Origin of the sequence: Nonomuraea sp. NPDC048916 (genome assembly GCF_040649575.1) — a bacterium.
Taxonomy (GTDB): Bacteria; Actinomycetota; Actinomycetes; order Streptosporangiales; family Streptosporangiaceae; genus Nonomuraea.
The window spans coordinates 1-56,687 of the sequence record NZ_JBEZFS010000032.1 but is presented as its reverse complement, the minus strand read 5'-3'; the positions used below and the strand labels follow the sequence as shown (position 1 = coordinate 56,687).

Sequence of the window (56,687 nt, the reverse complement as noted above, 5' to 3'; positions counted from 1 at the left end):
GGTCGCGCCGAGGTCCCTGGCCGCCTCCTCCATCGACGGGTCGAGCGTGACGACCCGCGCCCGTACGGTGACCGTGACGAAAGAGAGCGAGAACAGCACGTGCGCGATCGTGATGGTGATGGCGTCACGCGGCAGGTTGGCCGAGACGAACAGCGACAGCAGCGAGGCCCCCATGACCAGTTCGGGCGTGGAGATGGCGGCGAAGACCAGGAAGTTGGTCGCCCCCTTGCCGCGGAAGCGGTATCTGCCGAGCGCCAGCCCCAGCATGGTGCCGATCACGACCGTGATGATCGTGCTGATCACCGCGATGTAGATCGAGTTGCGCAGCGCCGTGGTCAGGTCGGAGATCTCGAAGAGCTCGCGATACCACTTGAGGGTGAAGCCGTGCCAGCTGGTGTTGGACTTGCTCGGCGTGTCGTTGAAGCCGAACATGATCATGACGGCGATCGGCGACGACAGCCAGAGGATGACCAGCCAGGTGTAGGCGTGCAGCAACCGGTCGCCGACCCTGCCGCCCCTGCTCCTCATCGGGCAGCCGCCTCGAGGACGTTCTCGGTGCCGAGAGCCTTGGCGTAGATGAAGATCCCCACCAGCAGCAGCGCCATGAGAGTGAACGACAGCGCCGAGGCCGTCGGGTAGTCGAGGTTCGTCAGATACTCGATCTGGATGATGTTGCCGATCATGGTGTTGCCGGTGCCGCCGAGCACCTGAGCGTTGACCGGGTCGGCCGTGGCGGGCACGAACGTCATCAGCACTCCGGCGAACACCCCCGGCAACGACAGCGGGAGCACCACCCGGCGGAAGGCCGCCGTCCGCGAGGCGTACAGGTCCTGGGCCGCCTCCACGGTCCGCGGGTCGACCCGCTCCAGCGACACGTAGATCGGCAGGATCATGAACGGCAGCCAGTTGTAGGTCAGCCCGGCGACCACGGCGAACGTCGTGGCCAGCACGTGGAAGTCGGCGGGCAGCGCACCCCAGCTCTTCAGCGTGCCGAACAGGATCCCGTTGTCGGCCAGCAGGAAGCCCCACGAGATGGTGCGCAGCACGAACGACACGAAGAACGGCAGCAGCAGCAGGAACAGGTACACCGACTTGCGCCGGCCGCCCTTGAAGGCGATCCAGTAGGCCACCGGGTAGCCGATCAGCAGCATCGCCACCGTCGCGAGCCCGCCGTACACGATGGAACGGACCAGTTGCGTGCTGTACGTGCTCAGCGCGTCGGCGTAGTTGGAGAAGCTGAACGTCATGGCGAAGCCGTCGATGGCGTTGCCGGTCTGCAGCGACACCGAGGCCATCGCGGCCATCGGCACCACCAGGAAGATCGCCAGCCACATCCAGCTCGGAAGTGCCAGGAGGTAGGGAGTGAGGCGCCGCATCGCCTAGGCCTGCGTGATCGACTGGAAGATCGGGTTGAAGACCTGCTCCTGCGCCGTGGTGAGCTTGGTGTAGCTGCGCAGCTTGGCGTAGTCGGCCTCCGACGGGAACATCAGCGGGCTGGAGACCAGGGCCTCGAGGGCCTTCTTCTCCTCGCCCTTGGCCGTCGCGGCCTGCTCCTTGAACAGGTCCTGGACCGCCGGGACCGGCGTGACGAACTGGACGTACTCGTCGAGCTCGGCGGCGATGTCCGGCCGGTAGAGGAAGTCCATGAGCATGAGCGCGTCGACGGGGTTGGCGGCGCCCTTGGGGATGAGCAGGTTGTCGGTCCAGATCGTGCCGCCCTCCTGGGGCACCACGAACTCGACCGGCTCGCCGGCGAGCTGGCGCTGGAAGACGTCGCCCGACCAGGCCATGCTCAGCCAGATGTCGCCCTTGGATACGGCGTCAATGTACGACTGATCGTAATATTTCCGGACGATTCCGGCGTCGCGCTGGGCCTTGAGCTTCTCCCCGGCCTTCCGCCAGTCGGCCTCGGTCGAGTTCTCCGGGTCGATGCCGAGGGCGATCATGCCGAAGTTGGCGATCTCCTGGGCGTCGGCCATCATCCCGACCCGGCCCTTGTACTTCGGATCGAAGAGTGCCTCGATGCTGGTGATGTCGTCCTTGACGTGCTTGGTGTTGTACGCGATCCCGGTCATGCCTGACATGTAGGGAATCGTGTAGGTGTTGCCCGGGTCGTACGAGCGCTCCTTGTACTTGGCCCCGGCGTTGGCCGCGAAGTTCGGCAGCTGCGAGTGGTCGAGCGGGATCGCGTAGCCCAGCTCGAACATGTGCTGGAGCTGGACGCCGTTGGTCATCACGACGATGTCGTAGCCCAGCGGCTGCCCGGCCCGGAGCACCGGGTCGGCCTTGCCGAAGAACTCCGCGTTCTCGTTGATGACCTCCTTGTACTCGTAGGAGATCCCGGTCGCCTTGGTGAACGCCTCCAGCGGGCCCTTGTCCTCGGGCATGTACTCCGGCCAGTTGGCGAACACCACCTTGCCGTGCTTGGTCTGCTTGGACCAGAACTCCTTGACCGAGTCGGCCTTCGGCGGCGCCGCCTTCTGGCCCTGCACACCACAGGCGGCCAGGGCGAGGGCCGCGGCCGACAGGCCGGCGATCCGGAACGCCTCACGACGGGTACGGGGCTGGGTGACGCCCCTGAGCAGGGCGGGGTTGCGCAGATGGTCCATGAGGTGCTGTCAACTTCCAATCGCGTATGAGTGCCGCGCCTGCCACGACAGCCAGACGGAGTCGCCCCGCTCCGCGGTGGTCGTCGAGTCGTGCGCGTTCTGCTGGAACACCGTGACCTCGGCCCCGTCGGCGAGGCTTACGGCATAGCTGTTGTAGGTCCCCAGGTAGACCACCTCGGCCACGGTCCCCGGCACGGCGCTCACGTCGCCGCCGGGCTTGTCGGTGGAGATCGTGATCTTCTCCGGGCGGACGGTCACCGTGACCGGGCCGTCGTGGCCGGGCACCAGGACCCGGCCGCCGCCGATCTCCAGCATGCCGCCGGTCGCGGTGCCGGCCAGCAGATTAGAGGTGCCGATGAAGCCCGCGACGAACGCCGTGGCGGGGCGCTCGTAGATCTCGCGCGGGCCGGCGAGCTGCTCGACCAGGCCGTCGTTCATGACGGCGATCCGGTCGCTCATCGTGAGCGCCTCACCCTGGTCGTGCGTGACGTACACGAACGTGATGCCGACCTCGCGCTGGATCCGCTTCAGCTCGATCTGCATCGCCTGGCGGAGCTTGAGGTCGAGCGCGCCGAGCGGCTCGTCGAGCAGGAGCGCCCGCGGCCGGTTGACCAGGGCACGGGCCAGCGCGACCCGCTGCTGCTGGCCACCCGACATCTCGCGGGGCCGGCGCTTCTCCCTGCCGGTGAGGTCGACGATCTCCAGCATCTCGCCGACCCGCCGCTTGATCTCCGCCTGCGGCGTCTTCCTCTGCTTGAGGCCGAACGCCACGTTGTCCCACACGCTCATGTGCGGGAACAGCGCGTAGGACTGGAAGACCATGTTGACGTCCCGCTTGTTCGGCGGCACGTTCGTGACGTCCTGGCCGTGCAGCCTGACCACGCCCTGCGAGGGTTCCTCGAACCCGGCGATCATCCGCATGGTCGTGGTCTTGCCGCACCCGGACGGGCCGAGGAGGGAGAAGAACTCCCCCTCGGCGATGTCCAGCGTGACGCCCTTCACCGCCTGGACGACCTCACCGTGCGAGAGGTACTCCTTGACGACGCCCTCGAGCGCGATCGCATTCAGTTCGGTCATTTCCAGGAACAGTCCTTCGCGCGTTATTCGCCGATGTAGTGCATGACGTGCTTGACCCGGGTGTAGTCATGCAGACCGAACACCGAGAGGTCCTTGCCGTAGCCGGAGTGCTTGAAGCCACCGTGCGGCATCTCCGAGACGAACGGGATGTGGGTGTTGACCCACACCACGCCGAAGTCGAGCCTGTTGGACATCCGCATGGCGCGACCGTGGTCGGAGGTCCAGACCGAGCCGCTCAGGCCGTAGTTGACGTCGTTGGCCTTGGCCAGCGCGTCGGCCTCGTCGGTGAACGTCTGGACGGTGATGACGGGGCCGAAGACCTCGTTCTGCACCATCTCGTCGTCCTGCCTGAGGCCGTCGACGACGGTGGGGGCGAAGAAGTAGCCCTTGTCGCCGACGCGGTGACCGCCGGTGAGCACCTTGGCGTGCGCCGGGACCCGGTCGATGAAGCCCTGGACCTTGGCCAGCTGGTTCTCGTTGTTGAGCGGGCCGTACAGGGCGTCCTCGTTGGACAGGTCGCCGGTGACGGTGCCCGCGGCGACCTCGGTGAGGGCGGCCACGAACTCGTCGTGCACGCTCTCGTGCACGAGCACGCGGCAGGCGGCGGTGCAGTCCTGGCCGGCGTTGTAGAGGCCGGCCACGGCGATGTCCCCGGCGGCCTTGCGCAGGTCCTTGACGTCCTCGAAGACCACGACGGGCGCCTTGCCGCCGAGCTCCAGGTGGACCCGCTTGAGGTCGTCGGCGGCGCTCTTGGCGACCGACATGCCCGCGCCGACCGAGCCGGTGATCGCCACCATGGCGGCGGTCGGGTGGCTCACGACCAGGGCGCCGGTCTCGCGGTCGCCGGTGACGACGTTGAAGACGCCGGCGGGCAGCACGCTGCCGATGATCTCGGCGAGCTTGAGCGTGGAGGCCGGGGTGGTGTCGGACGGCTTGAGCACGATCGTGTTGCCCGCGGCCAGGGCCGGCGCGATCTTCCAGACCGCCATCATCATCGGGTAGTTCCACGGCGTGACCTGGCCGACCACGCCGATCGGCTCGTGCCTGATGACGCTGGTGTGCTCGGCGAGGAACTCACCGGCCGTCGGCCCCTCCAGCGTGCGGGCGGCGCCCGCGAAGAAGCGGAAGTGGTCGGAGGCGACCGGCGTCTCGTCCTCGGCCATCCGGGCGCGCGGCTTGCCGGTGTTGAGGCACTCGGCCTCGTTGATCTCGTCGGCCCGCGCGTCGATCGCGTCGGCGACCTTGAGCAGCAGGTTGGCCCGCTCCCCCGGGGTGGTCCGTCCCCATGACTCGAACGCGGCGGCAGCGGCCGCGTAGGCGGCGTCGATGTCCTCGGCGCCGGAGATCGGGGCCTGCAGATAGGCCTCTCCGGTGCAGGGGTCGACAATGTCAGAGAATTGGCCGCTCTTGGCGTCCACGAACTCACCGTTGATGAAGTTCTGCAGACGGGTGGTCAAGGTATGACCTCCTCGTGAGGTAGCTGAGATGTCGCGACTCTGACAGAGTAGTTGCATCTGGACAAGGGATTTCGTGGTGAAGATACCAAATTGCTACGAATTCGCTTGACAGACGGTTGAGAACTGACAGCATGTCGCACCAGGACGGCAATCCGGCGGGAAACTCCCGTAACGCCGACCCCTAGGAGGAGCCCCCACGATGACGACGCCGCCGCGCGTACGCCGAAGCAGCGATGCGACCACCGCGCCGGCGGTCGTGCTCGACGAGCTGTCCAAGCAGATCATCGAGCAACTCCAGGGCGACGGGCGCATGCCCTACGCGGCGATAGGGAAGGCCGTCGGCCTCTCCGAAGCGGCGGTGCGGCAGCGTGTCCAGCGGTTACAGGAGGCCGGCGTCATGCAGATCGTCGCGGTCACCGACCCGCTCACGCTGGGCTTCCCCAGGCAGGCGATGATCGGCGTCACCTGCGAGGGCAACCTGGAGACGGTGGCCGACGAGCTGGCCGCCATCGATGAGATCGACTACGTCGTGCTCACCGCCGGCTCCTTCGACCTGATCGTCGAGGTGGTCTGCGAGGGCGACCGGCACCTGCTGGAGATCCTCAGCAAGATCCGCGACATCCCCGCGGTACGGGCGACCGAGTCGTTCGTCTACCTGAAACTGCGCAAGCAGACCTACTCCTGGGGCACCCGCTGAGCCTGGCCCGACAACCGGGCCACCGCGCGCACGGGCGCCCCGTCTGCGCCGCCGAGCCGGATCGGCAGCATCGACACCTCCACCGACCGGCCTTCCGCCTGTGCCCTGAGCAGGCGGTCGAGCCCGGTCAGGTTCTCGGCGATGACGGCATGGGCGCCGCACAGCACGCGGTGCGCCGGGAAGTCCCGCGCCGGAGTGGGATCGACACTCAGCGCGTCGATCCCCACGGTCCGCACGCCCCTCCCGACCAGGAACACGGCCGCCTCCTCGGTCAGGTACGGGTGCGCCAGGTAGGAGCCGGTGCCCCAGTGCGCCGACCAGCCGGTGGCCACCAGCACGATCGAGGCGGCCCTCACCTCCCCGAACACCGACGGCCCGATGGCCGAACGCGGCTCCAGCCCACGGGCGTCCACGACCACGGCCGGGCCCACGAACCGCTCCAGCGGCAGCTCGTCGAGCGTGGGCAGCGCGTCGTCGATGTGGAACGGCGCGTCGACGTGCGTGCCCGACTGGGATCCCAGGTGCAGGCCCAGCACGTTGACGCCGTCCCGCGCCACGGTGAGCGCGGGCCCGATCGCGACCTCGGGATCCCCGGGGTAGACGGGCATCCCGGTCACGATCGGCACCGACAGATCGACCAGCTCCATGCCGGGCATCGTCACACGGCCGGCTCGGTGGCGACGGCGACGATCGGCGGCACCGGCGTGTCGGCCGCGCGCACCAGGCGCGGCCCGGCCGGGCCGTGCACCTCGCGCGGTTCGGGGAACACCGCGAGGAGCGTCAGGTAGAGCACCGCGGCCACGCCCAGCCCGACGGGCAGCGAGATGTCCACACCGCCGGCCAGATCGCCCAGCGGGCCGACGAACTGGCCCGGCAGGTTCACGAACATCAGCGCCATCCCGGCCGAGACGATCCAGGCCGTCAGGCCGCGCCCGTTCCAGCCGTGGGTGAACCAGTAGCGCCCGCCCCGCTGGCGGCGGTTGAACACCTGCAGCGCGTCGGGGTCGTACCAGCCCCTGCGGGTCACGTAGCCGAGCATCATGATCACCATCCAGGGGGCGGTACAGGTGATGATCAGCGTCGCGAACGTCGAGATGCTCTGCGTGAGGTTCGCGGCGAAACGGCCGATGAAGATGAACACGATCGACAGCGTGCCGACGAACACCGTGGCCCGCACCCGGGTGAAGCCCGGGAAGAGGCTGGAGAAGTCCAGGCCGGTGCCGTACAGCGAGGTGGTGCCGGTGGACATGCCGCCGATCAGCGCGATCAGGCAGACGGGCACGAAGTACCAGGTCGGGGCGATGGTCAGCAGGCCGCCGACGTAGTTGGGAGCGGCCGGGTCCATGTGCTCGGCCGCCTTGACGGCGATGATCGACGCGGTGGCCAGGCCGAAGAAGAACGGCAGGATGGTGGCGATCTGCGACATGAACGCCGCCGCCATCACCTTGGAACGCGGGGTCGACGCGGGGATGTAGCGCGACCAGTCTCCGAGGAAGGCGCCGAACGACACCGGGTTGGACAGCACGATCAGCGCCGCCCCGATGAACGACGGCCAGAACAACGGGTCACCGTCCGCCAGCATGCCCGGGTAGGCCGGGTCGAAGTCGCCGGCGAACGCGAACGCGCCCAGCACGAACATCAGCGACGCCGCGACCACCGCGATCTTGTTGACGAACAGCATGAACCGGAACCCGTACACGCACACGACGAGGACGAGCCCGGCGAACAACGCGTAGGCCACGCCGTAGGAGAAGTCGGTGGCGGGCAGGCCGACCGTCCGGTGCGCGCCGCCGACGAGCGCGTCGCCGGAGGACCACACGGAGATCGAGAAGAACGCGATCGCGGTCAGCATCGACAGGAACGAGCCGACGATCCTGCCGTGCACGCCCAGGTGCGCGGAGGAGGAGACGGCGTTGTTGGTGCCGTTGAGCGGCCCGAACAACGCCAGCGGAGCCAGGATGAGAGCGCCGACCACGAGTCCGAGCACGGTCGCGGCCAGGCCCTGCCAGAACGACAGCCCGAACAGGATGGGGAAGGCGCCGAGGACACAGGTGGCGAAGGTGTTCGCGCCACCGAAGGCCACCCTGAACAGGTCGAACGGCCGGGCGGCGCGGTCGGCGTCGGGGATGCGATCGATGCCGTAGGTCTCGATCTCGGTGATGTTGTTGCTCATCGTCTCTCCTGCAACGCCAGCAAGCTGACAAGGTCGTAGGCCACGTGGGAGGCGGCGACGGCGGTGATCTCGGCGTGGTCGTAGGCCGGGGCCACCTCGACCACGTCGGCGCCGACGAGGTCGCAGCCGGCCAGTCCGCGCAGGATCTCCAGCAGTTCGCGGCTGGTCAGACCGCCCGCCTCGGGAGTGCCGGTGCCCGGGGCGTGGGCCGGGTCGAGGACGTCGATGTCGACCGACACGTACAACGGGCGGTCGCCGATGCGCTGCCGCAGCACGTCGATCACCTCGCGCACGCCGCGGTGGAGCACGTCGGCGGCGGTCAGGATGCCGAACCCCAGCCTGCGGTCCTCCTCCAGGTCCTTCTTGCCGTAGAGCGGGCCGCGGATGCCCACGTGACTGAGCGCCTCGGTGTCGAGGATCCCCTCCTCGACCGCCCTTCGGAACGGGGTGCCATGGGTGTATTCGGCGCCGAAGTAGGTGTCCCAGGTGTCCAGGTGGGCGTCGAAGTGCAGCAACGCCACCGGGCCGTGCCGCCTGGCCACCGACCGCAGCATCGGCAGCGCGATCGTGTGGTCGCCGCCGATGGTGACCAGCCGCGCCTCCATCGAGTCGGCCGCGGCCTCGACCATCTCGATGGCCTCGCGGATGTCGAACGGGTTGGCCACGATGTCGCCCGCGTCGGCGACCTGCGCGCGCTCGAAGGGGGAGACGTCCAGGCCCGGGTGGTAGGGGCGGAGCAACCGGGAGGCCTCCCGCACCGCCGCGGGGCCGAACCGGGCCCCCGGCCGGTAGGAGACGCCGGCGTCGAACGGCACGCCCACCACGGCCACGTCCGCCCGCTCCACCTCGTCCAGCCGGGGCAGCCGGGCGAACGTGGCGGGCCCGGCGAAACGCGGGATCCGGGCTGAGTCGATGGGACCTTTTCTCATGCTGGCAGTTTCGTCAAGCCTCTGACCTGCGACAATTGGCCGGTAAACAAAGTACTACGGTGTGTGTTGTGGCTGACCACAAACTGACGGTCGAGGACCTGCTCCGCTCCCCCGCCCTCCAGCTACGCCTGCTCGCGGGCGAGGCCGGGCTCGGGCGGTCCGTGTCCTGGGCACACGTGAGCGAGCTCGACGATCCGACTCCCTGGCTGCTGGGCGCCGAAGTGATCATGACGACGGGCATCGGCGTGCCCCGCGGCGCCGCCGCGCAGCGGGCCTACCTCGAACGGCTGGACGACGCCGGGGTGTCGGCGCTGGCCCTGTCCGCCCAGCTCCACATGCCGCCGCTGCACCAGGCGCTGTTCGACACCGCCGAGGAGCGGGGGATGCCGCTGCTGGAGGTGCCGCTCGCCGTGCCGTTCATCGCGATCGCCCAGGAGGTCGCGGCGGCCGTGCAGGAGGACGCCCGGCACCGGCTGGGCGCGCAGCTCCAGGTGTTCGGCGCGCTGCGGTGGCTGGCGGCGGAGGACCTCGACACGGCGACGCTGTTCAGGCGGCTGGAGCGGCTGTCCGGCTACGACGTCTACCTGTGCACCCCGCAGGGCCGCCCGCTGCTGCCCGGTGTCCCGGTGCCGTCGGTCGACGCGCTGCCCTCCGAGCCCGACGCGCCGCCGACCATCCCCGGCGGATTCGTGCTGCCCGTGCCCGCCCCGGGAGGCGCGGCGGGCTTCCTGGTGGCGTTCGAACGGGAGGGCGCCCGCCCCGCCGGGCTGGCGGTGGTCCAGCACATCGCCACCGTGGCCGCCCTGCAGGTCGCCATGGCCCGCAACGAGCGCGAGACCCTGCGCCGCGAGGGCGCGGAGACGCTGGCCGAGCTGCTCCAGGACGTGCTCGCCCCGTCCACGGCCCGTCGCCGCCTGGCCCGGCTGGGCCTGCCCCTCGACACCGAAGCCGTGCTGGTCGTGGTGCGCGACGCCGAGGGCGCCACCCTGCGCAGGGCGCTGGACGACCATCCCCACCTGATGCTCCGGCGCGGCGACGACCACTACGTCCTCGGCCCGCCCACCCTCGGCGCCGCCATCGCCGCGCTGCCGGACGTCCACGCCGGGATGAGCCGGCCCTTCCCCTCGGGCGAGCCGACCCGGGTCGCCCAGCGCGAGGCGGTCTGGGCCGCCGCCCGGGCCGCCGAGTCGGGCCGGACCGTGGTCCACTACGGCGACGACACCACGGGCAGGTGGCTGCCCGACGACCCCGCGACGCTCACCGCCCTGGTCGAACACGTCCTCGGCGAGGTGCTGGCCTACGACGAGGCCCACGACTCCCAGCTGCTCACCTCGGCACGCACCTGGATGGAGCGCAACCGCCGCACCGACGAGGCCGCGGCCGCCCTCCACATCCACCCCAACACGCTGGCCTACCGCCTGCGCCGCTTCACCATCCTGACGGGCCGCGACCTGGCCTCCAGCGCCGCCTTCGCCGAGGTATGGCTGGCCATCCAGGCCGCCCGCCAACTCGGCCTCCACGACCAGTGACACGGATCAGACGACGCCACCCCCGCGCACGTGATCAGCGGCTCAGGCGAAAAGCTCCTCGACGGAGTCGACGAACGAGGCGCGCTGGATCCACCTCTTGAGCACGGTCGTATCCGTGGTGGCCATGATCCGTGCCCGATCAGGCTCGGACAGGACGATGCCGCGGAAGTCGAGCAACACCAGCACCGCCTCCGCCTCTCCTTCTGCCTTCCCCTCGGCCTTCCCTTCTGCCTTCCCCTCGGCCTTCCCTTCTGCCTTCCCCTCGATCTTTCCCGCGGCCTTCAGACTCTGGGCGTACTCGCCCTGGTAGAGGTATGTCTCGGTGGCCATGAGTCGCTCCATTTCTTTCTGGGCGTTGCCCGTCAGCGCCACGGTGACATATTCAGCGTAGCGTTGGGCCATCGTCGGATCGATGGTGTCCAGGGCGGCCGTCAGCGTGGCGAGGATGGCGTCCACCTGCGGATCCCCGCTGTGGGTGATCGCGGAGACGGCCGCGAGGCCGATGTTGCCGATGGCTTCGGCTACGTCGGTGATGACCGGCGTGTTGTCCGGCCCGATCACCAGAGGGGTCAGTGTCAGGCCGGGGTGACCGGTTTCGATGGGGAGCGCCGCCCAGCGGGCCGTGGCGCGGTCTGGACAGATGACGACCAGGCAGACAGGACAGTGGTCGCGGGCGCGCAGGTTGGCGATGTAGGCGAGCCACGACTCGCGTTTGCGCCTGTCCTCGCGCAACTGCACCTCGGCGATGACACCCAGCTTGTGCCGGGCGTCATCGCCGTACAGGAGTGCCGCGTCCGCCCGGTAGACGGCGGGCACGCATTCGGACAGGTCGCACGAGACGAGCTTGGCCTCGGACGTGAGAGGGATGGGGAGGCCGAACAGCTCCCGCAGCATGCGTGCGGTGTGTTCGGGGTCGAGAGTGGTGATCCCGACCAGGCCCTCGTGAAGGGGGGTGACCATGGCCGGGATATTACTCTAGGCGATCATAATATTACGCTCAGTTTGAGAGTTGGACGGTGGCGATCTCCCAGGGGCGCAGGGGCAGGCGGAGGACGCCGTCCACGACGGTCAGCGGGGCGCCGGGGCGGCCGCGGAGGTCGGCGTGACGGGCCTGGGCGAACGAGCCTTCGATGACCGCTTCGGTGCCGGCCGGGGTGAGGGCCACGACGCGGAGCTCCTGCCGGCCGTCGCGCATCCGGAGGGAGGTCATGACGACTCCGTCGCCCGTCACCGACAGGCCCGCCGCGGCCGGGGGCAGGTCGAGTGACGGCGCGCCCATGCCGGGGACCGGCAGCAGGTCGTGCCTGAAGGTCTCCGCCGCCGGCGGCACGACCTCCCACGTCCCGTCGTACGGCATGAGCGCCAGGCCGACCGAACGCAGGCCGCGGGACTGCGCGGCCGGGGTCGGCAGCTGGGGGCCGGCCGGTTCGGGGCGCAGGGCGTGGCGGTTGCGCGACAGGTAGCCGATCGAGCGCAGCAGGGTGAGGGCCAGCTCGCCGCCCTCGTCCACCAGCTCGTACTCGGTGACGTGCTCCAGCAGCGCCGCGACTCCCCCGGCGGCCACCCACGAGGAGGCCGGGAAGGTGGGCAGCGGCTCCTCGCCGCACCCGCCCTCGGCGGTCAGGCCGCGGGTGACGACGGCGAACTGGCCCTCGGCGTGGGAGGCGGTCGCCGGCGAGGGCAGCGGCACGTGCAGCCGGACCCGGTGGTCGGAGCAGCGGTTGTCGAACTCGACGCGCAGCCGCACGTACGGCTCGCCGGCCCGCAGCTCGACCCGGGTGTCGACGACGGTCCGCTCGGTCGCCTCCGTGCGTGACGGGGCGGGGATCTCCGGGGTGCCCTCGATCCCCGCGCCGGCGGCCGGCCAGTGGTAGACGCGCCGGACGTCCAGCGCGGCCAGCAGCGGGCCGGAGCAGACCGTGGTGACCTCGACCGACTCGGGTTCCGAGACGATCAGGTCGTCGGCCGGAGGCGCGTAGTTGTAGCTGTCGCCGACGTCGCCGCCGTCGACGATCCGGCCCGCGCCGGTGAGGGTCACGCCGCCGGCCCCGATCAGCGTGAGCGTGCCGTCGGGGGCTACCTCGACGCGGAGCAACCCGTTGTCCAGCACCCGGCCCTCGGCCCGCACGCCGGCGGGCATGGGGGCCGGAGCGCCCGTGACCCCGACGGGGGCACCGGCCATCTCGACGCCGTCGGACGCGGCCCCTCCGCGCACGGTCGCGTACGGTACGGGGCGGACGCTGGTGTGGCCGAGGGGTGGCACCTCGACGAGGGCCGCCACCGTGCGGCGTGGCTCGGCGAGGATGCGCACGCGGGTGACCCCGTCGAGCGCCCCTCTGAGCTGGGCCACGTTGAACGGGGCCGCCGGCTCGCGCGCGACCGTGAAGGTCAGCGCCCCGTCCTCGACCGACCAGCCCGTGATGTGCTGGCCGTACAGCTCGGTGCCGTGGACGAAGGTGAGCGCGGTCTCCGGGTCCAGTTCCTCGTCGAGCAGCAGCGTCGGCGCGTACTCGAGCGGCTGGACGGGCACGGGCGCGCCCGACGGGTCCACCAGCGGGTCGTCGCCCGCCACGTCCACGCGGACGACGCCGCGCCGGGTGGCGGGCGTGGGGTTGACGACCAGCACGCCGTCGGACGGCACGGCGGCGGCCAGCCTGGCGGTGACCATGTCGCGCACGGCCTGTCCGAGGTGCTCGGCCTCGGCGATGCGGGCGGCCACCTGCTGGGCGGTCTCGTCCACGCCGCAGCCGGTGACGGAGTCGTGGCCGCTGGCGTCGACCAGGCGCCACCAGGCCATGTCGAGGAAGCGTCCCGGCCAGTCGTCGCCCCAGAGCGTGGCCAGCGGCTCGGCGTAGCGTTCGACCATCCGTTCGGCGCGGCCCATGGCCTGCTTGACGTGGGCGCGCACGGAGATGACGCCGGGCAGGATGTTGGCCCGGGCGTGGGAGCGCAGCTCGCCGGACACGCGCGGCAGCCCATCCACTTCACCCGAATAAGCACCTATATATCCGGACAAGGTGTCCATCCGGGCCCCGATCCCGGCCACCATGCCGGGCAGCCCGCGCACGGGCGCCGAGTGGTCGGTGCCGTACATCGCCAGCAGGGACCCGTCCGGCCCGTGCCACTCGCGCATCTGGCGGGTGAACTCCGCGGCCCGCTCGGCCAGGAGCTCGGGATCCTCGAACAGGTGGGCGCCGTTGCCGTAGCCGCCGGCCGGTAGGTACTGGGTCCGCAGGGCCGTGCCGTCGGGCGCGACCCAGGCGAAGACGTCGGTCACCACGGAGGCCGGCACGCCGCGGTAGACACACGCGTGGAGCAGCCCGGCCCGTCGCAGGATCTGCGGCATCTGCGCGGTGTGGCCGAACATGTCCGGCAGGTAGCCCACCGGCATGGCCCCGCCGAGCTTGTCGGCCCGGTCCATGCCGAGCTCCAGGTTGCGGACGATGTTCTCGCCGGAGCAGAGGAACTCGTCGAGCAGGATCTGCCACGGGCCGACCGCGAGCCGCCCCGACTCGACCAGCGCGGCGACGCGGTCGCGGTTCTCCGGCCGCACCTCCAGGTAGTCGTCGACGCAGGCGAGCTGGCCGTCGAGGGTGAAGTGGTAGCCGGGCTCGTGTTCCATCGTGTCGAGCACCTCGTCCAGCAGCGCGACCAGCCGCAGCCTGAAGCGCTGGAACGGCTCGTACCACTCGCGGTCCCAGTGGGTGTGCGGGACGACGACGATCTCGGCGGCGGGATCCGTGGTCACGCTGCCTCCCCTCCGATCGGCAGGCCATGCTGTACGGCGTAACGGGCGGCGACGCGCTGGGCCGTGACGATGTCCTCGAGCCCGCCGGCCGCGTCGGTGAGCGGCGGCTTGCCGTCGTTGACGTAGGCGTGGAAGGCGGCCAGCTGCACCTCGAACGCCTCGGTCACGTCGCGCCACTCCGTGCGGCTCTCGCCCGGGGACACCACGGTCAGCGTGGTGGGCGCGTTCATCAGGTAGGGCGCGGGAAAGACGAGCTCCAGCGAGCCGCTGTCGTGGTGGATGGTCACGGTCTCGCGGTAGGCGGGGTAGTCCTCCAGGTAGTGCCACCGGATCGCGAACCGACCGGCGACGGGCAGGGGGCCGGAGATCTCGATGGAGCCGGGCGCGGGACCCCACGTCTCGACGTGGGAGATCTCGGCCGGCGACCCGGTGAAGCGCCTCAGCAGCGACAGGTCGTGGCAGATCGATCCGAGCGCCACCCCGTACAACGCCCGCACGGAGGCCGGAGCCGCCTCGCCGAGGGCCCGCGACACCAGGCCGTCCTCGGCCGCGCGCAGCGACGCCAGCAGGTCCGGGTCCACGTCGCGGGCCTGGGTCAGGTTGGCGAACGCCAGCTGCGACTCGCCGCTCGGGTGCAGCACGCTCACCTCGACCGACCTGACCACGGCCGCGCCGCCCAGCTCGGCCAGCACTTCCTCGGCCCGGCGCACGGCCGGGTCGTACTGCTTCATGTAGCCGACCATCAGCCGGCCCTCGGGCAGCGCCGCCACCTCCGCCCGGGTCAGCGCGAGCGGCTTCTCGCACAGCACGGAGTAGCCGGCCGCCAGCGCCTGACGCACCGCCTCACCATGGGAGCCGGACGCGAGCATGACCACGGCCTCGAACCCGCCGTCGGCCAGCATCCGGTCGAGCGCGGTGTAGCGGCCGGGAGCGCCCAGCCGATCGCCGACGGCGTCGGCGAGTGTCCGCGACAGGTCGCAGACGGCGGTCACCTCGAACAGGTCGCGTCGCCTCGACAGCAGCGGCACGTAGACCGCCTGCGTGACGGCGCCGCATCCGACCAGCGCGATCTTCACAGCCCACTCCTCCAGCGTGGTGTCAAAGTCCCAGTTCTCTCAGCTTCTCGCGGTTCGCGGCCTGGTCGGCGATGTTCTGTTCGACCGAGCGGCGGCCGGGCAGCGTGTCCTGCTCGACGACGACCCAGCCCTGGTAGCCGATCTCGTCCAGCGCGCGGACCACGCCCGGCAGGTCCAGCTCGCCCTCGCCGAGGGAGGCGAAGCCGCCGCGGCCCATCAGCTCGCGCAGGTCCACGCCGTCGGCGATCGACCGGGCGAGGATGTTCCGGTCGCCGTCCTTGATGTGCACGTGGCCGATCCGGCTCGCCCAGTCGCGCAGCGCGGTCACCGGGTCGCCGCCGGCGAGCAGCAGGTGACCGGTGTCGAGGCAGAGCCGCACGTCGGTCAGCTCCAGCAGCCGCTCGACCTCGTCGGGCGTCTCGACGTAGGTGCCGAGGTGGTGGTGGAAGGCGGGCTCGAAGCCGCGTTCGCGGCAGCGGTCGGCCGCCTCCTGGACGCGGGCGGCGTAGCCGGCCCACGCGGCGGGCTCCAGCCCCGGAGCGTTCCCGCCGGGACGGGCGAACCGCTCGGGCGAGCCCGAGCAGCCGAGCGTCGGCCGCGGCGCCAGATGCGCGGGCGCGGGGGGCGCCGCGGCGAACACGTCCAGCGTCGCGTCGAGTTCGGGCAGCCGCTTCCGGAACGCCTCGGGGTCGCCGTAGGGCAGGTCGGCCCAGCCTCCGGCGAGCAGCAGCCCGCCGAGCCGCTCGGCCAGCGCGTCACCGGTGCCCAGGTAGCCGATGGGACCAAGGTCGATGCCCGCGTAGCCGGCGTCGGCGATGGCGCGCACCATCTCGTCGGCGGTCAGCGGCGGCGGCGCGTCGCTCAGCTCGAACACGCCGAAACTCACCGGAGCGTTGGCGACACTCGTCATGCGCACAGCGCCATCACCTCGTTCTCGTAGGTTTCCAGACGGTGCCGGCCCTCGCCGGCCGGCACCAGCACCCGATCGCCGCGGATCACCTGCCGGGCGCCGCCGGGGCGCACCAGGACCAGGCCGTCGGCGTCCAGGGCGAGCAGTTCGTCGCCCAGCCGGAGCAGCAGCGGCTCGCCGGGGCCGGCCGAGATCGCGGTGCGTCCGGCGGCGACGGCGTCGAAGACCGTGCCGGTGTCCGCGGCCAGCACCCAGGTGGTGGGCGAGCCGGGCAGGCCGTCGGAGCCGTGCCGGTGGAAGTCGCTGGCGCCGATCGCGACCAGGTCGTCGTGCCAGGCGTCGGCCCAGGCCAGGGGCGCGCCCCAGCGCCGGTCCCACCAGCCGGAGTGCCAGACCTCGGCGACGCGGGGGCGTTCGGTCACCGGCTGCAGCCAGGCGCAGTCGCCGCCCAGCGGGTGGTTGATCGAGATCAGGCCGCCCTCGCCCGCGGCGTGCCGCACCCAGGAGTCGGCGGGCTGCCGGAAGTCGACCCAGCCGACGTCGCCGAACACGTTGGCGTGGCCGCGGTCGGTGGTGACCTCCTGGCCGGGCAGCAGGGTGATGCCGCGGTCGGTCTTGGCCAGCTCGGGGTGGTGGCTGACGGTGTTGTGGTCGGTGACGGCCAGGAAGTCCAGGCCGCGCCCCCTGGCCAGCTCGGCCAGCTCGGGGATGGTCAGCGAACCGTCGCTGTGCAGGGTGTGCGCGTGGAAGTCGCCGGCGTACCAGCGCAGACCGTCGACGTCGGGGATGTCGCGGCGCGGCGGGCGCTCCCCGGCGGGCGGCTCCTCGGTGACGGGCCGCGGGGGAGGCGCGGTCTCGGCGAGGATCTCCAGCGTGTAGTCGAGCCCCTCCGGCGGCACCCGGTGCAGCCGCAGCCAGACCTGCCAGGTGCCCGGCCGCACCGGACCCGGCAGGTAGCCGGGGGTCGCCCAGTCGGCGGTGATCGTGTATTCGTCGCGCGCGCCGCCCGACCAGCCGCGGAACCCGTCGGGATCGCCGCACCCGAGGTCGAGCACGCCTCGCGACCGGTCGTAGCCGAGGCGTACGGTCACGGCCTCGGCGCCGGCGGGCACCTCGAAGGGCACCTCCCGCAGGATCAGCTCCAGCCGGTCGTCGAGGCTCCAGTGCCCCCGGATCACGGTCATGCCGACACCAGCTCACCGTCGCGGTAGACCAGGGCCCGGTCTCTCCTCGGCACGGCGAAGCCCTCGTCTCCGAGCTCGGGCTCGCTGCCCTCGGGCACGACGGCCTGCACGGCCACGTCGTTGACCTCCAGCGTCACCAGATGGGACGCGCCGAGGTTCTCCACGATCGACACCTTTCCTCCCAGGCCGCCCTCGGCGGGCTCGGCCGAGTAGGTGTTGTACTCCGGCCGCACGCCGTACACGACCTGCTCACCGTCGGACAGCAGCCCTTCGGCCGACGCCGGGACCGCCACCTTGCACCCGGCCACCTCCAGAGTGTCACCGCGGACGACGCCGTCCAGCAGGTTCATGGGGGTGGATCCGATGAAACCGGCGACGAACGTGTTCGCGGGCCGCTGGAACACCTCGGCCGGCGTGCCGATCTGCCGGATGTGCCCGGCCTCCATGACGGCCATCCGGTCGGCCATGGCCAGCGCCTCGGCCTGGTCGTGGGTGACGAAGACGGTGGTGACGCCGAGCTCGCGCTGGAGCTTCTTCAGGAACGTACGGGCCTCCAGCCGGAGCCGCGCGTCCAGATTCGACAGCGGCTCGTCGAACAGGAACGCCTGCGCCTGCGTCGCCATGACGCGGGCGAGCGCGACCCGTTGCTGCTGTCCGCCGGAGAGCTGGCCGGGGCGCCGGTCCATCAGCTGGTCGAGACCGAGCCGGGCGCCGACCTCGGCGGCCTTCCGCTCCCTCGCGGCCTTGGCGACCTTCTTGATGCGCAGCGGGTAGGCGATGTTGTCGGTGACGTTCATGTGCGGGAACAGCGCGTAGTCCTGGAAGACCATCGCGACGTCCCTTCCGCCCGGCTGGACTCCGGTGACGTCGCGCTCGCCGATGACCACCGAGCCGCCGGTGGCGGTCTCCAGCCCGGCGAGCGTGCGCAGCAGGGTCGTCTTGCCGCACCCGGAGGGGCCGAGCAGGGCGAAGAACTCCCCGTCGGGGATGACCAGGTCGAGCGAGTCGAGCGCTTTCACGCCACCGGGGTAGACCTTGGTCAGGCCTCGCAGTTCGATTGCCGCCATTACCGCTTGATCCCTCCGTGGAACCGGAAGCCGTACTTCTTGCTGACGAACAGGTACATGAGCACCACGGGGACCGAGTAGAGCAGGCCGAACGTGGACAGCACCTTGAGGTTGGCCTGGCCGCCCTCGGTGTAGAGGGTGTACATGATCACCGCGGCGGGCTGCTTCTCGACGTCGCTGAGCAGCAGGAAGGGCATCAGGAAGTTGCCCCACACGTTGGCGATGGTCCAGACCGCGATCGTCGCCAGGCCGGGGCGCACCACGGGGACGACCACGTGGCGGACGATCTGCAGCGGCGAGGCGCCGAAGACCCGCGCCGACTCCTCGTACGACTTCGGCGTGGAATCCATGAAGTCCTTGATCATGAAGATGGCCGCCGGCAGCAGGCCGCCGCTCAGGATCAGGATCAGCCCGGTCTGCGAGTCGATCAGGTTGAGCTCGATGGCGAGCTGGAAGAGCGGCACCATCGCGGCCGTGCCCGTGATGATCGACGAGAGCAGCAGCAGCGCGTAGAGCAGGGCGTCGCGACCCGGCAGCCGCACGCGGCTGAGCGCGTACGCGGCCAGCGCCGACAGGACCACCACGAGCACGGCGGTGCCGATCGACAGCACCAGCGAGTTCACCAGCGACCAGAGCGCGTAGGGATGATCGATGATCATCTGGAGGTTCTCGAAGGTGAAGTCGGGCATCCGGACCTCGTACGTCGGGTCCGAGGTGAAGGGCGCCGTGGCCAGCCAGAGGAGCGGGATCGTGAAGAAGGCCAGCAGCACCGCGATCAGGGTGTAGAAGCCGATCCGGCCCGCGACGAACCGCGTCATTTCTTGCTCCTGAGCAGCCGCAGGTAGAACACCGCCACGACCAGGTTGATCAGCAGGATGACCGTGGAGATCGCGGCGCCGTAGCCCAGGTCGCCGCCCTGGAGCGCGACCTTGTAGACGTGCACGGCCAGCACCTCGGACCTGCCGTCGGGGCCGCCCGCGGTCAGCAGGAAGGGGCTGAAGTCGTTGAACGTCCACAAGCTGATCAGCAGCAGGTTGGTCAGGATGTGCCCTCTGATGTGCGGGAACACCACGTCGCGGAGCTGCTGCCAGCCGGAGGCCCCGGCCAGGCGGGCGCTCTCCAGGTGCGAGGGTGGCACGTTCCCGAGCGCGGCGCCGTACAACATCATCGAGAACGCGGTGCCGCGCCAGGTGTTGAAGATGATGATCGACAGCATCGGGTGGTCGAGCAGCCAGGGGAAGCCCGGGATGCCGAGCAGCGCGTTGAGCGTGCCGCTGTCGCGGTCGAGCAGGGCCACCCACAGGAACGACACGACGGCGCTGGGCAGGATCCAGGCCAGGATGACCAGGCCCTCGACGACGCTCTTCAGCGTGCCGCGCCGGTCGCGCAGCATCCAGGCGATCGAGAAGCCGAGCACGACCTGCCCGATGACCGCCGAGCCCAGCACGAACTGGAAGGTCAGCCAGGTGGAGTCCCAGAAGGCGGGGTCGGTGATCGCCTTGACGAAGTTGTCCGTCCCGGCGAACCTCGGGTCGGCCGCCTCGACGCCGGTGAGCCGGTAGTTCATCAGCCCCAGGTAGATGACCCACAGGGCGGGGAACACGAGGAACACCGTGATGAGCGCCAGCGCGGGCGCCACGAAGGCGCCCGCCCTCAGGTGGCCCAGGCCCGCCGCGTCCACGCTGTAGCGGCGGGCAGGGGCGTCTTCGCGAACCTCAGGAGGCGATGTTGCCTGCGCCACCGACGATTCCTTCGAGCTTCGCCTGGTAGCCGGCGGCGGCCTCGTCAGGGGTCTTACCGCTGACCACGGCGGCGGTCGCCTCCTGGAGGGCCGCCGACACCTGCGGGTAGACGGCCACCGGCGGACGGTAGGCCGTCAGCGGGAGCACCTCCTCGGAGATGTACGTCAGCAGCGCCTGGCCGGCCAGGATCTCCTTGTTGACGTCGGCGCGCGGGGTGATGCGCACGTTGCCGTCCTTCGTCTCCTCCTTCAGCGCCTCCGGAGAGAGGGTGAAGGCGAGCAGTTCGAAGGCTTCCTTGGGGTGCTCGCTGTTGGGGTTGACCGTGCGCAGCGCGCCGCCCGACATGCTGACGAAGTCCTGGCCGCGCAGCCCCTTGCCGGGCTCCATGGCCGGGATCTTGGCGTAGCCGACGACCTGGTCGCGGTCGGCCATCTTGGCGACGCCGTCCTTGGGGTTGACGACGCCGCGCCAGAAGTAGTCGCCCTCCATCAGGATGCCGATCTTGCCCTCGGCGAACTGCTGGAACGACTTGTCGCGGCCCTTGGCCTCCTGCTGGAGCTTGGGGTCGCCGAGGCCGCTGCCGCCGTAGATCTTCTGGTAGAGGCCGAGCGCGTCCTTGAGCGGCTGCGAGGCGCCGGTCCACTTGCCGTCGCGCTGGACCTCGCCGCCCGCGCCCGCGAGCAGCGGCAGCACGCCCTGCATCGAGGTGGCCTCGCCCATCGCGGTGCCCGCGTTGATCTGGATCGGCACCGGCACGCCGGACGACTTCAGCTTGGCGCCCGCGTCGAGCACCTCCTGCCAGCTCTTCGGCTGCCAGTCGGCCGGCAGGCCGGCCTTGCCGAACAGGGTCTTGTTGAAGTAGAGGACCCGGCCGTCGGTGCCGATCGGCATGGCGTACTTCTTGCCGTTGTAGGTGGCGAGCCCCTGGACCGCGTCGGGGATCTGCGCCCAGCCGTCCCAGCTCTCGGCCTCGGGGCCGACCACGTCGGCCAGCGGCTTGATGTAGCCCGCCTCGGCGAACTCACCGGCCCAGATGCCGTCGATGTCGATCACGTCCGCGCCCTTGCCTGACTTCAGGTCCAGGGAGAGCTTGGTCTTGTACTGTTCGTCGTCGACGCCGCTGGGAACGAACTTGACCTTGACGTCCTTCCCCTTGGCCTTCTGGGCCGCCTCGAACCTGGGGATGACCCAGTCGGCGATGTGGCCGGCCGCCACGGCGTTCTTGCCGCCCGCGATGGCGTTCTGGGCGATCGTCAGCTCGATCGTGTCACCGCCGCCGGACGACGACTCGCCGCCACATGCGACGAGTCCGAGCCCCGACACGGCCAGGACGGCGACCACCGCCACCGGCCTTTTACGCAATCCCATTCATACCCTCCGAGACGTCCGAAAAGGGAGGAAGTTCAGGCCAATATGTCATGACATGCGGATGACGTAAAGCTTTGGCTAAATTTCTGGAGTGCACCCACATGCCGCCCCATCACCGGCAACAGACCGGGAACGGTCCGACATCATGTGACATGCACGGACCCGACCTGCCCTGTTGGCGGCGTTCGACCTTGGGACGGTGCGTAACATAGCGGACATCCGTATGTCATGACAATATGCCATAGTGGTCCACGAAGGCTCCGTCCCTGGAGGTGCGTTGTTCGACCTGATCACGATCGGCCGCTGCGGCGTCGACATCTATCCGTTGCAGACCGGCGTCGGCCTGGCCCACGTCGAGACCTTCGGCAAGTTCCTCGGCGGCAGCCCGACGAACGTCGCGGTGGCTGCCGCGCGCCACGGGGTGCGCGCGGCGGTGATCACCGCCGTGGGAGCGGACCCCTTCGGGGAGTGGGTACGGCAGGCGATCCGGGGATTCGGCGTGGACGACGCCTTCGTGGCCACGATCGAGGGACCACCGACCCCGGTGACCTTCTGTGAGATCTTCCCGCCCGACCACTTCCCGATCTACTTCTACCGCGGCGAACATCCACCTGACCTGCGGATCACCGCCGGGTCCCTCGACCTCGACGCGATCGGCCAGGCCGGTGTGTTCTGGTTCACCGGCACCGGTCTGAGCCAGGAGCCCAGCCGCTCGGCCCACACCGCCGCCCTGGAGGCCCGCGCGTCGGGCTGGACGGTGTTCGACCTCGACTACCGGCCGATGCTCTGGGAGTCGCCCGACGACGCCCGCCGCGCCGTGCGGCAGGCGCTGCCCTACGCCAATGTGGCCGTCGGCAACCTCGACGAGGTGGAGATCGCCGTGGGCGTCCGCGAGCCGGAGGCGGCCGCCCAGGCACTGCTCGACGCCGGCATGGAGGTGGCGATCGTCAAGATGGGCCCCGACGGCGTGCTGGCGCGGGACAAGGACGAGCAGGTCGTGGTGCAGCCGGTCGCGGTCGAGGTGGTCAACGGGCTGGGCGCGGGCGACGCGTTCGGCGGCGCGCTCTGCCACGGGCTGCTCAGCGGCTGGCCGCTGGAGCGCGCCGTGCGCTTCGCCAACGCGGCGGGCGCGCACGTCGCCGCCCGCCTGGCCTGCGCGGACGCGATGCCGACGACGGACGAGGTGCTGGCGCTGCTATGAGCGACATCACGCTGCCCCGGACCTCTCGCTACGACCGGCTCACCGACATCCGCACGGCCAACCCGGAGGAGATCGCGCTGGCCGCGACCAGAAGGCGGCGGCGCGGCCTGCCGGGCGCGGGCGAGCGGATGCTGATCATCGCGGCCGACCACCCCGCGCGGGGCGCGCTCGCCGTGCGCGACCGGCCGCTCGCCATGGCCAGCCGCACCGACCTGCTCGACCGGCTGCAACTGGCGCTGTCCCGGCCGGGCGTCCACGGCATCCTGGCCTCGCCCGACGTGCTGGAGGACCTGCTGCTGCTCGGCGCGCTCGAGGGCAAGCTGGCCTTCGGCTCGATGAACCGCGGCGGCCTGTACGGGTCCGTCTTCGAGCTGGACGACCGGTTCACCGGCTTCGACGCGGCCTCGATCGACACGATGCGGCTCGACGGCGGCAAGATGCTCTGCCGCATCGACCCGGGCGACCCCGCGACGGTCGCGACGCTCGAATCGTGCGCCCACGCGGTGACCGACCTGGCCCGCAGGCAGCTCATAGCCATGGTCGAGCCGTTCTGGTCGCTGCGTTCCGACACCGGCGCCGTGCGCAACGACCTGTCTCCCGAGGCGGTCATCAAGTCGATCAGTGTCGCGCAGGCTCTCGGCGTCACCTCGGCCTACACGTGGCTCAAGATCCCCGCGGTGGCGGAGATGGAGCGCGTCATGGCGGCCACCACGCTGCCCGCGCTGCTGCTCGGCGGCGATCCGCCGGACATCGACGTCGCCTACGCCGACTGGGGGCGGGCGCTGCGCCTGCCGGGAGTGCGCGGGCTCGTGGTCGGCCGCGCCCTGCTCTATCCTCCGGGCGACGACGTCGCGGCGGTCGTGGACGGCGCAGCCGCCCTGGTGCGGGAGGCACGCTCATGACCGCCGGTCCCTTCAGGGAGATGCGATGACCTACCTTCAGTACGGCAAGGCCGCCAGCGGGCCGTGGTCGGTGGAGATCACCCCGTCCGTGGCGGGCTGGACCTATGCGGGGCTCCGGGTCGCCGACCTCGACGGCGGCGCGGTGTCGTTCGACACGGGCGAGGAGGAGATGCTGGTCCTCCCTCTCTCCGGCTCGTGCGCCGTCACCTGCTCCGCCTCGGGCGAACCGGCCGCGAGCTGGGAGCTGGCCGGGCGGGCCTCGGTCTTCGACGGCCCCTCCGATTTCGCCTACATCCCGATTTCTACGCAGGTGACGGTGACAGGCGTGGGGCGGATCGCGTTCCCGTCGGCCCGGGCCACCCGCCGGTTGGAGCCCCGCCACGTGCCCGCCTCCGAGGTGCCCGTGGAGATCCGGGGCGCCGGCCAGGCCAGCCGCCAGGTCAACAACTTCTGCGCCCCCGGCGTCTTCGAGTGTGACAAGCTCATGGCCGTCGAGGTGCTCACCCCCGGCGGCAACTGGTCCTCCTATCCCCCGCACAAGCACGACACCCCGCACGAGGGCGAGGCGGTGCTGGAGGAGATCTACTACTTCGAGGTCGCCGGCCAGGGCCAGGGCTACCAGCGCGTCTACACCTCCGAGCGGGGCCACATCGACACCCTCGCCGAGGTCTCCTCCGGCGACGTGGTGCTCGTCCCCTACGGCTACCACGGCCCCTCGATGGCCGCGCCCGGCTACGACCTCTACTACCTCAACGTCCTGGCCGGTCCCGCCGAGGAGCGGTCGATGGCGTTCTGCGACGACCCCCGCCACGCCTGGATCCGCTCCTCATGGGAAGGCCAGGAGATCGACCCCAGAGTGCCGTTCGGGAGGACCCGATGACCCGGATGACCGTCGCCCAGGCCGTGGTGCGCTTCCTGGCCGAGCAGTGGACCGAGCGCGACGGCGCCGAGCACCGTTTCTTCGGCGGCTGTTTCGGCATCTTCGGCCACGGCAACGTGGCCGGGCTCGGCCAGGCGCTCGCCACCTCGACCGTCGACCTGCCCTACCACCTGAGCCGCAACGAGCAGGCGATGGTGCACACCGCCGCCGGCTACGCGCGGGCCGCCAACCGGCTGTCCACCCTGGCCTGCACCACCTCGATCGGCCCCGGCGCGACCAACATGGTCACCGGCGCGGCCGGCGCGACGATCAACCGGCTGCCGGTGCTGCTGCTGCCCGGCGACGTGTTCGCCACCCGGGTGGCCAACCCGGTGCTCCAGGAGCTGGAGGACCCCCGCTCCTACGACGTCTCGGTCAACGACTGCCTCAGGCCGGTCTCCCGCTACTGGGACCGGATCAACCGTCCCGAGCAGCTGCCGCCGGCGCTGCTCGCCGCCATGCGGGTGCTCACCGACCCGGCCGAGACGGGCGCGGTGACGCTGGCGCTGCCGCAGGACGTCCAGGCCGAGGCGTACGACTGGCCGGAGGAGCTGTTCGCGCGGCGCGTGTGGCACATCCCGCGGCCGCGCCCCGAGCGGGCCGCGCTGGTGCGGGCGGCCGAGCTGGTCAGATCGGCCGCCCGGCCGCTCGTCGTCGCCGGCGGCGGCGTGATCTACAGCGAGGCCGCCGAGCAGCTGCGGATCTTCGCCGAGACCCACGGTGTCCCGGTGGCCGAGACCCAGGCGGGCAAGGGCGCGCTCCCCCACGGGCACCCGCTCGCGATGGGAGCCGTGGGCGCCACCGGCACCACCGCCGCCAACGCGCTCGCCCGCGAGGCCGACGTGATCATCGGGATCGGCACCCGCTACAGCGACTTCACCACGGCCTCCCATTCGCTGTTCGCCCCCGGCGCCCGCTTCGTCAACGTCAACATCACGGGCTTCGACGCGGCCAAGCTGTCGGGCCTGCAACTGGTGGCCGACGCCAGGGAGGGCCTGGCCGAGCTGACCGCGGCCTGCGCGGGCTGGTCCACCTCCGACGCCTACCGGTCCAGGGCCGCCGAGCTGATCCGCGCCTGGGACACCACGGTGGACGCGGCCTACGCCCTGGACGGCTCGCCCCTGCCGCAGTCGGCCGTGATCGGCGCGGTCAACGCGGCGGCCGGCGACGACGGCGTGGTGGTCTGCGCCGCCGGCTCCATGCCGGGCGACCTGCACAAGCTCTGGCGGCCGAGCGGCCCGGGCTCCTACCACGTCGAGTACGGCTACTCGTGCATGGGCTACGAGATCGCCGGCGGGCTCGGCGTGAAGCTGGCGGCGCCCGAGCGCGAGGTGTTCGTCATGGTGGGCGACGGCTCCTACCTGATGATGGCCCAAGAGCTCGTCACCGCCGTCGCCGAGGGCGTCAAGCTGGTCGTGGTCCTGGTCGACAACTCGGGATTCGCCTCGATCGGCCGCCTGTCCGAGAGCGTCGGCGCCGAGCGTCTGGGCACCTCCTACGGCTTCCGCGGCACCGGCCGCTACGACGGCGGCCCGCTGCCGGTGGACCTGGCGGCCAACGCCGCGAGCCTCGGCGCGACCGTCCTGCGCCCCGACTCGCTCGCCGAGCTCCGCAAGGCCCTCGACACGGCCCGCTCGGCCAAGGAGACCACGGTCGTCTACGTCCGCACCGACCCCGCCCTCGACACCCCGTCGTCGGAGGCGTGGTGGGACGTCCCGGTGGCGGAGATCTCCACCACGCCGGCCGGCCAGGAGTCCCGGACGGCCTACGAGTCGGCCAAGCGGGAGCAGCACCACCGCCTCGCGCCGCCCGCCTGACCTCCGGCTTCCCGGCGGCCCGGGTGGTTGCCGGAGATCGCCGGGGGGAACGCCTCCCTCCGGGCTCAAGGGGGGAGGCGGAGATGAAGGCGTGGCGCGCGCTCGGCTGGATCGCGATCATCGCGGTGGGGCTCTACTGCGTGGTCCTCCTGCACACCGTGATCATCTCGATCATCATCGGCGTGTTCTTCACCGCGCTGCTGCTGCCGCCCGCCCGGTGGCTGCGTCGCCGCGGCCTGGGCAGGGGGCTGGCCACCTTGGTGGTCTTCGTCGGCGGGGTGCTGCTCGCCGCGGCGCTGATCGCGCTGCTCGTCCCGCCCACCGCCAGCGGCATCAGCCAGATGAGCGACAGCCTCGGCAAGGCGGTGCAGGACCTTCAGGGCCTCGGCGCCCGGCTCGGCATCGACACCGAGCACCTGGCCGCGCAGGTCAGAGACTACCTGTCCCAGCGGGGGCAGCAGATCACCACCAGCGCGCTGACCGGAGCGCGGACCGTGGGCGAGATCGTCATCGGCGCCGTGCTGGCCGCCATCCTGGCGATCTACTTCGTGCACGGCGGCGACCGGCTGTTCCACTGGCTGCTCGACCTGATCCCGGTCACGGCCAGGGGCCGGGTCCGCAACACCGGTGAGCTGATCTTCGACGTGATCGGCCGCTACATCCGCGGCGTGGCCCTCGTGGGCCTGGTCGACGGGTTCTTCATCGGGATGGCGCTGTGGATCCTGGGCGTGCCGATCGCGTTGCCGCTCGCGGTGCTGACGTTCGTGGGCGCGTTCCTGCCGGTGGTGGGGGCGTTCATGGCGGGGCTGCTGGCCGCCGTGGTGGCGTTCGTGGCCAAGGGCTGGCTGATCGCGCTGATCGTCGTCGCGGTGACCGTGCTGGTGCAGCAGATCGAGGGGCACGTGCTGGCGCCCCAGATCTACGGCCGGGCACTTGACCTGCCCGGCGCGGTGATCCTCGTCGCCATCGCCGTGGGCAGCCTCATCGCCGGGATCACCGGGGCGTTCCTGGCCGCGCCCGTCACCTCGGTGATCGTCGCCCTGCTCAGGAACCGCGACACCCTGGGAGGCGTGGCTCCGGCCCTGGCTCGTGCCTGATTCGGGCACCCTCCGGCTCCGCCGGAACGCCGCCGCGAGCCGCCGGGCGAGAAGATCAGCGGGCTCGACGGGTCGCACGGAGATCGCCAGGGGTCCAGTATGGAACTCATGCGATGGGTGACGTTCGACTGTTTCGGCACGCTCGTCGACTGGCGGCACGGCATCTCGGCCGGCGCCGGCCTGGTCGCGCCCGGCCACGGGCCCAGGCTGCTCGACGCCTACGGCAGGCACGAGCGCGAGGTGCAGGCCGAGACCCCGGGGCTGCGCTACCGCGAGGTGCTGGCCGAGTCGCTGCGCCGGGCCTGCGCCGAGCAGAAGGTGCCGCTCGCCCCCGACGACGCCTCGGTGCTGGCCGCCACGCTCCCCTACTGGCCGGTGTTCCCGGAGGTCGGCGACGAGCTCCCGGCACTGCGGGAGGCCGGCTGGCGCCTGGCCCTGCTCACCAACTGCGACCGCGACCTGATCGGCGAGACGCAGAGGCGGCTGCCGGTGCGGTTCGACGCGGTGGTGACCGCCGAGGACGCGGGCGCCTACAAGCCGACCCACGCCCATTTCGACACCTTCAGGCGCTCCTACGAGCCCGAGCGGTGGGTGCACGTGGCCCAGAGCTACGTGCACGACATGGTGCCCGCCCACCGGCTGGGCATCCGACGCGTCTGGATCAACCGCCTCGGTGAGCACCCGCCCGACCCGTCGATCCTCCAGGAGACCCGCCCCGACCTGCACGGCCTCGCCGACCTGATCACCACGTCACCGTGAGCCGCCCGCGCGCCGCGGGTCAGGCGCGTTGCTCCAGGACGTCGGCGATGCCGGCCAGGAAGGCGTCGACGTCGGCGATCAGGTAGCCGGACCGAAGCAGCACGGTCGAGAACTTCGCCTCGCGCACCTCCTTGGCCGTCACCGGGTAGTCGGTGGTGCCGCGCAACGTGGCGACGATCCGGTCCAGGAAGGCGTCGATCTCGTCCTCGTTGTAGCCGGTGCCCATCCGCCCGGGCCGGAACGCCACCCGTTCCACCCGGGCCGCCTGCGTCTCGAACCACTCCTCGCGCAGCATCTCGCCGGTGGGTTCGGTCATGGCCAGCCGTACGGGGCTTTTGGCCTTCGTCTCCAGCGCCACCACGAACGCCTCCAGCGCGAAGTCGACCGCCGTCTCCTGGTAGCCGCCGCGCTTGGCCCGGAACGTCGCGCGGCGTACGTCGTCGGCGGTCACCGGCTCGACATCGCGCGCCCCCCTGCCCAAGGTCGACTCGATCCGTCCGATGAGAGCGTCGACGTCGACCGGGTCATAGCCTGAACGCATACCCATGACGCGCGGAAAGCGGTTCAAGCCCATTCCTCCTGAGTTTGTTCTGGGGGGTTCGTCTATATTGTGGGGCTCTTTATCACGGCAAAGCGAGACGCCTTATACCGTTACAGCACCATGCGGCTATCCAAGGTGTCATTTCGCTACCGAAGACGTGAACGTTACGTCATCGAAGACCTCCACACCCGTCTCTCGCCGGGTGAGGCGATCGAGCTGACCGGGGTCAACGGCGCGGGCAAGTCCACCCTGCTGCGCCTGCTGGCCGGGGTCACCAAGCCCACCTCGGGGACCATCACGGACCGGCCGCCCGTGGTGGCGTTCGCCCCCGACCGCTTTCCCGTCGAGCAGCCGTTCACGGTGGCCGGCTACCTGCGGCGGATGTCCCGCGTCCGCGGCGGCGCCCGCTGGGAGCCCTGGGCCGAACGCCTGCGCATGACCCACCTGCTCGACGTCCGGCTGGGAGAGCTGTCCAAGGGCAGCGCCCACAAGGTCGGACTCGCCCAGGCCCTGATGGCCGGCCCCGGCCTGCTGATCCTCGACGAGCCCTTCGCGGGCCTGGACGAGGACACCCGCGCCGTCCTCCCCGAGATCCTCACCGAGGTCACGGCCCGGGGCGGCATCGCCGTCGTCAGCGACCACCAGGGCGGCCTGCGCGATTTCCCCGCCATCCGCCACTGGTCCTTGTCCGACGGACACCTGACCGACCGCCCCGCCCTCCTCTCCCCCGTGCCGGAGGCGTTCGCCGGCCCCACGGCGACCGTGGAGGTCACGGTGCCGGCCGGCGAGATGGCGGCGTTCCTGGGCCGGATGCGCGACGAGGGTTACCAGGCCCGCGCCGTGGCCCACGAGGAGGCCACATGATCGCCCTGACGAGCTTCCGCATCGCCGCCTACGTACGGTCGCACCGCGTCTACCAGGCCCTGCTGCCCATCCTGGCGATGCTCGCGATCGTCTACGCCACCCGCGCGCCGAAGGGTGAGGAGGCGGCGGTGCTGACGGACTCCGCGGTGCTGATCATCCCCTTCCTGGCCTGGTCGGCCAGAAGCCTGCTCGACACCGAGCCCGACCAGCAGCGCGTCATCTCGGCCACCGCCGCCGGCGGCGCCCTTCGCGAACAGGCCGCGGGGCTGCTGGCCGCCCTGGTGACGTCTCTCGGCTTCGCGGCGTTCGCCATGGGATGGGGCCTGCTCCTGGGCCTGTCGGCCACCCCGTCACCCGCCGTCCTGGCCATGGGCGCGGTCATGCACGGCCTCGCCGTGCTGGCCGGCCTCGCGCTGGGCGCCCTCACCAGCCGCCCGATCCTGCCGTCGCCCGCGCTGTCGTTCATGGCGCTGGTGTCGGGCTTTCTGACCATGCTGCTGGTCGGCGCCTCACCGGTGTACTGGCTGACGGTGCCGGTCACCGCCTGGATGAAGGCCGCGGGCACCGGCCGGCTGGCCGCCGAGTTGCCTCACCTCGCGGCCGTCTCGCTGGGCTGGTGCCTGCTCGCCCTCATCGGGTACGGCCTCCTGCGCCGTAGCCGTCCCTGACCTGTGCGCCTCGGGGTGAACGCCTGGACGTGCGCCGTGACGGCGGCCGGCCACGTGCGGGTCAGCGGGCGTCTCCCTGGAGGCGCCCGGCCACGTGCGGCGGGTGGGCCCTCCCGTGCGTGCCGTACAGGATGGTCTTGAAGGGGGCGGTACGCGCCCGGACCGATCTTCGGGCGGTGGGGGTCACTCGGTCGCGGCGAGCTGGCCGCAGGCGCCGTCGATCTCGCGGCCGCGCGTGTCGCGGACGGTGACCGGGACGCCGTGGAACTGGAGCCGGCGCACGAACGCGCGCTCGTCCTCCGGCCGGGAGGCCGTCCACTTGGAGCCGGGAGTGGGGTTGAGCGGGATCAGGTTGACGTGCACCAGTTTGTTCTTGACCAGCTTGCCGAGCAGGTCGGCCCGCCACTCCTGGTCGTTGATGTCCTTGATCAGGGCGTACTCGATCGAGACCCGCCGCTTGGTCTTGGCCGCGTAGGCCCACGCCGCGCCGAGGACCTCGGACACCTTCCAGCGCGTGTTGATGGGCACCAGCGTGTCGCGCAGCTCGTCGTCGGGCGCGTGCAGGGAGAGGGCGAGCGTCACCGGCAGGCCCTCGTCGGCGAGCTTGCCGATCGCGGGCACCAGGCCGACGGTGGAGACCGTGACACCGCGGGCCGAGATGCCGAGCCCGTCGGGAGCCGGCTCCACCAGGCGGCGCACGGCACCGATCACCTGCTTGTAGTTGGCCAGCGGCTCGCCCATGCCCATGAAGACCACGTTGTTCACGCGGCCGGGCCCGCCGGGCACCTCTCCGGCCGCCAGGGCACGGGCGCCCGAGACCACCTGCTCGACGATCTCGGCGGTGGACATGTTGCGGGTCAGCCCGGCCTGGCCGGTGGCGCAGAAGGGGCAGTTCATGCCGCAGCCCGCCTGCGACGACACGCACATCGTGACCCGGTCGGGGTAGCGCATGAGGACCGACTCGACCAGCGCGCCGTCGAACAGCCGCCACAGCGTCTTCCGCGTGGTGCCGCCGTCGGTGGTGAGCTCCTTGACCGGGGTGAGCAGCGCCGGAAGCAGCGCGGAGAGCTTGTCGCGGGAGGAGGCGGGCAGGTCGGTCATCGCCCCCACGTCGGTGGTCAGGCGCTCGAAGTAGTGGCGCGAGAGCTGGTCGGCGCGGAACGCCTTCTCGCCCAGCTCGGTGACCGCGACCCGGCGGTCGGCCATGGACAGGTCGGCCAGGTGCCGGGCCGGCTTGGCCCTGCGCGGCGCGACGAATGTGAGCTGGCCTGGCTGCTGGGACACGGGACTGCCTTCTGCTAGGGGTTACCGACCAGGGTAATGAACGCCCGGCCCGGAAGTGTCATTCCATCACGGAGCTCCCGGTGGCGATCCGGCTCGCACGGGGGTCGTCCACGGCTCTACAGTCATCACGTATGGCGATTTTCCGGTCCGCGTCTGGCGAGGGGCAGACCGAGGTCGTCCTCACCGTCGGCAACCCCTACGGTAGCCGGACGCTCGTGATCGAGCGTGACGAGGACGCCTCGGTGGCCTACCTGTGCGCGCCCGACGGCACCGTGCACGGCGCGGTGTGGCTGGCCAACCACCGTCCCGCTCCCCCGGCGGTCGATCTGGTCCGGGTCAACTCGGGCCGCCCGCCGCTCATGCCCAGGCCCAACACGACACACCCCGATGGGCGCCGGCCGCTCGGCGGGCTGACGGCGCTCTGGTTCGAGGAAGGCGACGGAGTCGCCGTCTACGAGGACGACGACCTGCTGGCCGTGATCCCGGGCTGGGCCGACATGAGCAGGGGCATGCCCGGCTACGCGCGCGACGCCGTGGGCGAGTCGCCGTTCGCCTGGGCGCTGTCCGAGGCGCTCGAAGGGCTCGCGCCGCGCATCTCCAACGCCCGGTCCTACTGGCGCTGGCGCCAGGGCGAGGGCGCGTGGCCGTCGTTCCAGCAGTTCGTCATGGGACACCTCGACCGGGTGCTCGGACCGGCGGCCAGATACTGGGACGCGAGCGGCGAGCGGCTGCCGACCGTCGGCATCACCGAACGCCCGCCGCGCCAGGGCCGCGACTTCACCGTGCTGTCCACGGTCGGCATGAGCTGCCAGCGGATGCCCACGGTCGAGCAGTGGCTCGACAAACCCGGCGCCTACGCCCGGATCGAGCTGGCCGTGGCCACCCGCGCCGACCCTCGCGACGCGGCGCTGCTGCTGGTGTGGCTGTCGCAGTATCCCTGGCACTCAGTCACCTGGCTCGGCCACGGGCACACCGCGAAGTGGTATCACGACCCGTCCACGTTCCCGTTGGGGCCAGGGTATTCGGGGGTTCTCATGCTGGCCGCCCCCCACGACATGCCTGAAATGTCGGGATTCGGGTTCGGGGGTGAGGCCGTACGGTGGCTGTGGCTGACGCCCATCACGGCCGAGGAGCTAGAAGAACAACGCCATTAGCACCCAGACCGGCACCAGCGTGGTCACCAGCGAGTCGAGCCGGTCCATCAAACCACCGTGGCCGGGCAGGATCGAGCCCAGGTCCTTGATGTCGAGATCGCGTTTGATCATCGACTCGATCAGGTCTCCCACGGTCGCCAGCAGCGCGGCGAGCGCGCCGATCAGCGCACCCTGCCAGATCTCACCGCCCATCAGCCACACGACCAGCCAGGCGCCGACGGCCGTGCTGCCGATGACCGACCCGGCGAGCCCTTCCCAGGTCTTCTTCGGGCTGATCACCGTCATTTTGTGCCTGCCGAACAGTACGCCCGCCACGTAGCCGCCGATGTCGCTGGCCACGGTGACCGCGATGAAGATGACGACGCGGTCACGGCCGTCTTCGGGCGCCAGCAGCAGCCCCACGAACCCCGCCAGCAACGCCGGATACACCAGGATGAAGACCGAGGCCGACGCGTCGCGAACATAGCCGCTCGTGCCCTCGCCGAACATCCGCCAGATCAGCGACACGAACACGAACGCCACGAACGTGCCGAGCAGCCAGACCGGACCACCCCAGTAGGCTCCGGCCTGCATGACCGCCAGCCCGCCCAGCACGGGCAGAGCCGGCACCCGGATGCCACGGGTCGCGAACGCCCGGATCAGCTCCAGCGCGCCGATGCCCACAGCCACCACGACCACAAGGAGGAACAACTCCTTGATCGTGTAGAGCGGGCCGATGACCAGTGCGCCCAGCCCCACGCCCACCGCGATCGCGGCGGGCAGGTTGCGTCCGGAACGGCCGCCGCCACCCGGGCCGGTGCCGGCCGTACGTTCTTCCACAGCGTTTCTCCATATGCCACGGCCCCCGCCATCAGGCGAGGGCCGTGCGGCGGGCCGCTCAGACCTCGAGCAGCTCGGCTTCCTTGTGCTTGAGCAGCTCGTCGATCTTGGCGACGTGCTTCTGGGTGATGTCGTCGAGCTCCTTCTCGGCGCGCCGGACCTCGTCCTCGCCCGCGTCGCCATCCTTGATCATCTTGTCGAGGATCTCCTTGGCGGTGCGGCGAATGTTGCGCACGGACACCTTCGCGTGCTCGCCCTTGTTCCTGGCGACCTTGATGTACTCCCTGCGGCGTTCCTCCGACAGCTCGGGGAACGCCACCCGGATCACCGCGCCGTCGTTGCCGGGGTTGACGCCCAGATCCGAGTCGCGGATCGCCTTCTCGATCGCGGCCATCGAGCTCTTGTCATAGGGCTGGATGATGACCATGCGGGCCTCGGGCACGTGGAACGAGGCCAACTGCTGGATCGGAGTCGGCGAACCGTAGTATTCGGCGTTGATCTTGTTGAACATCGAGGGGGTGACTCGGCCCGTACGGATGGCCGCGAAGTCCTCCTTCGCGACCGACACGGCCTTGTCCATCTTGTCCTCGGCTTCGAGGAGGGTTTCGTCGATCACAGCGGCTCCCTGTCTACTGGCTGGCGATCGGGCTCGCTCCCTATTTGCCTGCGGGGCTCACCAGCGTGCCGATTTTCTCACCGCGCACCGCGCGCAAGATGTTGCCCTCACCCATCAGGTCGAAGACGACGATCGGCAGGTCGTTGTCCTTGCACAGGCTGATCGCGGTGGCGTCCATGACCTGCAGGTCGCGGATCAGCACCTCGCCGTAGTCGAGGTGGTCGAACCGCACCGCGTCGGGGTTCTTGCGCGGATCGGAGTCGTACACGCCGTCCACCTGGGTGCCCTTGAGCAGCGCCTCGGCACCGATCTCCAGCGCGCGCTGGGACGCGGCCGTGTCGGTGGAGAAGAACGGCGAGCCGAGCCCCGCACCGAAGATGACCACGCGCCCCTTCTCCAGGTGCCTGATCGCCCGGCGGGGCAGGAACGGCTCGGCGACCTGCTGCATCGTGATGGCGGTCTGGACCCTGGTCTCGACGCCACGTCTCTCCAGGAAGTCCTGCAGCGCCAGGCAGTTGATGACCGTGCCGAGCATGCCCATGTAGTCGGCACGCGCCCGGTCGATGCCCTGCTCGGACAGCGCGGCGCCACGGAACATGTTGCCCCCGCCGACCACGACGGCGACCTGCACGCCCTCACGCACCGCCTCGGCGATGGAGTCGGCCAGGTGATCGACCACCAGAGGGTCGATCCCCAGCGGCTCGCTACCCGCGAACGCCTCGCCCGACAGCTTCAGCATCACCCTTTTCCACCGCAGAGGACTCTGCGGCGGATCCGGATGTGAAGAAGCCGCCGACGCAGCTGGCTCCTGGTTCTCCTGCACGGCGGCGGCCTCCTTCTAGACGGTGTGTTGGGCTGGAAGCTTGCTCAAGCCTAAGCCTGACCCACCTTGTAACGAACAAAGGCAAGGACCTCGACACCGTTCTCCGCGGCGTACTTGCCCACGCTCTTCTTGTTGTCCTTGACGAAAGCCTGCTCGAGAAGGGTGAAGTCCTTGTACCAGCCCTTGACCCGGCCTTCGACGATCTTGCCGATGGCGGCCTCGGGCTTACCCTCTTCGCGGGTCATCTCCTCGAAGAGCTTGCGCTCCTTCTCGACCACGTCGCCGGGGACGGCCGCGGGGTTGAGGTACTGCGGGGCCATCGCCGCGGCGTGCTGCGCGACGTCCTTGGCCACGTCGGCGTTGGGCTTGTCGAGCTGCACGAGCACGCCGACGGCCGGCGGCAGCGCCGGGTCGGTGCGGTGCATGTAGGCGCCGATGTAACCGCCCTCGATCACCGCGAAACGGCGGATCTCGATCTTCTCGCCCAGCGCGGCGTTGGCGATGTCGAGGTGCTCCTTGACGGTCTTACCGTCGAAGGAGGAGTCGAGCAGCGTCGACACGTCGGCCGGCTTGGTCGCCAGCACGTGGGCGACGACCTGCCCGGCCAGCTCCTGGAAGCGCTCGCCCTTGGCCACGAAGTCGGTCTCGCAGTTGAGCTCGAGCAGCGCGGCGGCGGAGTCGCCGTCCTGCTTGAGCGCGACCAGGCCGTTGGAGGCCGTGCGCGCCTCGCGCTTGCCCACGTCCTTGGCGCCCTTGAGGCGCAGCAGCTCGATGGCGCGGTCGAAGTCGCCGCTGGACTCCTCGAGTGCCTTCTTGCAGTCCATCATGCCGGCAGCGGTGATCTCGCGAAGCCGCTTGACGTCGGCCATGTTCACGGAAGCCATGCTTTTTCCTTGTGGGATTTCGTCGTGGATCGGGTGGGCACCGGGATCCGGCGCCCACCCTCGGGTCAAACGGCCGACGCTTACCGTACGGGAGCTTCGGCCTGCTCGGTCCGACTGCCCCGAGCCTGTGGCCGCCGGCCCGAACCCTCGCGAGCGGCCCTCACCAGACCGTGGCACGGTGGTTCGGGCGCGGGGTTCGGGCTCAGCGGTTCGGGCTTGGCGGTTTTCGACCGGCCCGGGCCGTCAGGCCTGCTGCTCGGACTCACCCTCGGCGGGTGCCTCGGCAGCCGACGCCTCTGCGACGGCTTCGGCGGGAGCCTCGGCCACGGCCTCCTCGGCCACGACCTCGACCACGGGAGCCGCCTCAGGCGCGGCGGCCTCAGGCGCGGCGGCCTCAGGCGCGCGCTCGCCCGTGCCCTGCTCGATGAGCTCGCGCTCCCACTCGGCCAGCGGCTCGGCGGCAGCGGGCTTCTCGTCACCGCGGGCGGCGCCCGAGCGGGCCATCAGGCCGGCGGCGACACCGTCGGCGACGACCCTGGTCAGCAGGCCGACGGCGCGGATGGCGTCGTCGTTGCCGGGGATCGGGTAGTCGACCTCGTCGGGGTCGCAGTTGGTGTCGAGGATCGCGACGACCGGGATGCCAAGCTTCTTGGCCTCACTGATCGCGATGTGCTCCTTCTTGGTGTCGACGATCCACACGGCGCTGGGCACGCGGCCCATGTCGCGGATGCCGCCGAGCGTGCGCTCCAGCTTGTCCTTCTCACGCCGGCGCATGAGGAGCTCCTTCTTGGTGAGCCCCGAGGCGGCGACGTTGTCGAAGTCGAGCTCCTCGAGCTCCTTCAGGCGCTGGAGCCTCTTGTGCACGGTGGAGAAGTTGGTGAGCATGCCGCCCAGCCAGCGCTGGTTGACGTACGGCATGCCGACGCGGGCCGCCTGCTCGGAGATCGCTTCCTGAGCCTGCTTCTTCGTGCCGATGAACAGGATCGTGCCGCCGTGGGCGACGGTCTCCTTGACGAAGTCGTAGGCGCGGTCGATGTAGGACAGCGACTTCTGCAGGTCGATGATGTAGATGCCGTTGCGCTCGGTGAAGATGAAGCGCTTCATCTTCGGGTTCCAGCGCCGAGTCTGGTGACCGAAGTGAACGCCGCTCTCGAGCAGCTGTCGCATGGTGACGACGGGGGCCATGTGCTGGTCCTCCAGGTCTGGGCGCCCTGCGGGCGCGATTCTCGGTTGTGTCGCGGCAGCCGTTGCTGCCGCCCTGATGCCCCGAACCGCTCCAGCCGGGCCATTGACCCGGACCGAAGGGGCGGTCCGCGACGGGGCATGCGAAGTCGGCCTGTGGTGACAGGCCATCGAAAAGTCTACCTCCCACGCCGCCCCGGCCTGACCGCCTCGGTCCGACCCGCCTTCCACGCTTTGTCCAGGCGGGCCACAACTCGTCCAGACGATCCACACCCAACCCACGCCCATCCACCCAGACCCACCGTTCCGGACACGCTGTCCCGGCCACACCGTTCCGGACGCACCACTCGGGCGCGCCCTCCAGGCACACCGCCTGGACGGGCCACCCGGACTCGCCGGTCCTACACACTGTTCCGGACGCGTTGTCCCGGACGCGTTGTCCCGGACGACCACCCCGGACACACCGTTCCTGACACACCATTCCGGAAGTGCCGGACCGGAAGGCCGCGGACCCGAACGCCTCGGACTGGGGCCGTCAAGCCGCGTGTCCCGGGAGGCACGGTTCAACCGGCGTCGTGGTCCTCGGTGGGCAGACCCGGCACGATCCTCTCCACGTGCGGGAAGAGATTGACCTGCGCCTCGGCGATCCGGGCGCCGCTCGGCGCGGCTTCCGCACTGCGATAACGGGCGATGTACGGCTGAAGCAGCTTCTCGATCTCCTCGTTGAGCCGCGCCATCTCGGCGGCGTCGACCCTGAGGAGGGTGCGGTTGAAGCGGATCACGTCACGCCATTCCTGCGACTCCTGGTCGTAGCCGGTCAAGGCACGCTGCGCCTCTTCTTCCGCCTCCCTTCGGAACGCCTGGATCAGCAGGTCCTTGGCCTCACGCACTTCCGGCCGGTCGTCGGGCAGCACCCCGATCATGAGGGGCTTGTCCGTGGCCTTCCACAGGCGCTCTCTGCCGTCCCCACGAGCCGGGGCGTCCTCCACAAAGCCGTATTTGGCGAGCATGCGCAGGTGATAGCTGGCGGCGCTGGGGGTGATGCCGGCGATTTCGGCGACCTCGGTGGCCGTGGCACTTCCTCCCACGCTGAGCCTGTTCAGGATCGCCAACCGCGCAGGGTGCGCCAAGGCCCGCATCGCCTTGGGGTCGTTGAGGCTCTCCCTCTCCTGCGTCATGTGCCCAAGGTACTCGTATTCGATATGAAGTATTGCCTTCACAACTCTGAAGGATTACTTTCATGCTTATGAAGCGAACATTTCACGATTGGCGCCGGACCTCCAACCGGAGCACCTCGTCTCCTCCCGGAACCACCGCCCTCACTGCCGCCGCCGGAGCCAACGGACCCGATCGGACTGACGGGCTTGATCGAACCGATCGAACCGATCGGATCCTGGACGAATCCGAGACGCCTCCAACCAGAGCAAAATCAAGTCCCGGCGAAGCCGGGACTCAGGAGACGTCCCCGTTGCCCCTTCGGAAGCAGCACGATTACCGCCTGCTCTGGACCGCGCGGACCATTTCGATCACCGGGTCGGAAGTGTCCAAGCTGGCAGTCCCCCTCACCGCCGTTACCTTGCTGACCGCCTCCCCGTCCGAGATGGGCCTGCTCACCGCGGCGGCCTTCGCACCGGCCCTGCTGTTCGGCCTGCAGTCGGGCGCGATCGCGGACCGGCTCACCCGGCATCGCCCGACCATGATCGCCTGCGAGTTGGTCTCGTGCGCCGCGGCCCTGACTGTGCCGCTGGGTTGGTTGTTCGGCGCGCTGAACGTCATCTGGCTGATCATCGTCGCCCTGGTCATCGGCACGGCCGGCGTGCTGTTCCGAGCCGCGAACTTCCCTCACATAGCCTCGGTCGTCGCCCCCAGTCAGCGAACCGAGGCCATGGCCGGATTCCAGGCGTCGTACTCCGTCGCATCCGTCGGAGGCCCGGGTCTGGCCGGCCTTCTGGTGCAGCTCCTCACAGCCCCGATCGCCGTGCTGGCCGAGGCACTGTCGTTCCTGGCGTCGGCACTGCTGCTGCGCTCCATCCGCACCCCGGAGCGCAACGAGCCGGAACCCTCTCGCGGCATGTGGCGCGACGTGGTCGAAGGGCTCCGGGCCAGCACCACCCATCCCGTGTTACGCGCACTCCTGGGTGCAGGCGTCACGATCAACTTCTTCGCCATGTCCTACACGGCCGTCTACATGCTTTACATGATCAACACGCTTGAAATCCCCAAGGGCATGATCGGCGTCCTCATCGCGCTCAGCGGCGTCGGCGGCCTGCTCGGCGCCTGGGTCACAGCCCGCATGGCCAAGAGATACGGCGAGAACCGCGTGCTCCTCTTCTCCGTGTTGTTCTTCCCGATCGAAATCCTCGCGGTGGGGCTGCTCACCGGCCCGCTCTGGTGGAAACTCACCGCGCTCGCCATCACGGGCACGATCACGGGCGGCATCGTGGTCGCCTTCGCCACCTGCATGGGAGCGATCATCCTGCGCGAGGCCTCTCCCGAACTCCGCGGCCGTGTCAATGCCACCATGACGTTCGCGGTGCAGGGAGTGCTGGCCCTCGGCAGCCTGGCGGGCGGCCTGCTGGCCGAGCTCGTCGGAATCCGTCCCGTCATCCTCGTCTCCGCGGTCGGCATCGCCCTCAGCACGATCTGGATCTGGGTCTCTCCCCTACGCCCTCGCCACTCGAACCCGCCACCTGCAGTGCCGGCGAGCTGACTCGGTCACCCGCGACGCACCGCATGAACACCGTGCGCCCCAGAACTCGCTCCAGAGCGCCCGCGTCACGGCCTAGCAGGGAGCACTCCCTTTCGGAGCGAAGAAGGTGTCAATTCACCTCGTCCGCCAGCAAATCCATCAACAACCCGTCGTGAAACCGCTTCGTCACCGGATCGCGCTCGTAGGCCCGCATGATCCCCACCCGCCGGAACCCCACCCGCTCGTACGCCCTGATCGCCACCTCGTTGTGCGCCGCCGGATCGATCGTCAACCGGTGATGCCCCCGCTCCCCGATCAACCACCGCGCCAGGACGCGGATCGCCTCCTGCCCGTATCCGCGCCCATGCCACGCCGGCCCGAGAAAGATGTCGATCCCCGCGCTGCGATACATCGGATCGTCGATCTCTTCGTACTGGATCGCCCCGATCACTTCACCATCGAGCGTGATGGCGAGCATGTCATCGAACTCGTCGACAGGTCCCCACCACTTGGCCACATCGGGCGCCTCCGCGATCTCCCGCAGCCGCGCCACATCATCATCCGCCGTGTCTCGCAGCACCAGCCGATCCCCGCGTAGCTCCATCTTCGCGCCTCCCGAACCCTGCCAACGCCACGATGCGAGCAGTTATCCACAGGCTCACCGACTCGCACCACCTTTATCAACAGAATTTCGTTCACCTCATCCAGCCCTCGTGGCCCCTCTGCAAACTCCCGGCATGGCCACACCTCAACCACCCGCCTCCCCGCATTCGCGCACTCCAGCGACACGGCGTCGTCGTCTCATGGCTTCGGTAGCCAGAGCGCTCGTCCTGATCGGCCTCGTGACCGGCGCATGTCTGGTCCGCGCGAGCCCGGCCACAGCCGGCACGGCGGAGCCGGTCAAGCTCATCCAGGCGCAGCCGGCGACACCCAACCGCACCACAGACGCGACATCCGACGGCCCTGCCTGGCGCTGGCCACTGGAGAGCGAGCCGCGCGTCCTGCGCGGCTTCACCCCACCACCCGCTCCCTGGCTTGCCGGGCACCGCGGCATCGACCTGGCCGCTCCACCCTCCACCCCTGTCCTGGCCGCGGGCGCGGGCATCGTGCACTACGCCGGCCCCCTCGCAGGCCGGGGAGTGGTCTCGATCGACCACCCCAGCGGCCTGCGCACCACTTATCTTCCGGTCGAGGCCTCCGTACGACAGGGCCAGCGCGTCGCCCCGGGAGACCCGCTCGGCATCATCGAGGACTCACCGGGTCACTGCCAGGAGCCCTGCCTGCACTGGGGCCTCCTGCGCCCGCCTCGCTACCTTGACCCGCTCCTTCTGCTGGGCCAAGCCCACGTCCGCCTCCTGCCCTTCTGGGACGTGACAGTCCCTGGGCTGCCGCCCCCACCCCCCGCACCCACGACGGCCACGACGGCCACGACGGCCACGACGGCCACGACGGCCACGACGGCATTGAACGCCACCCCACCAGCGGCGCAACTCGGCGACGCGAGATCAGTCATACGGCAGACCCAAGCCGGAGCCACCACGCCACATTCCACGCCTACTGCCACATCGGCATCCAGACAGCCCACACCCGCATCGCACTCGCCCCAGGGTTCTCCAACCGAGGCGGTCCCGCATTTCCTGCCAATCTCGGCGACCACGACACCGGCGGCTCCGGCCATCGGAATCGCCGCGTTCTTCAGCAGCCTGCTCCTCATCACACTGCTTCACCTGCACCGGCGCCCCCGAAGAAGCAGGCCCGCCCCAGCAAGAGGCCAGCACCGCAAGGGCCCACGCAGACGGTCACCCGCGAGACGCGGCCGCCCACGATCACGCCGACCTGCCTGACCCTTCCCCCATTCCAGTGCCGACCTACCTGACCTTTCCCTCGGCTCCCAGTTCCGTCCGCCGCCGGTCCCAGCTGACGCCAGATCCCGCCCGGCACCAGGCCACGTCAGTCCCGCCCCACGCCAAGAGTCCCGCCCCACGCCAAGCCCACCTGACGTCAGCCGTCTCGTCGACGGTCGCCGCGCACGTTCAGGCCCTGGGATGAGCCTGCCGGTAGGCGGCCCGGAGCCGTTCGATCGAGACGTGGGTGTAGATCTGCGTGGTGTTGAGCGACGCGTGCCCGAGCAGTTCCTGGACAGTCCGCAGATCGGCGCCCCCTTCCAGCAGATGGGTCGCCGCGGTGTGGCGCAACCCGTGCGGCCCCATATCGGGCGCCCCCTCCACCTGCCTCAACCGGGCATGCACCACGCGCCGCACCGTGCCCGCGTCGATCCGCCCGCCCCGCGTTCCGAGGAACAACGCCGCTCCCGACCTCGGCCGTATCCACAGCGGACGCCCGTGCACGCACCACCTGTCCAACGCCCGCAGAGCAGGCAGCCCGAACGGCACAGATCTTTCCTTACGCCCCTTACCGAGGACCCGGATGACATGACGATCCCGATCCACCTCGTCGACGTCGAGCGCGCACAGCTCGCTCACCCGCACGCCCGTCGCGTACAACAGCTCCAGGATCGCCTGATCCCTCAGTTCCTTGGGCTCCCCTGTCGTCGGCGCGTCGAGTACGGCCTGAGCCTGCTCCTGATCCAGCACGCTGGGCAGCGGCCGAGGTGCCTTGGCGCTCCCCAGCAGCAATCCGGGATCATCGGGCAGCCAGCCCCGGCGGTGGCAGTAGGCCGTGAACGTGCGAACGCAGGCGGTTCTCCGCGCCAGCGTCGCCCTCGCCTTACCCTCGGCATGCTGGTCCGCCAGCCATTCCCGCAAGGCCCCGATATCCAGGCCTTCGAGTCGTCCATCCAGATGGTCGACCAGGGCGGCGACATCGGACAGGTAGGCCCGCACGGTGTGCGGCGACAGATCACGCTCGAACCGCAGGTACCGGCCGAACTCAGCCACCACCTCGTCCACCTCCAGCCGCCCCTCGTCCACGAGTTCCTCCCGCCCGCTCATTTCACGACGCACACGGTTCCCATCTACCCGCCTCATCTCAACACCCACAGCGTGGAGGCACATCCAGCCGCGTGGAAATCCGCGGTGACCACGGCCGAACGGCGGCGAGCGCCGCCCGGCCGCGGATCGTCGGATGCGGGTTGTCGGATGCGGGTCGTCGGATGCGGGTTCGTGTTCGGCCACGGGGCTTGGTCGGATACAGGCTCGTGGCCGAACAAGGGTTTGGTCGGGTATGGGGCTTCGGTCAGGCCGAAGCGGCCTCGGGGACCTTCAACGCCTCGCACAGGAACCGCAGCTGGTGTCGGAGCAGGCCCTCGACGGCGGCTTCGGCCGTCGGCATGTGGGTGGCCCCGGACAGCGGAAGCACCTGATGCGGACGGCCCGCCGCGAGGAGCGCGGCCGACATCCGGAGTGTGTGCGCGGCCACCACGTTGTCGTCAGCCAGGCCGTGCACCAGCAGCAGCGGGCGGCGCAGCCGGGCCGCGTCGCCGATCGGCGAGGAGTGCTCGTAGTTCTCCGGCTCCTCGTCCGGGTGACCGAGGAAGCGCTCCTTCCAGTGGGTGTCGTACAGCCGCTGGTCACTCGGTGCCGCGCCCGAGACTCCGGCGTGGAAGACCTCCGGCATCCGAAGCACCGCGGCCGCGGCGAGCGTGCCACCGTAGCTCCAGCCGCGAATGCCCACCCGGCCCAGGTCGAGTTCGGGGCAGTGTTCGGCGGCCGCATGGAGTGCCGTCACCTGGTCTTCCAGCGGCGCGGTGAGCGTGTCCCCGCGCACCGCCTTCTCCCAGACGGGCCCGCGTCCCGGAGTGCCGCGCCCATCCGCGACCACTACCGCGAATCCTGACTCGGCGAACCACTGCGCCTCGCACAGCCACCAGTGCCGGGCCCGGATCGCCAGCAGCATGGACGGTCCGGCGTAGGGGGCCATCAACACCGGCAGCGGATCGCCACCGGGCCGGTGCCAGGACGGCAACAGCAATGCCGTACGGATCTCCCGATCCCCCGCCCGCAACCAGGTGATGCGCGGGACGAGCAGGGGCTTCATGTCCAGCGACGCGACCTCCGCCTGGACCCGCCCGCTCGGCGACACTCCGATGGTGTGACCGGTCTCGGTGAGAGTGGCAATGCCGGCATCGGCCCGCCCGGTCCTCGACACGCGGAAGGTGTGTCCATCCTCGGTGTGCGAGGCGATCAACAGCGTGCCGCCCGCGCGGTAGCCGGTGTGCAGGCCGGGCCCCTCACTCAGCCTGACCGGTCCGTGCTCCGGATCGTAGACCCACAGGTGTTTCTCGGTGGGCTCGTCGTTGGCGGTGAAGAGCACTGATTCGCCCGTCACGTCCAGGACCTCACGGATCTGCAGCCCTTCCGGCGTGACCGGCCGGCCGGCCACCAGCAACCGCCGCGTGTCGCCGGTGTCTCCGGTGTGCACGAGCGCGCCCGACGCCGTACGCACGGGAGTGCCCGCGATCAGTTCCACCCAGGCGGGATCGCGCTGCTCGCGAAGGAGGGTCGTCTCACCCGTGTCCGGATCGGCCGCCAGCACCAGCAGCGTGCGCTGATCGCGGCTCTGAACGCTGACCAGCGGACCGTGCGCGTCCCAGCCCGCGGTAGCCACGTATTCGTACGCGCTCCGATCCCAGCCGAGCTCCACGGCTCCCCCGTCAAGCCCCAGCACGTGCAGCGAAACGTCGGCGTTGGCGGTGCCGGCGGCCGGGTAGGCGATCTCGCTGGGCGGCCGGGACGGGTTGGCCGGATCGGCGATCCACCAGCGCTGCACCGGAGTCGTGTCCACTCTGGCGGCCAGCAGCCGGGCGCCGTCCGGTGACCACCAGTAGCCGCGCATCCGGCCCATGGACTCGGCCGCCACGTGCTCGGCGAGGCCCCAGACCACCTCAGGCTTGTCCGGCGAGGCGAGCAACCGGTCGTGGCCGTCGGCGAGTTCCACCACATGCAGGGCACCGCCTGTCACGTACGCGACCCGGCTGCCCGTGGGGTCGGGACGGGGGTCGATCACCGGCCCGGCCGTGGGCACGAGCCGGGGATCGCCCCCGTCCGTGTCCACCGCCCACAGCCGGCCGTCCACGGCGAAGAACGCGGTGCGCAGGTCGGCATCGGCCGCGTAGGCGACCACGCCCGTTGCCCGCTCACGCGCCCGCTCCCTGCGGATCCTCTCCGCCTCGGGCACGGATTCCGCCGCACCGAGTGTCTCGGGGGCGACCAGCAGCCGCTCCTGGTCTTCGTCCAGCAGCCACAGGCAACTCGTACGGTCCTCGCCTCCGCGCGTGCGGAGAAAGAGCGCCCGCCGCCCATCGGGGGACAAGGTGAAGGCGCGCGGAACGCCCAGGGAGAACCGCTGAGTGCGGGCGATCTGACGGGGAAAATCGTTGATGTCCATAGATGGAGCCTGCATCGACTAACGCGGAATGATCGTGGAAATTGTGCCGAGACCCGTCATATGACGCCCTAACGAGGGCGCGTCTGCGCCCGCTGTCGAGCCCGATCGCGTGGTACACGGTGAACCCACCGGTCTCGCAGGGCACAAAGCCGCGCTCTCTTCGTCGAACCAGCACAGCGTTGCTCGAAACGGGACTGAACCCCTCAGGGCAGCGCCCTTAAAGACGAACGTCGAGACTGTACGCGGCTGCGCCCGCCTGGATGGTGACGCTTGGCCTGGGTCAACCCTGATGAAGCGGATCAAGTCACTTGATTCGACGCACCCACCACCAATGTCAACCACAGCTGAACAAATTTTAACACGGTTCACAATGCTTGCAGAACGCCTCATCCTCCGCACGCGTAGGCCACCGTTCGAACAGCAGGGCGCCCTCACTCCGCAGTTGATCGCATGCCTCCACCTGGGTGATCGGAAGCAGGCAGACGCCTCCCTATGCGTGCTGATCGGAGATGCCACTGCCGACCCGCACGCACTGATTGGAGATGGCACTCATGGGAGCTGATCGGGAACACATCACCCGTCATGGGAACTGATCGGGAAGAGGGCCGGTTCGTCGAAGGTGTCGGCGCCTGATGAGTCGACGGGATCAGGCAGGGCGTCGGCCCTCTGGTAGGAGGTGGGCACCGTTTTGCGAAGGCGCCAGCCTTTCTCCACCCGTTCGATGTAACCGGCAGCCGCCAGACCGCCGAGCAAGCTCAGGGCGGTGTCCAAGGAGACACCGGCCGACAGCGCGATCGAGGCGGGACCGGCGCCGCCTCGACTGGGAATGGCGTCGAGGACCTTTCGGGTGGACTCGTTCAGCATGTCGCGTGGGACGGCTGGGCAACGAGGATGTGGGGCCAGGTCATCGCCGATCACACCCACCAGGTCGATCATCTCCTCGGGACTGGTGACACAGGTGGCCTTGCGCTCGCGTAGCAGCCGGTGGCACCCGGCGGACACCTCGGACGTGATCGGTCCCGGCACCACGGCCAGGTGGCGGTTCAGCCCCAGGGCGTGGGAGGCCGTGTTGAGGGCGCCGCTGCGCAGTGCCGCCTCCACGACGATCGTGCCTCGTGACAGGGCGGCGATCAGGCGGTTTCGGATGAGGAAGCGTGCGCGGGTGGGATGGACTCCCGGCGGGCATTCGCTGATCACCACTCCTTGCTCACGGGCGGCGGCGAACAGGGAGTGGTGTGCGCTCGGGTAGGCGATGTCGACCCCACAGGCGAGCACCACCACCGTAGGAGAATCCGATGCCAGGGCTCCCCGGTGGGCCGCGCCGTCGATGCCGAACGCACCGCCTGAGACCACGGTCCATCCCGCCTCGCTGAGACCGACGCCGAACTCCGCCGCCACATGTACGCCGTAGGCGGTGGCGGACCTGGCCCCGACCACCGCCACGGAGCGCAGGCAGGAGAAGCGCAGGTCGGCCGAACCATGGAGCCACAGCCCCAACGGGCGGCCGGCGCCCAGTTGGTCGAGCTGGGTCGGCCATTCGGGGCTCCCCGGCACGACGAGCCTGGCTCCTGCCCTCACGCCGGCGGCGAGATCGGCCGCGGGATCCGCCGCCAGAAGGCGGTCGTGCCAGACGCGGAGCCGTTGATCGAGTTTGGAGGGACGTTCCTGCCGTCCTTCCTCGGCGACGAAGTCGGGCGGGAGGGCCTCGCTGACGATCGCTTCGACGGCACCGGACGCGCCGCAGCGGGCCACGAGGCGGCCCATGGTCGTGTCACCGGCGTCGGCGGCTCGCATGAGAGCGGCCCTGGCCTCCAGTTCGGTGCTGCTCATCGCGGCTCCCGGACGAAGAGGGGCGGGTGTGGGCGCGCGGTTGTGATGATCATGTGTTCATTCCCAGCCAGAGGGCGAGGGCCATCCCGGTCTCGTCGTGCTGAGGCTGGTCCTTGCCGGCCAGGTCGGCGAGTGTCCAGGCGACTCTGATCACGCGGTCGAGGCCACGGGCACTGAGGGTGCCCGAATCGAGGCAGGCCGTCAGCGGTCTCATCGCCTGGCCGGATGGGCGGAAGTCGGCGTGGAGAGCGGCGGACGGGATCTCGGCGTTCGTCCGCCAGGGAGTGGCGGACAGGCGTTTTGCGGCTCGCTCCCTGGCGGCGAGGACACGCAGGGCCACGGTCTCGCTCGACTCGACGAACTGGCGATCGGCCATCAGCTCGCGTCTGGACGAGCGGGCCACGGTGACCTTCATGTCGACGCGGTCCAGAAGGGGGCCGGAGAGCCTGCCCAGGTAGCGGCGCCTGATGGTGGGCGTGCACTGGCAGCTCTCACTCTGGTCCTGGGGCTGGGCGCAAGGGCAGGGGTTGGCGGCGAGCACCAGCACGAACCGCGCGGGGAACGTGACCGAGCCAGCCGCCCGCGACACCGTCACGTGCCCGGACTCCAGCGGCTGGCGCAGCGAGTCGAGCACGTGACGGGGGAACTCGGGAGCCTCGTCCATGAAGAGGACGCCCCGGTGGGCGAGGGACACCGCGCCAGGCCGCACGACGCCGCTGCCGCCGCCGGTGATGGCCGCCACCGTGGCCGTGTGGTGCGGGGCGACGAACGGCGGTCTGCTCATCATGGGACTGTCGAGCGGAAGGATCCCCGCGACGGAGTGGATGGCCGTCACCTCGAGCGCGTGGTCGAGCTCGAGATCGGGCAGGAGGGTCGGCAGGCGTTCGGCCAGGAGGGTCTTGCCCGTGCCGGGCGGGCCGAGCATCCAGAGGTTGTGTCCGCCGGCCGCGCAGATCTCCAGCGCGCGACGCGCCACCGGCTGACCGACCACGTCGGACAGATCGACCGCAGGGCGGATGATCGACGGCGGCGGTTCCTTGGGGTGGTGGGCGTCGAGCTCGGGCGGCTCGTCTCCGGTGCGCAGCCACTCAACGAGCTGACGCAGGTCGGCCATGGGCACCACCTTCACGCCGGGCACCAGGGCCGCCTCCGTCGCGTTGGCCGACGGGATCACCACGGTGATGTCGCCGTATCCAGCCGCGCTCAGCACGGACGGGAGCACGCCACGAACCGGCCTGAGCCGTCCGTCGAGACCGAGCTCACCCAGGAAGAACGGTTCGGCGATGCGGTCGGCCGGAACCATGCCCGCCGCCCCCAAGATGGCGACCGCGATGGCGAGATCGAACTGGCTTCCACGCTTGGGCTGGCTCGCCGGGAAGAGGCTCACGGTGATGCGGGCATCGGGCCAGGGATAGCGACTGTTGACCACCGCCGACCTGACGCGCTCGCGGGCCTCGCTCAGGGCGGTGTCGGGCAGGCCGATGAGGTGGATGCCGGCCAGGCCGTTGCCCACGTCGGCCTCGACCTCGACGATGCGTCCGGTCACGCCGGCCAGGGCCACGCTACGGGTGCGTGCCACCGCCATCTAGAACGCCCCCCGGACGTGGCGCAGGGAGTAGTCGCCCGCGAAGCGCTCCAGGGCGATCACGTCGACTCTGACCGCGGGGAAGGCGCGGGGCTGACCTGTCAGCCATTTGGCGGCCAGCAGCCGCAGCCTGGCCAGTTTGACCGGTTGCACCGACTCCAGAGCTGTGCCGTGGGAGCGGCCCGACCTGGTCTTCACCTCCACCACAACCAGCGTGGGACCGTCTTCGGCGATGATGTCGATCTCACCGTGACGACAGCGCCAGTTGCGCTCAATGATCGTCATGCCCTCGGACTTGAGATAGTCGACGGCTAGCTGCTCGCCGTGCTTGCCGAGCTCGTTCCTCGCGGCCATGTAGCACCTCCGGGCACGACCTTCCCGCACCCGCGGCGACCCTTTTCGCGCCGAACGCCATTCTGTGGATGACCGGCACCCGAGGCGCCAACCTGTGGATACTCCGATGCCACACCACACCGGACCTCATGACGACACCTGGCTTAATGTTCAAGTGCTTTCTCGCGGCCGCTCACCAGAACCCACAGCCCGGGCGCACGAGTACGAACCACGACCTGTCGCGAACACGACCCAGAACCCGGGGCCTGCAAACACAACACGGAACCGGGCGTGGGAACTGCAAGGGACCGGGTGTGACCAGAGCGCACGACCTCACCCGTCGGGGTCACCGGTCGGGGTCGGGCCCGCCGCGACTCGCGCGCGCCCCGGATCGCGAAACGGGAGCCGGGAAAACGCCCGGAGGCGGGAGGCGAAGTTTCGCCCACGACTACGTCCACGCGGCAGACGGCCCCAGACGAAAGCTCGCGCACCCACCTCAAAACCGGCGAACGGGCAAACCATGCCTCAGGAGCCCGAGAACCCCTCCTTGGGCATCTCCAGATCGGCCTTGGCCAGCTCTTCCACGTTGACGTCCTTGAATGTGACCACGCGGACGTTCTTCACGAACCGCGCCGGTCGGTACATGTCCCACACCCAGGCGTCCTGCATCTTCACGTCGAAGAACACGTCACCGTTTTCCGCGGTGCGGACATCGAGGTCTACGGAATTGGTCAGGTAGAAGCGCCGCTCCGTCTCCACGACATACGTAAACAGCCCGACGACATCGCGGTATTCGCGGTAAAGCTGCAGCTCCATCTCGGTTTCGTACTTTTCGAGATCCTCTGCGCTCATCGCGGTCCTCCTGTCGTACCGGTCCCCCGGTTCGCCCGATCAGGCAACCCCGGCCCCCATTTCATTCTCGCCCATCTCCCTTGCCACCGTGACGAACGAGTATCGGTGGTGCGAGCACGGGCCGTACGTCGCCAGCGCCAGGCGGTGGTTTGGCGTGACATACCCCTTATGGTCGGCGAACCCGTAGGAGGGAAATTCGGCGTCCAGCGAAACCATCAGCCGATCCCTGGTCACCTTAGCCACGATCGACGCCGCGGCCATGCACGCTGCCACCTGATCCCCCTTCCACACCGCCAGCGACGGAGCCGGCAACCCCGGCACCGGGAAGCCATCCGTGAGGATGTACCCAGGGTCACAGGACAACCGCGCCACCGCGCGTCGCATTCCGGAAACGTTGCTCTTGTGCAGGCCTCTGGCGTCGATCTCCTCCGGCGGGATGATCACCATGCCGATGTCCGCCGACTGAACGATCTGCTCGTAGAGCCGCTCTCGTACGGGGGGCGGGAGCAACTTCGAGTCGCCGAGCCCGTCGATCCGCCTGCGCAGGACGACCGCGGCGACGACCAGCGGACCGGCGCAGGCCCCCCGGCCTGCCTCGTCTACGCCCGCGATCGGGGTCAGGCCTCGGCGGGCCAGGGCTCGCTCATAGGCGTAGAGTCCGGAATCGCGCCGGACGACGCTCGGTCGAGGGCGGAACACAACTGTCATGACAAGAGGCAGCGTACGCCCCAATCACCGCAAACCGCGACCGAAAGCGCACCTACTTGACCTTGTCGAAGGTGTCGGGCTGGGTGAAGATCAACCCGCGCGACAGCGGCCAGTAGCGCAGGACCGCCTTGCCCACCACCACGTCCTCGGAGATGAAGCCGCCGCCGGGCTCCTGCATGTGGCTGCGCGAGTCGGCCGAGGCGCTGCGGTGGTCGCCCATCAGCCAGAGCTTGCCCGCGGGCACGGTCAGCTTGAACTTGTCGCGGGACGGATAGTCATCGGGATAGAGGTAGGACGCCTCCTCCAGCGGTGTGCCGTTGACCGTGATCCGCCGCTTGGAGTCGCAGCAGACGACCTTGTCACCGCCGATGCCAATGACCCGCTTGATGGTGTCTTCGCCGTTCCACCCCTTGAACACGACGATGTCACCGCGCTCCGGCTTGCCCGCGAGCTTGTTGACGAACACCCGATCGTTGATCTGCAGGGTGTTCTCCATCGACTCGGACGGGATATAGAACGACCCGACCACGAACTGCTGCAGCACCAGGGCGATGCCCACACCGAGCACGAGCAGGAGAACCGTCTCGCGGAAGGTGCCCTTTTTCTTCTTCTCCTGCACTGCCTCCGCCTTCTTGGTGTCGGCCATCAACGCCTCTTGTCGAGCAGACGCCGACGAACCAGGACCAAGGGTACGGCCAGCGCGAACCCGGCGACCAGCGGGACCGAACCGCCGAGTGCCTGCAGGGCCGGCTGCGCGAACGTGTCGGGGATGGGCAGCGTGCCCGCCCGGGAGAACGGCCAGACGATCACGAACGCCCGGCCGATGACCTGGCTCTCGGGGATCGAGCCGCCACCGGGATCACCCTGGTGGGCCCGCGAGTCGAGGGAGACCAGACGGTGGTCGCCCATCACCCAGAGCCGCCCCTCGGGCACCTTGATGTCGAAGAACCTGTCGGACGGATCGTTGCCCGGGTAGAGATAGCTTCCCTCGTCGATGGGGACCCCGTTGATCGTGATGCGCCCTTTGGAGTCGCAGCACTTGACATGGTCGCCGCCGACGCCGATGACCCGCTTGATGTAGTCCTTCTCGCCGGGCACCACGCCGAACGCGGTGCCGACCCAGCGGAAGAACGCCGCGATCGGGTTGGACGGCTCCTCCAGCTGGAACTCTCCGTCCCAGGAGTCGACGCCGGAGAAGACCACCACGTCGCCGCGCTCGATGTCACGCGTGTGGTAGACCAGCTTGTTGACCAGGACTCGGTCGTTCTTGAGGAGAGTGTTCTCCATCGACTCGGACGGGATGTAGAAGGCCTGGATCACGAAGGTCTTGATGATCAGCGCCAGCACCAGCGCCACGACTACCAAGACGGGAAGTTCCTTCCAGAACGACCCCTTCTTGTCCTTCTTGTCGCCCTTGGCTGGCTTCTGAGTCTCTTCGGCGACCACGTCCACCTCGTCCTTGGCAGGGCGGCGCGCCGCGCCGTACTCCTGGCTCTCGCTAGTCATCGCTGACGAGCCTAGATGATGCACCGGCCCGACAAGCCTCGACCGACGTTACACCCGCGCCCGAGTCGCTCCACATAAAGGAAACGCCCCAGCAAAGCCGAATGACCCGCGCCTCGCGCGGGTCATTCGGCGAACCCTGCACCTGTGTAAAGGACCGTCCAGTAATCCCGGCCCGCGGATCACGGCGGCCCGGCCGCCGGCCGCGCAGTGGCTACTTGGCGGGCGTCGTCTCGCGCTTCTCGCGGATGCGAGCGGCCTTGCCGCGCAGGTCACGCATGTAGTAGAGCTTGGCGCGGCGCACGTCACCGCGAGTCACGAGCACGATCTTCTCGATGATCGGGCTGTGCACCGGGAAGGTGCGCTCGACGCCGACGCTGTAGCTGACCTTGCGGACCGTGAAGGTCTCGCGCGCGCCACTGCCCTGACGGCGGAGCACGAAGCCCTTGAACACCTGGACGCGGGAGCGGTTGCCTTCGACGACGCGGACGTGAACCTCGAGCGTGTCGCCGGGGCGGAAGTCCGGCACATCGCTGCGCAGGGTCGCCTTCTCGAGCTCCTGGATCTTCGTGTGCATGAGAGATGTTCCTCAAAGTCTCGCGAGCACGCGGAGGTCCACCCGGCCAGAGCTCGTGGCGGACGCGCCTGCTGATGTGATGAACCCGGGATCGTTTCCCAGGCATGACAGACCAACCGCAAGACGGTTGGCAGCGCTTCAGTTTGCCATATCTTCCGGCCCGAAGCGAAACGAGAGCTCGTCGAGGAGCTCGCGGTCACGCTTGTCGAGCGTCTCGGGGTCGATCGCCGCCGCCAGCTCGGGCCGGTTGGCGACGGTGCGGCGCAGCGCCTCGTCCCTGCGCCACCTGGCGACCTTGCCGTGGTGCCCGGACAGGAGCACGGCCGGCACCTCGTGTCCGCGCCAGACCGGCGGCTTGGTGTAGACGGGGCCTTCGAGCAGGTTGCGCATGGCGCCCGGAGCGAACGAGTCGTCGACGGCCGAGTGGACGTTGCCCAGTACTCCGGGCAACAGCCTGCCGACGGCTTCCACCATCACCAGCACCGCCGCCTCACCGCCGGCCAGCACGTAGTCGCCGATGCTCACCTCGTCGACCCGCAGCCGCGCGCCGTATTCGAGCATGACGCGCGAGTCGATGCCCTCGTAGCGGCCGCACGCGAACAGCAGCCAGGGCTCGGCCGCGAGTTGCTGGGCGAGCTCCTGCGTGAACGGCCTGCCGCTCGGCGTGGGCACGATCATCCGGGGCGCGCCGTCCCCGGTCACCGAGTCGATGGCCGCGCCCCACACCTCGGGCTTCATGACCATGCCGGGACCCCCGCCATAGGGGGTGTCGTCGACGGTCTTGTGCACGTCATGGGCCCAGTCGCGCAACTGGTGCAGCCGGACGTCGAGGATGCCGCGCTCGCGGGCCTTGCCGATCAGCGAGACCTCGAGCGGGGTGAAGTATTCGGGGAAGATCGAGATGATGTCGAGCCGCATCCCGCCCTCGGAGGCGCCCGTCACAGCAGCCCCTCGGGCGGTGTGACCACGAGCCTGCCGCCCTCCAGGTCGACTTCGGGCACGAGAGGCTTGACGAATGGGATGAGCGCGTCGTCCTGGCCGCCGCGTCGTACGACGAGGAGGTCCTGGCCGTGGTGGAGCACGTCGGTGACCTCGCCGACGGTCTCGCCGGAGGCGGTCTCGACCGTGAGCCCGATCAGCTGGTGGTCGTGGAACTCGTCGGGGTCGTCGGACGGGGTCACCTGGGCCGAGTCGATGACCAGCATGGTGCCGCGTAGCTCGTCGGCGGCGCCGCGGTCGGTGATCCCGGTGAAGGCGAGCAGCAGCATGTTCTTGTGCCAGCGGCGGCTCTCGACGACGAGCGGCCCCCTGTCGGTTGGGTCGGTCTCGATGGACGCCCCGACGGCGAAGCGCAGCTCGGGATCGTCGGTGCGCACCTCCACGGTCACTTCTCCGCGGACCCCGTGGGGGCGGCCGATCCGGCCGACGACCAGCTGCACGTGAACCTACCTTCTCTAAGCGCAAGCGCCCCCATCGGAGGAAACCGATGAGGGCGCGATTACCTGACGCTAACGGACTGCTTCGTGCAGGTCGAGCAGGTCGACCCTCACGTACTTCCCGTCGGCCAGGGCGTTCACGACAGTGCGCAGCGCCTTGGCGGTGCGCCCGCCGCGACCGATGACCTTGCCCAGGTCCTCGGGGTGCACCCGGACCTCCAGGACGCGCCCGCTGCGAATGCGGCGAGCGCGGACCCGGACATCGTCTGGATGTTCGACGATGCCCTTAACGAGGTGCTCGAGAGCCTCCTCGAGCACGTCAGGCCTCGCCCTCGGCCTGGGTCTCGGCGGGAGCCTCTGCCTCGTCCTTCTTCTTGGCCGGCTTCCTGGGCGTGGTGGCGGCCGTGCCGGTGTCGCCACCGGACAGCGCCTCCTTGGCCGCGGCCTCGTAGACGGCGTGACGGTCGGGCGCCGGCTCGGCGACCTTCATCGGAGCAGGGGCGGGCTCGCCCTTGTACTTCTGCCAGTCGCCGGTGAGCTTGAGCAGCTTGAGCACCGGCTCGGTCGGCTGCGCGCCGACACCCAGCCAGTAGGCCGCGCGCTCGGCGTTGATCTCGATGCGCGAAGGGGTTTCCTTCGGGTGGTACAGGCCGATCTCTTCGATCGCCCGGCCGTCACGCTTGGTGCGGCTGTCGGCGATGACGATGCGGTATTGAGCGTTGCGGATCATGCCGAGCCGCTTGAGCTTGATCTTGACTGCCACGGGTGTGGTCTCTCCTGCATTCGAGCGCGGGTGAGCGGCACCTCATCGAGTGGGGCGCGACGGGATGCTCGCTCCAGGGACAGGCGTGACCGGCGGGAGATGAGAGGGCACCCACCTGGTCACGATGTTCCAACATGTCATTGTGCCAGATGCCGGGCACTGTCAGCGACGCGACTCGCACGTCCGCGCGACCCCCGCCGGGGACGGCCCGGAGGCTACTTGGGCCCGGGAAGGTTGAGCTTGGAGGGGTCGAAGCCGGGCGGGAGCTGCATGCCCGGCGGCAGCTTGCCGCCGAGGTTGCCGAGCACCCCGCCCTGCTTGGGCGCGGACTCGGTCTCCTCGGAGGCGGAGGACGCCTTGCCCAGGGCCGCCTTGCGGGGGTCTCCGCTCACCCGGCGACCCTTCTTGCCCTTCTTCTGAGCCTTGGTCGCCTTGCCGCGCCCGCCCGGCATGCCGGGAATCCCCATCCCGCCGGCCATCCGCTTCATCATCTTCTGGGCCTCGAAGAAGCGGGTGACCAGGTTGTTGACCGCAGTGACCGTCACGCCGGAGCCGGCCGCGATGCGCGCCCGCCGCGAGCCGTTGATGATCTTGGGGTCTTGCCGCTCGGCGGGCGTCATCGACCGGATGATGGCGGCGATGCGGTCGAGGTCGCGGTCGTCGATGGAGTTGAGCTGGTCGCGCATCTGCCCCATGCCGGGCATCATGCCGAGCAGGTTTTTGATCGGCCCCATCTTCTGGACCATCATCATCTGCTCGAGGAAGTCCTCGAGCGTGAAGCTCTCGCCCGAGGTGAGCTTGCCCGCCATCTTGGCGGCCTGCTCCTCGTCGAACGTCTTCTGGGCCTGCTCGATCAGGGTGAGGATGTCACCCATGTCGAGGATGCGGGAGGCCATCCGGTCGGGGTGGAAGGCGTCGAAGTCTTCCAGCTTCTCGCCGGTCGACGCGAACATGATCGGCCGGCCGGTGATGTGCCTGACCGACAGGGCGGCGCCACCCCGGGCGTCGCCGTCGAGCTTGGTGAGCACGACGCCGTCGAAGCCGACGCCCTCCATGAAGGCCTGGGCCGTGGTCACGGCGTCCTGGCCGATCATGGCGTCGACCACGAACAGGACCTCGTCGGGCGAGACCGCGTCGCGGATGTCGGCGGCCTGGCGCATCATCTCCTGGTCAATGCCCAGGCGGCCGGCGGTGTCGATGACGACGATGTCGTACTGCTGGCGCTTGGCCTCGTCGATCGAGCGGCGGGCGACCTCGACCGGGTCGCCGACGCCGTTGCCCGGCTGGGGGGCGTAGACGGCGACCTGGGCGCGCTCGCCCACGACCTGGAGCTGCTGCACGGCGTTGGGCCGCTGGAGGTCGGCGGCGACGAGCATCGGCGTGTGGCCCTGCTCGCGCAGCCACTTGGCCAGCTTGCCCGCCAGCGTGGTCTTGCCGGCGCCTTGCAGGCCCGCGAGCATGATGACCGTCGGGGGCGTCTTGGCGTAGCGGAGCCTGCGTGTCTCGCCACCGAGGATCTGGATCAGCTCGTCATTGACGATCTTGACGACCTGCTGCGCCGGGTTGAGCGCCTGGGAGACCTCGGCGCCGCGGGCGCGTTCCTTGACCTGGGCGACGAATGCCTTGACCACCGGCAGCGCGACATCGGCCTCGAGGAGCGCGATGCGGATCTCGCGGGTGGTTGCGTCGATGTCGGCGTCGGACAGCCGACCCTTGGATCGGAGGGAGGAGAAGACCGATGTCAGCCGGTCGGATAGCGTCTCGAACACGTGGTTGGCCAGTCCTCGAAGCGAAAGTAGGTCTGCGCTCAGCCTATCCGCTTCGCTAGCCGCTCCAGCCTGGTACGGCCATCCGGACGGTCAGCGCGTGCTCGACCAGATTGATCAACGCGCTCTTCACCGAATCCTTGGACCGGGCATCCAACCGGATCAGCGGAATATGCGGCGCCAGCGTCAAAGCGTCACGCACC

General features: G+C 69.8%; 54 protein-coding genes and 1 pseudogene (1 of these 55 running past the window's edge). 13 read left to right on the top strand and 42 right to left on the bottom strand.

Annotated elements, in window-relative coordinates; translation table 11 throughout:
* The 5 genes in view from AB0C16_RS29600 to AB0C16_RS29580 are tightly spaced (at most 23 nt apart) and all read right to left on the bottom strand, a layout consistent with a single transcriptional unit that may run on beyond the window.
* Positions 1–528, bottom strand: partial view of an ABC transporter permease gene (locus AB0C16_RS29600; protein WP_357687475.1) — the 5' portion only. 264 nt of this gene lie to the left of the window's left edge; the window shows 528 of its 792 coding nt (coding positions 1–528); it begins with the start codon at positions 526–528; its stop codon lies off the left edge, out of view.
* Positions 525–1,376 (bottom strand): ABC transporter permease, encoded by an 852-nt coding sequence (locus AB0C16_RS29595; RefSeq protein WP_357687473.1) that lies wholly within the window; start codon positions 1,374–1,376, stop codon positions 525–527. The genes AB0C16_RS29600 and AB0C16_RS29595 overlap by 4 nt, the downstream gene beginning before the upstream one ends.
* Before the next feature lie 3 nt (positions 1,377–1,379).
* A complete protein-coding gene (locus tag AB0C16_RS29590) occupies positions 1,380–2,609 on the bottom strand; it encodes a spermidine/putrescine ABC transporter substrate-binding protein (RefSeq protein WP_357687471.1) in 1,230 nt (409 codons plus the stop codon).
* Between the two features lie 9 nt (positions 2,610–2,618).
* Positions 2,619–3,686 (bottom strand): ABC transporter ATP-binding protein, encoded by a 1,068-nt coding sequence (locus tag AB0C16_RS29585; protein ID WP_357687469.1) that lies wholly within the window; start codon positions 3,684–3,686, stop codon positions 2,619–2,621.
* Between the two features lie 23 nt (positions 3,687–3,709).
* Complete coding sequence (locus AB0C16_RS29580; RefSeq protein WP_357687467.1) at positions 3,710–5,143, bottom strand: gamma-aminobutyraldehyde dehydrogenase; 1,434 nt, start codon at positions 5,141–5,143, stop codon at positions 3,710–3,712.
* Positions 5,144–5,342: 199 nt separating this feature from the next.
* Here AB0C16_RS29580 and AB0C16_RS29575 point away from each other — a divergent pair, with 199 nt between their 5' ends.
* Positions 5,343–5,840: an Lrp/AsnC family transcriptional regulator gene (locus AB0C16_RS29575; protein WP_357687466.1), complete on the top strand. Its 498-nt coding sequence runs from the start codon at positions 5,343–5,345 to the stop codon at positions 5,838–5,840.
* Here AB0C16_RS29575 and AB0C16_RS29570 read toward each other — a convergent pair.
* The 3 genes from AB0C16_RS29570 to speB are packed head-to-tail and all read right to left on the bottom strand — an operon-like array spanning position 5,819 to position 8,942.
* A complete protein-coding gene (locus tag AB0C16_RS29570) occupies positions 5,819–6,487 on the bottom strand; it encodes a cyclase family protein (protein ID WP_357687464.1) in 669 nt (222 codons plus the stop codon). The two genes, AB0C16_RS29575 and AB0C16_RS29570, sit on opposite strands and share 22 nt — an antisense overlap.
* 11 nt (positions 6,488–6,498) lie before the next feature.
* A complete protein-coding gene (locus tag AB0C16_RS29565; protein ID WP_357687462.1) occupies positions 6,499–8,013 on the bottom strand; it encodes a cytosine permease in 1,515 nt (504 codons plus the stop codon).
* On the bottom strand, positions 8,010–8,942 hold the full coding sequence (speB, locus tag AB0C16_RS29560) for an agmatinase (RefSeq protein WP_357687460.1): 933 nt from the start codon (positions 8,940–8,942) through the stop codon (positions 8,010–8,012). Before speB ends, AB0C16_RS29565 begins: the two co-directional genes overlap by 4 nt.
* 68 nt (positions 8,943–9,010) lie before the next feature.
* Here speB and AB0C16_RS29555 point away from each other — a divergent pair, with 68 nt between their 5' ends.
* Positions 9,011–10,471, top strand: a complete 1,461-nt coding sequence (locus AB0C16_RS29555; protein WP_357687458.1) for a PucR family transcriptional regulator — start codon at positions 9,011–9,013, stop codon at positions 10,469–10,471.
* Positions 10,472–10,513: 42 nt separating this feature from the next.
* On the opposite strand, the gene AB0C16_RS29550 is transcribed toward AB0C16_RS29555, so the two are convergent.
* Genes AB0C16_RS29550 through AB0C16_RS29510 form a run of 9 tightly spaced genes read right to left on the bottom strand, consistent with a single transcriptional unit; the run spans position 10,514 to position 21,566 of the window.
* A complete protein-coding gene (locus AB0C16_RS29550; protein ID WP_357687457.1) occupies positions 10,514–11,431 on the bottom strand; it encodes a hypothetical protein in 918 nt (305 codons plus the stop codon).
* A 37-nt stretch (positions 11,432–11,468) separates the two neighbouring features.
* Positions 11,469–14,219 carry a glycoside hydrolase family 38 C-terminal domain-containing protein gene (locus tag AB0C16_RS29545; protein WP_357687455.1) on the bottom strand — a complete coding sequence of 917 codons (2,751 nt, stop codon included), beginning with the start codon at positions 14,217–14,219 and terminating at the stop codon, positions 11,469–11,471.
* Positions 14,216–15,295: a Gfo/Idh/MocA family oxidoreductase gene (locus AB0C16_RS29540; RefSeq protein WP_357687453.1), complete on the bottom strand. Its 1,080-nt coding sequence runs from the start codon at positions 15,293–15,295 to the stop codon at positions 14,216–14,218. The genes AB0C16_RS29545 and AB0C16_RS29540 overlap by 4 nt, the downstream gene beginning before the upstream one ends.
* Before the next feature lie 22 nt (positions 15,296–15,317).
* Positions 15,318–16,205: a TIM barrel protein gene (locus tag AB0C16_RS29535; RefSeq protein ID WP_357687520.1), complete on the bottom strand. Its 888-nt coding sequence runs from the start codon at positions 16,203–16,205 to the stop codon at positions 15,318–15,320.
* Entirely contained in the window at positions 16,202–17,389 is a 1,188-nt protein-coding gene (locus tag AB0C16_RS29530) for a CehA/McbA family metallohydrolase (RefSeq protein ID WP_357687451.1), read from the bottom strand. Before AB0C16_RS29530 ends, AB0C16_RS29535 begins: the two co-directional genes overlap by 4 nt.
* On the bottom strand, positions 17,386–18,456 hold the full coding sequence (locus AB0C16_RS29525; protein ID WP_357687450.1) for an ABC transporter ATP-binding protein: 1,071 nt from the start codon (positions 18,454–18,456) through the stop codon (positions 17,386–17,388). Before AB0C16_RS29525 ends, AB0C16_RS29530 begins: the two co-directional genes overlap by 4 nt.
* A complete protein-coding gene (locus AB0C16_RS29520) occupies positions 18,456–19,274 on the bottom strand; it encodes a carbohydrate ABC transporter permease (RefSeq protein ID WP_357687448.1) in 819 nt (272 codons plus the stop codon). The genes AB0C16_RS29525 and AB0C16_RS29520 overlap by 1 nt, the downstream gene beginning before the upstream one ends.
* Positions 19,271–20,197 (bottom strand): sugar ABC transporter permease, encoded by a 927-nt coding sequence (locus AB0C16_RS29515; protein ID WP_357687446.1) that lies wholly within the window; start codon positions 20,195–20,197, stop codon positions 19,271–19,273. Before AB0C16_RS29515 ends, AB0C16_RS29520 begins: the two co-directional genes overlap by 4 nt.
* Positions 20,172–21,566: an extracellular solute-binding protein gene (locus AB0C16_RS29510; protein WP_357687444.1), complete on the bottom strand. Its 1,395-nt coding sequence runs from the start codon at positions 21,564–21,566 to the stop codon at positions 20,172–20,174. Before AB0C16_RS29510 ends, AB0C16_RS29515 begins: the two co-directional genes overlap by 26 nt.
* Positions 21,567–21,843: 277 nt before the next feature.
* Here AB0C16_RS29510 and iolC point away from each other — a divergent pair, with 277 nt between their 5' ends.
* From iolC to AB0C16_RS29480, 6 genes are all read left to right on the top strand, one after another.
* A complete protein-coding gene (gene iolC, locus AB0C16_RS29505) occupies positions 21,844–22,767 on the top strand; it encodes a 5-dehydro-2-deoxygluconokinase (RefSeq protein WP_357687442.1) in 924 nt (307 codons plus the stop codon).
* Positions 22,764–23,669, top strand: a complete 906-nt coding sequence (locus AB0C16_RS29500) for a deoxyribose-phosphate aldolase (protein ID WP_357687441.1) — start codon at positions 22,764–22,766, stop codon at positions 23,667–23,669. The genes iolC and AB0C16_RS29500 overlap by 4 nt, the downstream gene beginning before the upstream one ends.
* A 25-nt stretch (positions 23,670–23,694) precedes the next feature.
* Complete coding sequence (gene iolB, locus AB0C16_RS29495) at positions 23,695–24,549, top strand: 5-deoxy-glucuronate isomerase (RefSeq protein ID WP_357687439.1); 855 nt, start codon at positions 23,695–23,697, stop codon at positions 24,547–24,549.
* Between the two features lie 5 nt (positions 24,550–24,554).
* On the top strand, positions 24,555–26,405 hold the full coding sequence (iolD, locus tag AB0C16_RS29490) for a 3D-(3,5/4)-trihydroxycyclohexane-1,2-dione acylhydrolase (decyclizing) (RefSeq protein WP_357687518.1): 1,851 nt from the start codon (positions 24,555–24,557) through the stop codon (positions 26,403–26,405).
* Positions 26,406–26,488: 83 nt separating this feature from the next.
* On the top strand, positions 26,489–27,502 hold the full coding sequence (locus tag AB0C16_RS29485) for an AI-2E family transporter (protein ID WP_357687437.1): 1,014 nt from the start codon (positions 26,489–26,491) through the stop codon (positions 27,500–27,502).
* A 99-nt stretch (positions 27,503–27,601) separates the two neighbouring features.
* Positions 27,602–28,261, top strand: a complete 660-nt coding sequence (locus AB0C16_RS29480; protein ID WP_357687435.1) for an HAD-IA family hydrolase — start codon at positions 27,602–27,604, stop codon at positions 28,259–28,261.
* Positions 28,262–28,280: 19 nt separating this feature from the next.
* On the opposite strand, the gene AB0C16_RS29475 is transcribed toward AB0C16_RS29480, so the two are convergent.
* Positions 28,281–28,802 (bottom strand): DivIVA domain-containing protein, encoded by a 522-nt coding sequence (locus tag AB0C16_RS29475; RefSeq protein WP_357687433.1) that lies wholly within the window; start codon positions 28,800–28,802, stop codon positions 28,281–28,283.
* A 120-nt stretch (positions 28,803–28,922) separates the two neighbouring features.
* Here AB0C16_RS29475 and AB0C16_RS29470 point away from each other — a divergent pair, with 120 nt between their 5' ends.
* Complete coding sequence (locus AB0C16_RS29470) at positions 28,923–29,666, top strand: ATP-binding cassette domain-containing protein (protein WP_357687431.1); 744 nt, start codon at positions 28,923–28,925, stop codon at positions 29,664–29,666.
* A complete protein-coding gene (locus AB0C16_RS29465) occupies positions 29,663–30,334 on the top strand; it encodes a hypothetical protein (RefSeq protein WP_357687430.1) in 672 nt (223 codons plus the stop codon). Before AB0C16_RS29470 ends, AB0C16_RS29465 begins: the two co-directional genes overlap by 4 nt.
* A 183-nt stretch (positions 30,335–30,517) precedes the next feature.
* Here the strand turns inward: AB0C16_RS29465 and rlmN are convergent, their stop codons facing one another.
* Positions 30,518–31,618, bottom strand: a complete 1,101-nt coding sequence (gene rlmN, locus AB0C16_RS29460; protein ID WP_357687428.1) for a 23S rRNA (adenine(2503)-C(2))-methyltransferase RlmN — start codon at positions 31,616–31,618, stop codon at positions 30,518–30,520.
* 131 nt (positions 31,619–31,749) lie between these two features.
* Here rlmN and AB0C16_RS29455 point away from each other — a divergent pair, with 131 nt between their 5' ends.
* Positions 31,750–32,772 carry a suppressor of fused domain protein gene (locus AB0C16_RS29455; RefSeq protein ID WP_357687427.1) on the top strand — a complete coding sequence of 341 codons (1,023 nt, stop codon included), beginning with the start codon at positions 31,750–31,752 and terminating at the stop codon, positions 32,770–32,772.
* Here AB0C16_RS29455 and AB0C16_RS29450 read toward each other — a convergent pair.
* The 6 genes from AB0C16_RS29450 to AB0C16_RS29425 form a co-directional block, all read right to left on the bottom strand.
* Entirely contained in the window at positions 32,752–33,591 is an 840-nt protein-coding gene (locus AB0C16_RS29450) for a phosphatidate cytidylyltransferase (RefSeq protein WP_357687425.1), read from the bottom strand. The genes AB0C16_RS29455 and AB0C16_RS29450 overlap by 21 nt on opposite strands.
* A 58-nt stretch (positions 33,592–33,649) precedes the next feature.
* Positions 33,650–34,207: a ribosome recycling factor gene (gene frr / locus AB0C16_RS29445; RefSeq protein WP_357687423.1), complete on the bottom strand. Its 558-nt coding sequence runs from the start codon at positions 34,205–34,207 to the stop codon at positions 33,650–33,652.
* Positions 34,208–34,247: 40 nt separating this feature from the next.
* Positions 34,248–34,946: a UMP kinase gene (pyrH, locus tag AB0C16_RS29440; RefSeq protein ID WP_240197078.1), complete on the bottom strand. Its 699-nt coding sequence runs from the start codon at positions 34,944–34,946 to the stop codon at positions 34,248–34,250.
* Positions 34,947–35,080: 134 nt separating this feature from the next.
* A complete protein-coding gene (gene tsf, locus AB0C16_RS29435; RefSeq protein ID WP_357687421.1) occupies positions 35,081–35,914 on the bottom strand; it encodes a translation elongation factor Ts in 834 nt (277 codons plus the stop codon).
* 243 nt (positions 35,915–36,157) lie between these two features.
* On the bottom strand, positions 36,158–37,099 hold the full coding sequence (rpsB, locus tag AB0C16_RS29430; protein ID WP_357687419.1) for a 30S ribosomal protein S2: 942 nt from the start codon (positions 37,097–37,099) through the stop codon (positions 36,158–36,160).
* Between the two features lie 560 nt (positions 37,100–37,659).
* Positions 37,660–38,316, bottom strand: coding sequence for a winged helix-turn-helix domain-containing protein (locus AB0C16_RS29425; protein WP_357687417.1), 657 nt, complete (start codon positions 38,314–38,316; stop codon positions 37,660–37,662).
* 248 nt (positions 38,317–38,564) lie between these two features.
* Between AB0C16_RS29425 and AB0C16_RS29420 the strand changes: the two genes are divergently transcribed.
* Positions 38,565–39,806, top strand: coding sequence for an MFS transporter (locus AB0C16_RS29420; RefSeq protein WP_357687415.1), 1,242 nt, complete (start codon positions 38,565–38,567; stop codon positions 39,804–39,806).
* Positions 39,807–39,915: 109 nt separating this feature from the next.
* On the opposite strand, the gene AB0C16_RS29415 is transcribed toward AB0C16_RS29420, so the two are convergent.
* A complete protein-coding gene (locus AB0C16_RS29415; protein WP_357687413.1) occupies positions 39,916–40,365 on the bottom strand; it encodes a GNAT family protein in 450 nt (149 codons plus the stop codon).
* Here AB0C16_RS29415 and AB0C16_RS29410 point away from each other — a divergent pair.
* Positions 40,253–41,629, top strand: coding sequence for a peptidoglycan DD-metalloendopeptidase family protein (locus tag AB0C16_RS29410; protein ID WP_357687411.1), 1,377 nt, complete (start codon positions 40,253–40,255; stop codon positions 41,627–41,629). The genes AB0C16_RS29415 and AB0C16_RS29410 overlap by 113 nt on opposite strands.
* A 189-nt stretch (positions 41,630–41,818) precedes the next feature.
* Here AB0C16_RS29410 and AB0C16_RS29405 read toward each other — a convergent pair whose 3' ends face one another.
* The 16 genes and pseudogenes from AB0C16_RS29405 to AB0C16_RS29330 all read right to left on the bottom strand — a co-directional run.
* The gene (locus AB0C16_RS29405) at positions 41,819–42,715 is read right to left on the bottom strand and encodes a tyrosine recombinase XerC (protein WP_357687409.1); all 897 of its coding nucleotides are present in this window, start codon (positions 42,713–42,715) and stop codon (positions 41,819–41,821) included.
* 265 nt (positions 42,716–42,980) lie between these two features.
* The gene (locus AB0C16_RS29400; protein WP_357687407.1) at positions 42,981–45,131 is read right to left on the bottom strand and encodes a prolyl oligopeptidase family serine peptidase; all 2,151 of its coding nucleotides are present in this window, start codon (positions 45,129–45,131) and stop codon (positions 42,981–42,983) included.
* 573 nt (positions 45,132–45,704) lie between these two features.
* Positions 45,705–46,961 carry a DNA-processing protein DprA gene (gene dprA, locus AB0C16_RS29395; protein WP_357687405.1) on the bottom strand — a complete coding sequence of 419 codons (1,257 nt, stop codon included), beginning with the start codon at positions 46,959–46,961 and terminating at the stop codon, positions 45,705–45,707.
* Positions 46,962–47,010: 49 nt separating this feature from the next.
* The gene (locus AB0C16_RS29390) at positions 47,011–48,546 is read right to left on the bottom strand and encodes a YifB family Mg chelatase-like AAA ATPase (RefSeq protein ID WP_357687404.1); all 1,536 of its coding nucleotides are present in this window, start codon (positions 48,544–48,546) and stop codon (positions 47,011–47,013) included.
* The gene (locus AB0C16_RS29385) at positions 48,547–48,900 is read right to left on the bottom strand and encodes a YraN family protein (protein WP_357687402.1); all 354 of its coding nucleotides are present in this window, start codon (positions 48,898–48,900) and stop codon (positions 48,547–48,549) included.
* A gap of 504 nt (positions 48,901–49,404) precedes the next feature.
* Positions 49,405–49,731 (bottom strand): DUF2469 domain-containing protein, encoded by a 327-nt coding sequence (locus AB0C16_RS29380; protein ID WP_189129180.1) that lies wholly within the window; start codon positions 49,729–49,731, stop codon positions 49,405–49,407.
* 39 nt (positions 49,732–49,770) lie between these two features.
* Positions 49,771–50,439 carry a ribonuclease HII gene (locus AB0C16_RS29375; RefSeq protein WP_357687400.1) on the bottom strand — a complete coding sequence of 223 codons (669 nt, stop codon included), beginning with the start codon at positions 50,437–50,439 and terminating at the stop codon, positions 49,771–49,773.
* A gap of 52 nt (positions 50,440–50,491) precedes the next feature.
* Positions 50,492–51,085 (bottom strand): signal peptidase I, encoded by a 594-nt coding sequence (lepB, locus tag AB0C16_RS29370; RefSeq protein ID WP_357687398.1) that lies wholly within the window; start codon positions 51,083–51,085, stop codon positions 50,492–50,494.
* Positions 51,085–51,945, bottom strand: coding sequence for a signal peptidase I (gene lepB, locus AB0C16_RS29365; protein WP_357687397.1), 861 nt, complete (start codon positions 51,943–51,945; stop codon positions 51,085–51,087). Before lepB (AB0C16_RS29365) ends, lepB (AB0C16_RS29370) begins: the two co-directional genes overlap by 1 nt.
* Before the next feature lie 211 nt (positions 51,946–52,156).
* On the bottom strand, positions 52,157–52,519 hold the full coding sequence (rplS, locus tag AB0C16_RS29360; RefSeq protein ID WP_357687395.1) for a 50S ribosomal protein L19: 363 nt from the start codon (positions 52,517–52,519) through the stop codon (positions 52,157–52,159).
* Between the two features lie 138 nt (positions 52,520–52,657).
* On the bottom strand, positions 52,658–53,437 hold the full coding sequence (trmD, locus tag AB0C16_RS29355; protein WP_357687517.1) for a tRNA (guanosine(37)-N1)-methyltransferase TrmD: 780 nt from the start codon (positions 53,435–53,437) through the stop codon (positions 52,658–52,660).
* A 20-nt stretch (positions 53,438–53,457) separates the two neighbouring features.
* A complete protein-coding gene (gene rimM / locus AB0C16_RS29350) occupies positions 53,458–53,958 on the bottom strand; it encodes a ribosome maturation factor RimM (protein WP_357687393.1) in 501 nt (166 codons plus the stop codon).
* A 69-nt stretch (positions 53,959–54,027) separates the two neighbouring features.
* On the bottom strand, positions 54,028–54,273 hold the full coding sequence (locus AB0C16_RS29345) for an RNA-binding protein (RefSeq protein WP_043634919.1): 246 nt from the start codon (positions 54,271–54,273) through the stop codon (positions 54,028–54,030).
* A 1-nt stretch (position 54,274) separates the two neighbouring features.
* Positions 54,275–54,718 (bottom strand): 30S ribosomal protein S16, encoded by a 444-nt coding sequence (gene rpsP, locus AB0C16_RS29340; RefSeq protein WP_357687391.1) that lies wholly within the window; start codon positions 54,716–54,718, stop codon positions 54,275–54,277.
* Between the two features lie 215 nt (positions 54,719–54,933).
* Positions 54,934–56,487 carry a signal recognition particle protein gene (gene ffh, locus AB0C16_RS29335; RefSeq protein ID WP_357687389.1) on the bottom strand — a complete coding sequence of 518 codons (1,554 nt, stop codon included), beginning with the start codon at positions 56,485–56,487 and terminating at the stop codon, positions 54,934–54,936.
* Positions 56,488–56,542: 55 nt separating this feature from the next.
* Positions 56,543–56,687 (bottom strand): annotated as a pseudogene (locus AB0C16_RS29330) (ATP-binding protein); the annotation flags it as partial.

Excerpts from the sequence above, each read along its gene's own strand:
- AB0C16_RS29520 (WP_357687448.1), bottom strand. The coding sequence starts at position 19,274 with ATGACGCGGTTCGTCGCGGGCCGGATCGGCTTCTACACCCTGATCGCG.
- AB0C16_RS29390 (WP_357687404.1), bottom strand. The coding sequence starts at position 48,546 with ATGGCGGTGGCACGCACCCGTAGCGTGGCCCTGGCCGGCGTGACCGGA.
- AB0C16_RS29585 (WP_357687469.1), bottom strand. The coding sequence starts at position 3,686 with ATGACCGAACTGAATGCGATCGCGCTCGAGGGCGTCGTCAAGGAGTAC.
- AB0C16_RS29500 (WP_357687441.1), top strand. The coding sequence starts at position 22,764 with ATGAGCGACATCACGCTGCCCCGGACCTCTCGCTACGACCGGCTCACC.
- AB0C16_RS29575 (WP_357687466.1), top strand. The coding sequence starts at position 5,343 with ATGACGACGCCGCCGCGCGTACGCCGAAGCAGCGATGCGACCACCGCG.
- AB0C16_RS29465 (WP_357687430.1), top strand. The coding sequence starts at position 29,663 with ATGATCGCCCTGACGAGCTTCCGCATCGCCGCCTACGTACGGTCGCAC.
- AB0C16_RS29455 (WP_357687427.1), top strand. The coding sequence starts at position 31,750 with ATGGCGATTTTCCGGTCCGCGTCTGGCGAGGGGCAGACCGAGGTCGTC.
- AB0C16_RS29565 (WP_357687462.1), bottom strand. The coding sequence starts at position 8,013 with ATGAGCAACAACATCACCGAGATCGAGACCTACGGCATCGATCGCATC.
- lepB (WP_357687398.1), bottom strand. The coding sequence starts at position 51,085 with ATGGCCGACACCAAGAAGGCGGAGGCAGTGCAGGAGAAGAAGAAAAAG.
- AB0C16_RS29550 (WP_357687457.1), bottom strand. The coding sequence starts at position 11,431 with ATGGTCACCCCCCTTCACGAGGGCCTGGTCGGGATCACCACTCTCGAC.
- tsf (WP_357687421.1), bottom strand. The coding sequence starts at position 35,914 with ATGGCTTCCGTGAACATGGCCGACGTCAAGCGGCTTCGCGAGATCACC.
- AB0C16_RS29380 (WP_189129180.1), bottom strand. The coding sequence starts at position 49,731 with ATGAGCGCAGAGGATCTCGAAAAGTACGAAACCGAGATGGAGCTGCAG.
- AB0C16_RS29470 (WP_357687431.1), top strand. The coding sequence starts at position 28,923 with ATGCGGCTATCCAAGGTGTCATTTCGCTACCGAAGACGTGAACGTTAC.
- iolD (WP_357687518.1), top strand. The coding sequence starts at position 24,555 with ATGACCGTCGCCCAGGCCGTGGTGCGCTTCCTGGCCGAGCAGTGGACC.
- AB0C16_RS29485 (WP_357687437.1), top strand. The coding sequence starts at position 26,489 with ATGAAGGCGTGGCGCGCGCTCGGCTGGATCGCGATCATCGCGGTGGGG.
- rpsB (WP_357687419.1), bottom strand. The coding sequence starts at position 37,099 with ATGGCCCCCGTCGTCACCATGCGACAGCTGCTCGAGAGCGGCGTTCAC.
- AB0C16_RS29525 (WP_357687450.1), bottom strand. The coding sequence starts at position 18,456 with ATGGCGGCAATCGAACTGCGAGGCCTGACCAAGGTCTACCCCGGTGGC.
- AB0C16_RS29595 (WP_357687473.1), bottom strand. The coding sequence starts at position 1,376 with ATGCGGCGCCTCACTCCCTACCTCCTGGCACTTCCGAGCTGGATGTGG.
- AB0C16_RS29590 (WP_357687471.1), bottom strand. The coding sequence starts at position 2,609 with ATGGACCATCTGCGCAACCCCGCCCTGCTCAGGGGCGTCACCCAGCCC.
- AB0C16_RS29530 (WP_357687451.1), bottom strand. The coding sequence starts at position 17,389 with ATGACCGTGATCCGGGGGCACTGGAGCCTCGACGACCGGCTGGAGCTG.
- dprA (WP_357687405.1), bottom strand. The coding sequence starts at position 46,961 with ATGAGCAGCACCGAACTGGAGGCCAGGGCCGCTCTCATGCGAGCCGCC.
- AB0C16_RS29400 (WP_357687407.1), bottom strand. The coding sequence starts at position 45,131 with ATGGACATCAACGATTTTCCCCGTCAGATCGCCCGCACTCAGCGGTTC.
- AB0C16_RS29510 (WP_357687444.1), bottom strand. The coding sequence starts at position 21,566 with ATGGGATTGCGTAAAAGGCCGGTGGCGGTGGTCGCCGTCCTGGCCGTG.
- AB0C16_RS29480 (WP_357687435.1), top strand. The coding sequence starts at position 27,602 with ATGGAACTCATGCGATGGGTGACGTTCGACTGTTTCGGCACGCTCGTC.
- AB0C16_RS29570 (WP_357687464.1), bottom strand. The coding sequence starts at position 6,487 with ATGGAGCTGGTCGATCTGTCGGTGCCGATCGTGACCGGGATGCCCGTC.
- speB (WP_357687460.1), bottom strand. The coding sequence starts at position 8,942 with ATGAGAAAAGGTCCCATCGACTCAGCCCGGATCCCGCGTTTCGCCGGG.
- AB0C16_RS29375 (WP_357687400.1), bottom strand. The coding sequence starts at position 50,439 with ATGACAGTTGTGTTCCGCCCTCGACCGAGCGTCGTCCGGCGCGATTCC.
- AB0C16_RS29410 (WP_357687411.1), top strand. The coding sequence starts at position 40,253 with ATGGCGAGCATGTCATCGAACTCGTCGACAGGTCCCCACCACTTGGCC.
- AB0C16_RS29475 (WP_357687433.1), bottom strand. The coding sequence starts at position 28,802 with ATGCGTTCAGGCTATGACCCGGTCGACGTCGACGCTCTCATCGGACGG.
- rplS (WP_357687395.1), bottom strand. The coding sequence starts at position 52,519 with ATGCACACGAAGATCCAGGAGCTCGAGAAGGCGACCCTGCGCAGCGAT.
- pyrH (WP_240197078.1), bottom strand. The coding sequence starts at position 34,946 with ATGCTGAAGCTGTCGGGCGAGGCGTTCGCGGGTAGCGAGCCGCTGGGG.
- lepB (WP_357687397.1), bottom strand. The coding sequence starts at position 51,945 with ATGACTAGCGAGAGCCAGGAGTACGGCGCGGCGCGCCGCCCTGCCAAG.
- trmD (WP_357687517.1), bottom strand. The coding sequence starts at position 53,437 with ATGCGGCTCGACATCATCTCGATCTTCCCCGAATACTTCACCCCGCTC.
- AB0C16_RS29385 (WP_357687402.1), bottom strand. The coding sequence starts at position 48,900 with ATGGCCGCGAGGAACGAGCTCGGCAAGCACGGCGAGCAGCTAGCCGTC.
- AB0C16_RS29535 (WP_357687520.1), bottom strand. The coding sequence starts at position 16,205 with ATGACGAGTGTCGCCAACGCTCCGGTGAGTTTCGGCGTGTTCGAGCTG.
- iolB (WP_357687439.1), top strand. The coding sequence starts at position 23,695 with ATGACCTACCTTCAGTACGGCAAGGCCGCCAGCGGGCCGTGGTCGGTG.